The following is a 56578-nucleotide window of genomic DNA, read 5'->3' as shown; positions in this document are numbered from 1 at the left end:
CATTTCCTGCGTTCATGCGTTGGCATTTACGCCGCGCTTCTCAGGGAATAGAAATGCTATGTAGGGAGACCGCAGAGTCAATGAATCGACCATCCATGCAAACCGTTCCGGGCCTTGGGCGTGCCTTGCTGGCAGGGCTGGCTCTCGCCGTGCTGTCCGGCTGCGCCACCACCTCGAGCAGTACCGGAACGAATCCCGAGGATCCTTGGGAGGGCTTCAACCGCGGCGTCTTCGCTTTCAACGATACGCTCGACCGTTATGCCCTGAAGCCAGTGGCCCAGGGATATCGCTTTGTGACGCCGGATCCAGTGCAAACCGGTGTGGGCAATTTCTTCTCGAATCTCGGCGAGATTCGGACCACGCTCAACAGTCTGTTGCAGGGCAAGGGTGCCAATGCCGGGGCTTCCACGGGACGCTTCCTGATCAATTCCACCGTGGGGGTTCTCGGGTTGTTCGATGTGGCCTCTCACATGGATCTGACGGCCCGGGAAGAGGACTTCGGGCAGACTCTGGCCGTCTGGGGAGTGGACTCCGGCCCCTATCTGGTACTGCCCCTGCTGGGCCCGAGTACGCTGCGCGACACCGGCGGCCTGCCGGTGGACATGTATACCTATCCGGTGACCTATGTCGAGGACGACACGGTGCGCTATTCCCTGCGTGGGCTGCAGGCCATTGATGCCCGAGCGGGACTGCTCGACCAGGAAGACCTGATCCGCGGTGATCGCTACAGTTTCATCCGCGACAGTTGGCTGCAGCGTCGCCGCTTTGAAGTCAGCGACGGAGAACTGGGGGAGGACCCCTTCGCCAGCGACGGTTTCGATCTGGAAGGCACCGACTTCGATGATGCCTTCGCCGAGTGAGGCGATGACGGAATGCCGAGCGACAATCAGTTGATCGGAGTAGTCGACGTGCCGGGCGAGGAGCGCGACGCCCTGGCCGACACCATCGCCAGGGACGGCCTGGCGGTGTTGGCGGTGGAGAGTGTCGAGCAATTGCCCGACGAGACGGCACTGGTGGTGGCGCATTCGCGGGCGGTGTCGCCGGAGACATGGCCCGACTTGTGCCGGCGACTGCCGACGCTGGTGGTCAGCGATGAACGCCAGGATGCCGAGTTGCTCTCGGCGGTGGATGCCGGTCTGGTGGATTATGTCATCGACCCGCTGCGGCATGGCCACCTGTTGCGGCGAATGATTCGTCGGGTCATCGAGATCAACCGGCTGGCCGAGGAGCGGGAGCAGGATCGTCGACGGCTGGCCGAGCTCAACGAGCATCTCGAGACCCACCTGGCCATGCTGCGCCTCGACCAGCAGGCCGGCGGGCAGATCCAGCGCAAGCTGCTACCGCCACGTCCGCAGCGCTCGGGTAGCGTCAACTGCGACTACTGGCTCGCGCCTTCCTTGTATCTCTCCGGGGATTTCCTGGATTTCCAGCACTACGACGAGCGCTACACGCTGTTCTATTTCGCCGATGTCTCGGGGCATGGCGCATCGTCGGCCTTCGTGACCGTGCTGCTCAAGTATCTGTTCAATCGCTGGCAGAGTGAATGGGACGGACGCGACCCGCAGGAACTCGGCCCGCGCTGGCTGGCCGCGCTCAACCGCGAGCTGCTCGATACCGGTATCGGCAAGCATGCGACCCTGTTTGTCGGGGTGATTGACCGTGAGCGTCGCTATCTGCACTATTCGCTGGGCGCGCAGCTTCCCATGCCCGTGCTGGTCGCCGGCGACGATGTGTCATCGCTGGCCGGTGAGGGCATGCCGGTCGGGCTCTTCCCGGATGTCGAATATCCCCGCCTGGGGTGTCCTCTGCCTGAACGCTTCAAGCTCTGGCTATGCTCCGATGGCATTCTGGAGTGTCTGCCGGGCGAGACGCTCAATGACAGGCTGGGAGAGCTCGCGCGTCGTGCATTGGCCAACGATACGCTGGCGGGGCTCAAGGAAGGCCTTGCGTTGGGCAAGATAGCGGAGGACGATGGAAATATCGCCGTGGATGCGCCTGGACATGACGAGCTGCCCGACGACCTGACGATCATGATGTTGAGCGGATTTGGCGATGATGATTCATGAAGGCCGCCTGCGGGCGGCGTTCGATTCCGGTGTCTTCGTGCTCAAGCTGTGTGGCGACGTACGACTGACACTGTGTGCGACTCTCGATCAACAGGCTCAGCAGTTGGCCGACACCCCTGGACTCGAGGCGGTGATGGTGGATCTGCGCGAGGCCACCAATGTGGATTCCACCGCGCTTGGCTTCCTGGCCAAGGTTGCCATGGCACTGCGTGGGCGGCTCGAGCAGGCGCCCACCATCGTGGTCGACAATCCCGATGTACGACGTATGCTCGATGTCATGGGCTTTGCCAGTTACTACACCCTGGTCGAGTCTCCGATCACCGAGCCGCATGAGTTGCGCGATCTGACCGAAGTGCCTGCCGACGAGGCGGACACGCGTGAGCGTGTGCTCGAGGCGCATCGTATTCTCATGCGCATGAACGAGCACAATCGCGAGCAATTCCAGCCTCTGGTGGAAATGCTGGAGGCGCAGAGCGCCGCGACTAGGCATCACTGACGCGCCGAACGTTTGCCGGGGCAAGTGCCGGTGTTTCGGCATGGCATGCCGGGGACGTTAGGCATGCCATGCTGCTCTCATGACTGTCGGAGTTCGCCGAGCAGGGTTTCCAGCTTGCGTTGATCGTCCATGAACTTGCGAATGCCTTCGGCCAGCTTCTCGGTGGCCATGGCGTCCTCGTTCAGCGCCCAACGGAACTCGGCTTCGTTCTGGGGCTCGGGAACCTGGGTTTCGGCGTCCAGAGGCGTCAATTGCCGTTCCAGCGGCGCGTGGGTCTCGGCCAGTTCGCCGAGCAGGGCGGGCGAGATCGTCAATCGATCGCATCCGGCCAGCGCCAGGATCTCGCCGCTGTTGCGGAAGCTCGCCCCCATCACCACGGTATCGTAACCGTGTCCCTTGAAGTGCTCGTAGATGCGGCGCACGGACTGGACGCCGGGGTCGCGCTCGCCGCTGAAGTCGGCATTGGGGTCGCGGGCCTTGTGCCAGTCGAGAATCCGGCCCACGAAGGGGGAGACCAGAGTCACGCCGGCATCGGCGCAGGCTCGGGCCTGGGCGAAGTTGAACAGCAGCGTCAGGTTAGTATGAATGCCTTCGCGCTCCAGCACCCGGGCCGCTTCGATGCCTTCCCAGGTGGCGGCGACCTTGATGAGGATGCGTTCGGGCGCTATGCCCTGGCGGCCATAGCGCTCGATCAGCGAACGGGCCCGAGCCAGGGTGGCGTCAGTATCGAAGGAGAGGCGGGCGCTGACTTCGGTGGAGACGTAACCGGGAACCAGCTGGCTGATTTCCCCGCCGATCTCCACCGCCACGGCGTCCAGGGCATCATCGATGTCGATGGCGTCGCGAGCGATCTCTGCCAGCCGTGCGCGGCGATCCGGCTGTTGGGCGGCCTGCAGGATCAGCGAAGGATTGGTGGTGGCATCGGTGGGTTGGAAGCGGCGAATCGCCTCGAGGTCGCCGGTGTCGGCCACCACGGTGGTCATGGTCTTGAGTTGTGAAAGCAGGTCATCTGCCATGGGGCGTCCCTTGTGTGGATCGTTCGAAGCGGCCTTTCACTCTAACAAGGCCGAATGAGTGAATATACCGGGCAAGGACGTCGGGCGCGTGACAGCGCCCGGCAGGAAAGGCGAATTGGCGTTATCATAAACAGTTTGCCATGGAAGATTGCGGAGGCGCCTTGATCCTCGATGCTAGACGTGCCGCCTTGCTGGTGGCGGCCAATACCGCTCTGGCTCCCTTTGCCATCGATGCCTACCTGCCGGCCATGCCGGCACTGGCCGAGGCGGTGGGAGAGAGCATCCATCATACCGAGCTGTCGATCAGTCTGTTCCTGCTGGGATTCGCCTTCGGCCAACTGACCGGCGGCCCCGCCTCCGATCGCTTCGGGCGTCGGCCGGTGCTGCTGACGGGGCTGGTGGTGTTTCTGCTGGCCAGCTTGATGATCACCCAAGTCGACTCGCTGGTCGAATTGCTCGTGCTGCGCTTCGTGCAGGCGCTGGGCGGCGGTGCCTGCGTGGTCAATTCGGCGGCCATCGTGCGCGATTGTTTCAGCGGTCGGGAGGCCGCCAAGGTCATGTCGACCATGGCGATGATCATGATGCTGGCGCCCCTGGCGGCACCGGCCGTGGGTAGCGGCTTGTTGTATCTGGCCGATTGGTGGCTGATTTTCGTCTTCCTGGCGGTTTACGCTGCCTTCCTGCTGTGGCTGATGGGCACCCGGTTGCCGGAGACCCGGGCGCCGGATGCGCCCAGTGCCTCGCCTCGTCAGGTGTTGCGCAACTACGTCAGCGTGCTGTGCCATCGCGAGGCCATGGGGTACGTGTTGTCGGTGGCCACGACCTTCGCGGGCATGTTCGCCTTCATCACCGCTTCGCCGTTTCTCTACATGACGCACTATGGCCTGTCACCGGCGATCTATCCGGTGGTCTTCGGGGCCAATGTGGTGGTCATGGCGGGGTCCAATCGTCTCAATATCCGCTTGCTGCGCCGGCGTACCCCGCAGCAGAACATGCGGCTGGGCATGGGCGTGCAACTCGTCGTGGCACTGAGTCTGATCCTGCTGGTAGCTACCGGGCTTGATTCGCCCGTTAGCGTGGTGCCCCTGATCATGGTGTTCATGGGCATGGTGGGCCTGATCACGCCCAATGCCATTTCCTCGATGCTTGAGCACTTCAGTCATATGAGTGCCACGGCTACGGCATTGCTGGGGAGCATCCAGTTCACCTGCGGGGCTCTGGCCGGCGTGATCGTGAGCGCCTTCGAGATCGACAGCGCCTGGCCGATGGTGCTGACCATGCTGTTCGTCTCGCTGGCCGGCAATCTCGCGTTGCGCGTGCTGGCCGGTCATGCCGGCCGGTCGGCCGCTGCGAGCCAGGAGGGTCGAGAAGAGGGCGCCTGAGTTTTTTACATCGAGTAAGCGATTGTCATGAAGCTGTCATTTTCGTGCGGCATCTTGTGTTTCGCGCAGGATGAACACTTCCATGAACAGGAGCTCTACTCCATGAACCGCATCCTCAATAGCCGCACTTTCAAGACCACCGTCATCGCTGCCGCCGTTGGCGTGGCTGGTGTTGCCCAGGCCCAAGAGCGAGAGCAACTGCGTATCGTGGGCTCCAGCACCGTCTATCCGTTCGCCAGCTATGTGGTTGAAGAGTTCGGTGCTACCACCGAGTATCCGACGCCGGTCATCGAGTCCACCGGTTCCGGCGGTGGCCTGCGCCTGTTCTGCAACGGTGTGGGCAGCGACACGCCGGACATCACCAACGCCTCGCGTCGCATGAAGCCCTCCGAGTTCGAGCGCTGCCAGGAAAATGGGGTGACGGACATCAGCGAAGCCATGATCGGCTATGACGGTATCGCCTTCGCGCAGTCCAGCGAAAATGATGCCATGCCGGTGACGCGTGAGCAGCTCTTCCTGGCCCTGGCTGCTCAGGTGCCGGTCGACGGTGAGCTGGTCGACAACCCGTACCAGCAGTGGAGCGATATCGACGACTCTCTGCCGGAGCGCGAGATCGCCGTCTATGGCCCGCCGACCACCTCCGGTACCCGTGATGCCTTCGAGGAGCTGGTCATGGAAGCCGCTTCCGAAGACATGGAGGCCTATGGCGAAGCCTATACCGATATCCGTTCCGACGGTGCCTACATCGATTCCGGCGAGAATGACAACCTGATCGTTCAGCGTCTCTCCGAGAACACCGATGCCTTCGGCATCTTCGGCTACTCCTTCCTGGAAGAAAACGCCGATACGCTGATCGGTTCCAGCATCGATGGCGTCGAGCCGACTCCGGAAGCGATCGGCAGCGGCGAATATCCGGTGTCTCGCTCGTTGTTCTTCTATACCAAGAACCAGCATGCCGAAGACGTTCCGGCGATGATGGAGTATGCCAACCTGTTCATGAGCGAGAAGATGATCGGCGACATGGGATATCTGAAGGACCTCGGCCTGATCCCGGCTCCGGAAGATCTGCGTGAAGAGCAGCGCAATGCCATCAAGAACCAGGAGCAACTGGAACTGGCTGATCTGAAGTAAGTCGACCGGGGCTTGCCCTGAACCGGCCGACAGCCAGGGCTGTCGGCCGGCTCACGTTAAGACGGATGATCCGTCGATGAACTCCTTCGAGAGAATCCTATGCAGACCAATCAACTCTTCGCCATCTTCTGCGGCACTCTCTTGGTGCTGGGTCTGATAGCCTTCTTCCTGGGACGGTCCAAAGCCTCCAGGGTGCGTGCGGCAGGTACCTCCATGCACGCTCAGCCCGATCAGTATGGCTGGTTCACCGTTCTATCCACGGCGGGGCCTGCGGTGCTGGTAGGGGCTGTCGGTGCCTTCGTGATGCTGCTGCTGGGCGGAGACATTCCGACCTTCTATCTGCTGGCCGGTAGTCTGACCGTTGCCTGCGTCGGGCTGATGGCCGGTATCTATCTGGTCAAGCCCAACTTTCATGCCCGCAAGGCCATCGAAGCCGTAGTGCGCTTCCTGCTGGCCGGTGCGGCGATGGTGTCGATCTTCACTACCTTCGGCATCCTGATTTCGATCATCGGGGAGGCGATTCGCTTCTTCCAGATGCAAAGTTTCTGGGATTTCATCACCGGCACGACCTGGAACCCCGGTGCCAGTTTCCTGGAAGCCGCGGGACGCAGTGATGAAGCCTCAAGTGCGGCCCAGTTCGGCTCGGTGCCGCTGTTCGCCGGGACCTTCATGATCACCCTGATCGCGATGCTGGTGGCCATTCCGGTGGGCCTGCTGTCGGCGATCTACATGTCCGAGTTTGCGCCCGAGAAAGTGCGCACCGTGGCCAAGCCGGTTCTCGAAGTGCTGGCCGGCATCCCAACGGTGGTTTATGGCTTTTTCGCCGCCATCACCGTGGCGCCCATCGTCGTGGCGGTCGCTGCCTTCTTTGGGATCGAGGCTTCCTTCAGCAACGCCATGGCGCCTGGCATCGTCATGGGCATCATGATCATTCCTTTCATCTCCTCGCTGTCGGATGATGTCATCAGTTCGGTTCCCGGCAGCATGCGCGAGGGGGCCATGGCACTCGGCATGACCCGGAGCGAAATGATCCGTGACGTTGTGGTTCCCGCGGCCATGCCCGGGATCATTTCTGCGTCGTTGCTGGCCGTCTCGCGGGCGCTGGGCGAGACCATGATCGTGGTGATGGCTGCCGGCATGCGTCCCAACCTCACCGCCAACCCCTTCGAGGACATGACCACGGTCACGGTCCGGATCGTCGCGGCACTGACAGGCGATCTGGAGTTTGGTAGTGCCGAAACCCTGTCGGCCTTTGCCCTGGGGCTGGTGCTGTTTGCGGTAACCCTTTCCCTGAATTTCGTCTCGGTGATCATGATCCGCCGATTCCGCGAAAAGTACCGCATCAACAACCTCTAAGCTGGGAGTCGTGACCGATGAACCAATCTTTCGATGAGATCAGTGCCCAGCTCAAGAGCCGTCACCGCAAGTCGGCACGCTTGAAATGGATGTCCATGGGTGCCTTGGGGCTGGCTGGCATGTTTCTGGTCCTGTTCTTTGCCGACATGCTGGTCAAGGGACTGCCGGCTTTTCAGCAGGCGCAGATCCAAGTGGAAGTCGATTACAGCGAGCAGGCCAGCGAGATTCCGCTGGCGGCACTCAGTGAGGAGATTCGCCCGCTGGTCAGCCGTGGCTACCTGCGCCTGATACCTCAGCGCATGAAGGACAACCCGGAACTGCAGGGGACGACGCGCACCGAGTGGGTGCTGGCCGACAGCGCGGTGGATCAGTACCTCAAGGGGCATCACACCAATCTCGGGGCCGACGAGCAGTCGACAGTGGATCGCCTTGCATCCCAGGGTCGCGCGGAACTCAAGTTCAACACGACCTTCTTCGCCAAGGGCGACTCCAAGATGGCCGAGTTCGCCGGTATTGCCGCGGCGGCGTTCGGTACGGTGATGACGTTGCTGGTGACGCTGGCGGTGGCCTTTCCCATCGGCGTGATGACGGCGGTCTATCTGGAAGAGTTTGCGCCGGACAATCGCTTTACCCGACTGATCGAGATCAATATCAACAATCTGGCAGCGATTCCTTCGATTCTGTTCGGTCTGCTCGGCCTGGCCATCTTCATCGGCTTTTTCGGTGTACCGCGTTCGTCACCCTTGGTGGGTGGCTTGACGTTGGCACTGATGACCCTGCCGGTGATCATCATCTCGACACGTTCGGCGTTGCGCAGCGTGCCGGACTCCATTCGTCATGCCGCCTTCGGCGTAGGCTGTTCGCGCTGGCAGATGGTCAAGGACCATGTGCTGCCGGTTGCCTTTCCGGGGATCATGACCGGCTCGATCATCGGGCTGGCCCAGGCAATGGGCGAGACGGCGCCGCTGATCATCGTCGGCATGGTGGCTTTCATCCCGGATATCACGGGCTCCTTTACCGAGGCCGCCACTGTACTGCCTGCACAGATCTTTACCTGGGCCGGCGAACCGGAACGAGCCTTCATCGAGAAGACATCCGGCGGCATTCTGGTGTTGCTGGCGGTGTTGATCTTCATGAATGCGACTGCCGTGGTGCTGCGCAAGAAATTCGAACGTCGCTGGTAATCCCGCGGCCTAATACAGGTAATGCAATGATGAACATGCAAGTTGCCCAGCGGAGTACGATATCTATGACCGGTCATACCGCCGGAGAGCCGGTGACACGAAACGAGGACGCCAACCACGAGCTGAGCATCCGTGTGCGCGATCTCAATCTCTGGTACGGCAAGAACCAGGCTCTCAGTGATATCGACATCGATATCTATCAGAAGAATATCACGGCGCTGATCGGGCCTTCCGGTTGCGGCAAGTCGACGTTCCTGCGCTGTCTCAATCGCATGAACGACCTGATTCCTAGCGTGCGTATCCAGGGACTGGTCGAGATGGATGGCCGCGACGTCAACGATGCCAAGATGGATGAGGTGGCGTTGCGTCGCCGGGTGGGTATGGTCTTCCAGAAGCCCAACCCCTTCCCCAAGTCGATCTATGAAAACGTCGCCTATGCGCCACGCATGCACGATCTGGTGAGCCGCAAGGCCGATTCCGACGAACTGGTCGAGCGGGCCCTGCGTGATGCCGGTCTGTGGGAAGAGGTCAAGGACAAGCTGCAGGAGCCCGGCACCTCGCTGTCCGGCGGTCAGCAGCAGCGCCTGTGCATCGCCCGGGCCATCGCCGTGCGCCCCGATGTGATCCTGATGGACGAACCGACGTCTGCCCTGGACCCGATTTCCACGGCGACCATCGAGGATCTGATGGACAAGCTGAAGCAGCAGTTCACCATCATCACCGTGACTCACAACATGCAGCAGGCCGCCCGAGTCGCCGACTACACGGCGTTTTTCCACTTGGGCGAGATCGTCGAGTACAACGACACCAAGACGATGTTCGCCAATCCGGCCACCAAGAAGGCCGAGGATTACATCACCGGGCGTTACGGCTGATCTCTCGCTGACGGGCATCGGAAACGGGGAGGCGAGACATCGTCTCCCCGTTGTCGTGTCCGGCCGTCATGGATTTGACATCCCGGCATTGTATATATGGAATTCCATATATGCTTTGGAGCCCCCGACATGGCCAAACCGCGCGTTCTTTTCCTGTGCAACGCCAATTCCGCCCGCTCGCTGATGGGCGAAGCCTTGCTGAGGCACATGGCCGGCGATCGTTTCGAGGTCTTCAGTGCCGGTACCGACCCGGATAGACCCCATGAGTTGGCCCTGGCGGCATTGCGCAAGCAGGGCATCGACAGCTCGGGGCTGGCCAGCAAATCGCTGGATGACTTCGCCGGTCAGCACTTCGACACGGTGATCGTGCTCTGCGACAAGGCGAAGCAGGCGTGTCGCGATTGGCAGGGTAGCCGCGATGAACAGCTCTACTGGGATATCCGCGACCCCCGCTTCATCGAGCGTCCCGATGCTTACGAACAGGCATTGCAGGAGATCCGCCAGCGCCTCTTGCTATGGCAGCAGCTCAAGGCACACGACGACGGAGGAGACACTCCTTCATGACACGACGCATCGGTATCAACGGCTTCGGCCGTATCGGCCGACTGACTCTGCGTAGCCTCTGGCCCCAAATCGAGGCTGGGCAGGTCGAGATCGTCCGTATCAACGATCCGGGTGGCGATGCCGCGACCTTCGCGCATCTGCTGGAATTCGACTCGGTGCATGGCCACTGGGCGCCGGGATGTGGCATTCGGGCCGAGGATGATGTCCTGCTGGTGGACGGTCGGCGTATCGCCTTCAGCGGCGGGCGAGACTATGGGGCAAGCGACTGGTCGACCTGTGACGTGGTGATCGAGGCCTCCGGTACTGCCAAGAAAAGCATGCAATTGGCGCCGTATTTCGAGCAGGGCGTGGCGCGCGTCGTCGTGAGCGCGCCGCTCAAGGATGACGATGTACTCAATGTGGTGATGGGGGTGAACGAAGACCGTTATGATCCTGAGGTGCATCGCATCGTCACCGCCGCGAGCTGCACCACCAACTGCCTGGCGCCGGTGGTCAAGGTGATCCAGGAGACCTTCGGCATTCGCCACGGTTCGATGACCACGGTGCATGACATCACCAATACCCAGACCATCCTCGATGCTCCTCACAAGGACCTGCGGCGGGCCCGGGCCTGCGGCATGAGCCTGATTCCCACCACGACCGGCTCGGCCAAGGCGATCACTGCAATCTTCCCGGAACTCGAGGGCAAGCTGAACGGCCACGCCGTGCGCGTGCCGCTGGCGAACGCCTCGCTGACCGACATGGTCTTCGAGCTGGAGCACGAGGTCACGGTGGAGGAGGTTAACACCGCCCTGGAACAGGCGGCGAAAGGCCCGCTGGCCGGTATCTTGGGCTATGAAGAACGCCCTCTGGTCTCCATCGATTATCGTACCGACCCACGTAGCTCGATCATTGACGCGCCATCGACCATGGTGGTGAACGGGACCCAGCTCAAGCTCTACGCCTGGTACGACAACGAGTGGGGCTATGCCAATCGCACGGCCGAGCTGACACGGAAGGTGAGCTGTGGCTGAGTCGCTTGTTGCGCGTTTCAGGACGCTGCCCTTCGAGATTCGACAATATCTGCTGATCACCGGCAACTACTGGGCCTTCACCCTGACCGATGGGGCCCTGCGCATGCTGGTGGTGCTGCACTTTCACCAGTTGGGGTATTCTCCGCTGGAAGTGGCCCTGCTGTTTCTCTTCTACGAGGCCTTCGGCGTGGTCACCAACCTGGTGGGAGGCTGGCTGGGGGCGCGCCTGGGGCTCAATCGCACCATGAATCTCGGGCTTGGCCTGCAGATCGTGGCGCTGGGCATGCTGATGGTGCCGTCCGCCGCCTTGAGCGTGCCATGGGTGATGGCCGCCCAGGCGCTCTCGGGGATCGCCAAGGATCTCAACAAGATGAGCGCCAAGAGCGCGGTCAAGGTGCTGGCGCCGAAGGATAGTGCCAATGCTGGCAGCGCTCTCTATCGCTGGGTGGCGATTCTCACCGGTTCCAAAAACGCCCTCAAGGGAGCCGGTTTCTTCCTGGGTGGGGCACTGCTGACCTGGATCGGCTTTCGCGGGGCCGTCATCGCCATGGCGGTGATGCTGGTCGTCGTGCTGGGGTTGTCGTTGCTCAGGCTCAAGGCCGACCTGGGCCGCGGCAAGCGCAAGCCGAAATTCACCGAGGTGTTCGCCAAGTCGCGGGCCATCAATGTACTCTCGGCGGCCAGGTGCTGCCTGTTTGCCGCTCGCGATGTGTGGTTCGTGGTGGCGCTGCCGGTCTTTCTGTATGACCAGCATGGCTGGAGTTACTGGACGGTAGGCGGCCTGCTGGCGATCTGGGTGATCGGCTATGGCGGCGTGCAGACCCAGGCTCCGCGGCTGACCGGTCTGGTGCAGGGCGGCCCACGTACCGTCACGGTGTTCTGGGCCTTGATGCTGGCCGGCCTGCCGGCACTGCTGGCGATGCTGCCGCTGGCCGAGGTGGGCTGGCTGGTGGCGGGACTGCTGGCCTTCGGCGTGCTGTTTGCCATCAATTCCAGTTGGCACAGCTATTTGATCGTCCACTTCGCTCGCGCCGATGGCGTCTCCATGGACGTGGGCTTCTACTACATGGCCAACGCCATGGGCCGGCTTGCGGGAACGGTCCTGTCAGGCTGGCTGTATCAGGTGCATGGCCTTTCCGTCTGCCTGTGGGGGTCGGCGGCGCTGGTGGCGGCCAGCGCGCTGATGGCCCTGGCGTTGCCAGGCCAGAGGCACACGGCTTGAGTTGTGCCGAAGCAGAGCCGCTCGCACGAGCATTCACACACGAGGAGGCCACGACCTTGAGCCATATGACACCCTTGCGCGTCTTCAAGTGCCTGGCCGACGAGACTCGTCTGATGCTGACGCTGCTCATTCGGCAGGAAGGGGAGTTATGCGTCTGCGAATTGACCCATGCGCTGGACGAGTCGCAGCCCAAGGTGTCGCGCCATCTCGCCCAGCTGCGTCAGTGTGGGCTGCTGGTGGGTCGGCGTGACGGCCAATGGGTCTACTACGGCATCGCTCCCGACCTTCCCGACTGGACATCGGCTATCCTGATGGCCGGGGCGGAAGGCGAGATCACGCGCCTCGAAACGCTCCGGGCGCGTCTCGCTCACCTGGGCGACCGCTCCGAGCGTCGCGTGGCCCTGTGCTGACGATCCATCGAGCTTGCCGTGGCTAGCGCCGGGTGCCTATTCCTCGACCTCCGCGACAGGGCCTAGATCAAGGCGCGCCGCATGCGTGCCGAGATCGCTTCGCTGACCACCACGGTAGCCAGTATGACGAGCAGGATGGTGGCGACCTGGGACCAGGCCAGGGTGTCGATGGAGGACTGCAGTTTCATGCCGATTCCCCCGGCGCCGACCAGGCCGAGGATGGTGCTTTCGCGAATGTTGATGTCCCAGCGAAACACTGAAATGCCCCAGAAGGCGGGCAGTACCTGGGGCACGATGCCGTAATGGATCACCTGGGCGGATCGAGCGCCGGTGGCGACCATGGCCTCGATCTGGCGCGCATCGGTCTCCTCGATGGCCTCGTACAACAGCTTGCCGACGAAACCGATGGAACGCAGGGCGATGGCGACGATGCCGGCCAGCAGTCCCGGACCGATGATCGCGACCAGCAGCAAGGCCCAGATCAGCGAGTTGATCGAGCGCGAGGTCACGATCACCAGCAGTGCCACGGGGCGGACCAGCGCGGCCGAAGGCGTGGTGTTGCGCGCCGCCAGAAACGCTACCGGTACCGCCAGAATGACGCCACCCAAGGTGCCGAGGGTGGCGATGTTGAGTGTATCCCACAGGGGCGCCAGCAACTCCGGCATGTAGCCCAGCGCCGGCGGAAACAAGCGGCTGCCGATGTCGGCGGCCTGGCGCGGCGCATCGGCGACGAACAGCCACATGGTGTCTTCGTTCATCAGTTGCCAGCACCACACGAACAACGCCACCAGTGCCAGCCATCCGAGCCACAGGGCCAGGCGGGCCCGAGGCGTGCGGAACGTCCAGGCTTGCGAGTAGTGGGAGGGCTCGCCGGGCTTGACGTCGAGCTTGCTCATTGCAGGGTTTTCCTCAGATGGCTGGATGCGTATTCCGCCAGCATGACGATGGCGATGACGATCAGCAGGATGGCCCCGGCACTGTCGTACTCGTAACGGTCGATAGCGGTATTGAGTGTGGCGCCGATGCCGCCGGCACCGACGATCCCGATCACCGCGCTTTCGCGGAAGTTGATGTCCAGCCGATAGAGCGACAGGCCGAGCAGGCGTGGCATCACCTGGGGCTGGATGGCGTAGTGGACCAGTTGCCACCAGCTGGCGCCGGTGGCGCGTATGGCCTCGGCCTGACTGGCGTCGATTTCCTCGATGTCGTCGGCGAGCAGCTTGGCCAGAAAACCGATGGAGGCGAAGGCCAGGGTGATGAAGCCGGCGAAAGGCCCGAAGCCGAACATGGCCACCAGAAAAATGGCGATGATGATCTCCTGCAGCGAACGGCTCACCGCGATGATCGAGCGGCACACCAGATAGACCGGGCGTGCCACCAGGTTGCGTGCCGCACCGATGCCAATGGGCACCGAGATCAGAATGCCCACCACGGTGGCGGTGAGCGTCATAGTCAGGCTCTCGATCAGCCCCTGACGGATATCGCTCCAGCGGCTGCTGAAGTCCGGCTGCAAGAAGCCATGGGCGAAGCGGGCTCCGCGTTCCAGGCCATCGATCAGGCGTGCCGTGTCGACTTCCAGCGAGCTGATGGCCAATGTCAGATAGGCCAGGATCGCCAGCGGCAGGAGGACTCGCCAGCGACGGCCAGTGATGATCTGCGGCGGGCGTCGCCAGTGACGTGGATAGTGCCGAGCCTGCTTCATCCCACGCTCTCCGCGAGTGGCAGTCGACCAGCCCGTTCGGCGACTTCGTCGTCTTCGTGTTCCTGGCGCATGAGGGTCCAGTCCTCGGCGCCGTAGATCTCGGTGAGCATGGTGTCGTCGAGTTTCTGAGGCGCACCATCGAAGACCATCTCGCCGCTGCGCAGCCCGACGATACGATGCATGAACTGCTGGGCCAGGGGGACATCATGGATATTGACGATGGCCGGCAGGTCACGTTCTGCACAGATCTCGGTGATCAGGCGCATGATCTGTCGGCTGGTCCGTGGATCAAGGCTTGCCGTGGGTTCATCCACCAGCAAAAGCTCCGGCTCCTGCGCCAGGGCACGTGCGATGCCCACACGTTGTCGTTGACCGCCGGAGAGGGCATCGGCGCGCTTGTCGGCGTGGTCGAGCAGGCCCACCCGATCGAGCAGGCGGTAGGCGTTCTCGATGTCGTGGCCCGGGAAGCGTCGGGTAAAGCTACGCCAGAAGGGGACATAGCCCAGTCGCCCGGAGAGCACGTTCTCCATCACGGTGAGGCGCTCCACGAGAGCGTATTCCTGGAAGATCATGCCGATGCGCCGGCGAGCCCGGCGCAGCTCCCGGCCGCGCAGCCCGGCCAGGTTCGTCTTGCCCAACCGGATGGTCCCGGCGCTGGGTTCCACCAGCCGATTGATGCAGCGGATCAGGGTGGATTTGCCGGCGCCGGAAGGGCCGATCAGCCCCAGCACCTGGCCTTGCGGCACCTGGAAGGTCACCTCGTGCAATGCCTTGTCGCCCGAGGAGCCGGCGCCGTACGTCTTGGATAAGTGATCGAGGGTCAGCACTTGTCACCTTTCAGCATGCGACGAGGAAGCAGGCGACTTGCCGCCTGCTTCCTGATGGACGGCCGACTCAGTCACAGTTGTACTCGACACCGTTGGCTTCGTCGATCTGACGGATGACGGCCCAGTGATCCTGGAAGCTGATGGGAATGAATTGTTCCTCGCCATTGCGGCCGAACTCTTCGGCAAGCTGACTGCCTTCCCAATCGAAGCTGAAGAAGGCTTCCTTGATATCGTCCTGCAGCTCGGGAGCCAGGTTGTAGACGGTGCCATAGCCGGTGGTGGGGAAGGTGTCGGACTGGTAGATCACCTCGAGCTGATCGGCATCGATGACGCCGCGGTCGATCATGCGGTTCTTCACCGAATTGGCAACGGTGGCGACCTCGTAGTCCTCGTTGGCCACACCGAGCACGGAGTTGTCGTGCTTGCCGGAGAAATCGACCTCATAGTCTTCGCCGGAGGTCATGCCGAACTCCGAGGCCATCAGGGCGGTAGGAGCCTTGAAGCCCGAGTTGGACGTTTCGGACGTGTGCGTCAGGGTCTTGCCGCGAATGTCCTCCACCTCGTCGATGCCGGAATCCGGGTAGGTGATGATCTCCATTTCGTATCCGAAAGAGCCATCCTCGGCGGCCATCATGGCGAAGGGGCGAAAGCCGGCACAGGCCACTGCCAGGGGATTGGAGCCAGTATTGAAGCCAGCCACGTGCAGGCGTCCGGCACGCATCACCTCGATCTGGGCGGCGTTGGATTGTACCGGGAAGAATTGCACTTCCTTGCCGGTTACCTCTTCCATGTGCTCCAGAAAGCCGGCCCACACGTCGGCATAGACGGCGGGATCCTCGACCGGTGTATAGGCAAACACCAGGGTGTCCGGGTCGAGCCACTGGGACTCGTCGTCGGGGATGTCGGCGACCAGGTCACCGTCGGCGTCGGTGAAACGCTCGCTGAGCTGGAAGTCGGCCTGAGCCTGGGAGAGGCCGGCGGCCAGGGCGGTGGCGGCCATGCCGCCAGCGATCAGGAAACGGGGAAAGCTGTGCACGGGTCATCACCTGTGTCGGGAAATGGGAACTCGGGCGATAGCTTGGTCAGAGGTCGTGACAACGATGGGTCGAGGAGATGTCGTGCCGATGAAGGTTAGGTGACCCTGAAGCGTGATTCGCGAAGAGTCGGGAGTTACTGTCATCGAGACCCGAAAGGGTGTTCAGCTTTCCGGTGGTGCTGTCCAGAGAAGCGGATAGTGAGGCATTATCGTGCTTTCTTGATAGGCGAATGCTATTGCCGACTTTCGTTGACCCCGTTCAGGAGCCATCACTTGTGTGCCCTCATTCGCTGAGCCTCGAGCGCTTCGCCGTAGGTGAACTAAGCAACGTCGACCTGAACCTCGCGCCCGGCGAGATTCTTTGCCTTTCGGGGGCCAGCGGTTCGGGAAAGAGCCGGCTGTTGCGTGCCCTGGCGGACCTCGAGCCTCACGCAGGGGAGGCATGGCTGGGTGAACGGGCGCAGTCGATGATCCCGGCCCATGAATGGCGGGCCCAGGTGATGCTGGTGCCGGCGGAGAGTCATTGGTGGGCCGATCATGTTGGCGATCATCTGCCGACGGTCGCCCCGGCCGATCTGGAGATGTTGGGCTTTACTCCGGACGTGCTTGATTGGCAGGTGGCGCGGCTTTCTTCCGGGGAGAGGCAGCGTCTGGCGCTATTGCGGGCAGTCGCCCGCGGGCCCCGGGCATTGCTGCTTGACGAACCCACCGCCAATCTCGACGGAGTCACGATCCGACGCGTGGAAGCCTGGCTGGTCGAGCGCATTCGCGCTCGAGGCTGGCCGACGCTCTGGGTGGCCCACGACACGGGCCAGATCGCTCGGGTGGCGGATCGTCACTGGTGCCTCCGCGATGGGCAACTGGTGGAAGAGGAGGAGATGAGCGCATGGACGTGATCGTGCTCAGCTGGTGGCAATTGGCCCTGGCGGCACTGCTGGTGGTGGCGCTGGCAGGGTGCACGGTCGTCGCGCGACTGGGCATGGCCAGAAGCCTGCTGTTCGCCGCGGCGCGCACTGTGATTCAGTTGTCCTTGGTGGGCCTGGTGCTGGAGGCGTTGTTCGCGGCATCGGCATTGCACTGGGTGGCGCTGATGGCATTCGGCATGTTGCTGATTGCCGGGCGCGAGGTGATGGCACGCCAGACGCGTCGCCTGGTAGGCGGCTGGGCGTTCGGCATCGGCACGCTGGCGATGTTCGTGTCCTCGTTCAGCGTGGCCGTGCTGACCCTGACCGTGGTCATCGGGCCGGATCCCTGGTATCGGCCTCAATACGCCATCCCGCTGTTGGGCATGATGCTGGGCAATACCATGACCGGCGTGGCTTTGGCGCTGGACCGTCTGACCGACACGGCCTGGCGCCAGCGGGCGGTGATCGAGAATCGCCTGATGCTCGGGCAGCGCTGGCAGGAGGCGGTCGGCGATATCCGCCGCGAAGCGATGCGCAGCGGCCTGATGCCCACCATCAATGCCATGGCCGCTGCCGGCGTGGTCAGCCTGCCGGGCATGATGACCGGCCAGATACTGGCCGGCAGCCCGCCGGCACTGGCGGTCAAGTATCAGATCCTGGTGATGTTCACCCTGACCCTGGGCACCGGATTCGGCACCCTGGTGGCGGTGGCAGCAGGGAGTCGGCGATTGTTCGACGATCGCCAGCGGTTGCGGCTGGAGCGCCTGGCCGCCCCTCGCCATTAGCAAGGGGCAATGGGCGAAGCGCCCTAGTCGATCAGTTCCACGGCCACGGCGGTGGCTTCACCGCCGCCGATGCACAGGCTGGCGATGCCGCGCTTGCTGCCTCGGGTGCGCAGGGCGTGGATCAGGGTGGCGATGATCCGCGAGCCGGTGGAGCCGATGGGGTGGCCTTGGGCGCAGGCACCGCCGAAGACGTTGACCTTGTCATGGGGCAGGCCCAGGTCGTCCATGGCCATCAGGGTGACCACGGCGAAGGCTTCGTTGATCTCGAACAGATCCACGTCGTCGACACCCCAGTCGAGCTTGTTCATCAGCTTGTCGATGGCGCCCACCGGGGCGATGGTGAACTCGCTTGGATGGCGCGAATGGGTGCTGTGGCCGAGCATGCGGGCGATGGGATTGGCGCCAGCCCGATCCGCCGCCGCCTGGCTGGCCAGGATCAGCGCCGAGGCACCATCCGAGATCGAGCTCGAGTTGGCGGCAGTGATGGTGCCGTCCTTGGCGAAGGCCGGGCGCAGTTCGCGAATCTTGTCGAGCCGGGCCTGGAAGGGCTGCTCGTCGTGCTCGACCCGAGTCTCGCCCTTGCGATCCTTGACCGTGACAGGTGCCATCTCGGCATCCAGGTGGCCTGCCTCGGTGGCCTGCATGGCGCGTTCCAGCGAGGCAATGGCGAAGTCATCGAGCCGCTCGCGGGAATAGCCGCGCTCGGTGGCGATCTGCTGGGCGAAGCCGCCCATCAACTGGCCGGTCTCGGCGTCTTCCAGGCCATCGAGGAACATGTGGTCCTTCAATTCGCCGTGCCCCAGGCGGTAGCCGGTGCGCGCCCGGGTCAGCACATGCGGAGCGTTGGACATGGATTCCATGCCGCCGGCCAGCAGGATCTCGCCGCTACCGGCGCGGATCAGGTCATGGGCCAGCATGGTGGCTTTCATGCCCGAGCCGCATAGTTTGTTGATGGTGGTGGCGCCGATGGTGTCGGGAATGTTGGCCTGACGCATGGCCTGCCGGGCCGGCCCCTGCTTGACGCCGGCGGGCAGTACACAGCCCAGGATGCCCTCGTCGATGTCGGAGGCCTCGATGCCGGCACGTTCGATGGCGGCGCGGATCGCCGTGGCGGCGATCTCCGGGGCAGTGAGCGAGGCGAGGCTGCCGAGCATGCCGCCCATGGGTGTGCGAGTCGCGGAGAGGAATACGATATCGTCGGCGTGGCTCATGAGGTATCTCCCGATCAGTGATGGTTGTGATTGTGAGGGCGCGTTGGTCAACGGCGTTGACCCGTCGGCGGGGCTATGATCTTCTCAGGGTCAACCAAGCAAGCGCTAGTGTAAATCTCGATGAATGTAATGAATGACTCTCCGCGCCGCAAGGAACTGACGCGCCAGGCTGCCCAGCTCTTCGTTCAGGAAGGCTTCGACCGTACCACGGTGCGCATGCTGGCCCAGGAGATGGGCATCAAGTCCGGAAGCCTGTTCCACCATTTCCGCGACAAGCAGGAGATCCTGGCCGCGGTGATCGAGGAAGGCACGGAAAACGCCCTCGGTATCGCACGGGCAGCCCTCGATGACTGCGACAGCAACCCTGCTTCGAGGTTGCACGCCATGGCCCGGGCTCACCTGGAGACGCTGCTCACCGACCGCAACGCCCATGTGGTGGCGCTGTACGAATGGCGACGTCTGGACGCGCCGGCGAGAGCCCATCTCAGCCACCTGCGCGATGCCTACGAGGCACTCTGGGAAGAGGTGATCGACGACGCCCTGGCCGCCGGCCTGATCCGGGGCGATCGTTTTCTGGTCTCGCGTTTCGTGATGGGCGCGCTCAACTGGACTGTGCGCTGGTATGACCCTGATGGTGAACGGACGCCGGATGAACTCGCCGGGGAGCTCGTCGCCATGTTGACCCATCCTGCCGGCTGACGGGCGCTTGTCGTTTGGCCATGGCGTCGACCATGGTCTAGCTCCATTTGCGTCTTCGGCGCTTGCCCTGCCGAGCCCGAGCCTCTAGCTTGACCCTAGCGCTTGATAGGTTGACGCTTACGTCAACGAAAACATGGCGAGCGGTTTCCGACAACAATCACAAGGGGGCAAGCCCATGACCACGACCCTTCCCGACTATCATGCCTATCTCGAGACCTTTGCCATCGACGATGTCGTCGCCCGGCTCGACGACCATTACGATGGCCGGTTGAATGCATTCGAGGCTTGTTGCGGGCGCCACTTGCGAGAAGGGCGCACCGAAGTGACGGCCCTGGTCCACGAGGACACGCGAGGACGGATCACGACGCTGAGCTATGGCGAACTGGCTGCCGAAAGCGAGAAGCTCGCCGGCTGGCTCACCGAGCACGGCCTGGGCGAGGGCGACCGTATCGCCTGCATGTTGCCTCGCTCGCCACAGCTGTTGATCGCGATACTGGCCAGCTGGCGCATCGGCGCGGTCTACCAGCCGCTGTTCACCGCCTTCGGATCCGATTCAGTGGCGTATCGGTTGGAGCGTGCCGATACCCGCCTGGTGATCACCGATAGCGACAATCGCGCCAAGTTCGATGGTCTGGACCGGTGCCTGCCGGTACTCGTCGTGGGTGGGCCCGATGCCGAGCATGGCGATGATCTGGATTGGGCCTCGGCCCTGGCGCATTCGCCCATCGAGACAGCGGCACCGCGGCAGTCGCCGGATGCCCCCTTCCTGCAGATGTTCACCTCCGGCACCGTGGGCAAGCCCAAGGGCGTTGCCGTGCCGCTCGCCGCCATGCCGGCCTTCGCGCTCTACATGGAACTGGCCATCGGTCTCGATGACTGCGACCGTTTCTGGAACATGGCCGATCCCGGCTGGGCATATGGCCTTTACTACGCCATCGTCGGTCCGCTGTTGCTGGGTGTGGCCACGCACTTCTGCGAGTCTGGCTTCAGTGCCGAGGGTGCGCTGAGCTTCATGGAGCGTCATGGCATCACCAATTTCGCCGCCGCGCCCACCGCCTACCGCCTGATGAAGGCATCGGGACTGTTCGATGACGCCCATGAGCGGCTCTCCTTGCGGCGTGCCAGTTCCGCCGGCGAGCCGCTCAATACCGAGGTGGTCACTTGGGTGGAAACGGCGCTGGGCTGTTCGGTGATGGACCACTATGGCCAGACCGAGACCGGCATGACCTGCTGCAACCATCACGCCCTGGCGCATCCCAAGCATGTCGGTGGCATGGGCGTGCCGATGCCTGGCTATCGCCTGGCGATCCTCGATGCCGAGTACAACGAGCTGCCGCCTGGGAAACCCGGCGTGCTGGCGGTCGATATCGCCTGTTCTCCGGCACATTTCTTCCCCGGCTATACCTGGCAGGAGAAGGAACCCTTCGTGGGGGGCTATTATCTGACCGGTGACGTGGTGCAGCGCAATGAGGATGGTAGCTTCCAGTTCGCCGGTCGCGACGACGACATCATCACTACCGCCGGTTATCGAGTTGGGCCCACCGATGTGGAGAACTCGGTTCTCATGCATCCGGCCGTGGCGGAGTCGGCCGCGGTGGGCCAGCCCGACGCGATTCGCGGTGAGATCATCAAGTCCTATGTGGTCCTGCGAGATGGCGTCGAGGCCAGCGATACGCTTGCCGACGAGATCCGCCAGCAGGTGCGCGAGCGCCTTTCGACCCATGCCTTTCCCAGGGTGATCGAATTCGTCGACACCCTGCCCAAGACACCCAGCGGCAAGATCCAGCGCTTCAAACTGCGTGCTGATGCCGCCGACAAGGCGGAGACGACCGCTCAATGACCATGGAGATGTAGCGATGCAATTGAAGGACAACGCCTTTCTGATCACCGGTGCCGCATCCGGGCTGGGCGCCGCCACGGCGGAGCGCATCGTCGCTGCCGGCGGCCGGGTGGTGCTGTGCGATCTCAGCGAGACGGTCGAGTCGCATGCCGCCCGGCTCGGTGAGGCGGCCCTGGCGGTACGCGGGGACGTGACTCGAGAAGATGACATGCAAGCCGCCGTGGAGGCGGCCGTGTCACTGGGTGGCAAGCATGGGCTGGCCGGTGTGATTCATTGCGCCGGGGTTGTCAGCGTGGCCAAGCTCCTGGATCGCGAGGGCAATCCTGCCGATCTCGAGGCCTATGCACGTACCGTGCAGATCAATCTGGTAGGCACCTTCAACGTGATGCGTCTGGCCGCGGCGGCGATGTCGCAGAATGACCCTTTCGAGGACGGAGAACGAGGGGTGATCATCAACACGGCCTCGGTCGCCGCCTTCGACGGTCAGGTGGGCCAGTGCGCCTACAGTGCCTCCAAGGCCGGCGTGGTCGGCATGAGCCTGCCGGCGGCCCGTGAACTTTCGCGGCACGGCATTCGCGTCATGGCCATCGCCCCCGGTGTGTTCGAGACACCGATGATGAGCGACATCCCGGAAGACGCCGTGGCGGCCTTGTCCGCCTCCGTTCCTTTCCCCAAGCGGCTCGGCAAGCCTGATGAATATGCCCGCCTGGCCGAGCAGATCGTCACCAACCCGATGCTCAACGGCGAAGTGATTCGCCTGGACGGCGGAATCAGGATGCAATGACCCGGCCTCGCCGGGAGCGATAAGTCGTAAGCGATCGCTGGAAGAAAAAACCATGACCCCATGCTGTCGGAACTCATGCTGTCTTCCAGCTTCTGCCTTCCGTTTTCCGTCTTGAACGAACGCTTGACTGTCATGCGTGGCGAGCGTAATTTCAAACAAATGTTTGAAAGGCGGTTTGCCAGTGATGGATGGGCCGCCTCCTGCGTCCACGTTCGAGGAGAGAGACAATGCCCGACTATCAGGCCCCCTTGCGTGATCTGCGCTTCGTCATGGACGAGATGCTCGATTATCCGACCCATTACGCGGGGCTGCCCGGTGGCGAGGAGGCAACGCCCGATGTAGTGGGGGCGATCCTCGAGGAGGGCGCACGCTTCGCGCGAGAGGAACTGCTGCCGTTGAACCAGAGCGGCGACCTGGAAGGCTGTCTGCTCGAGGGCGGCGAGGTCAAGACGCCGAAGGGGTTCAAGGAGGCGTACCACCGTTATGTGGAGGGTGGCTGGCCGGGTCTGGCTGCTGACCCGGAACAGGGTGGGCAAGGGTTGCCGCCGTCGCTTGCCATGGTGCTCTCGGAGATGATCTGTGCCACCAACCTGGCCTGGGGCATGTATCCGGGGTTGTCTCATGGAGCTGCCGATGCCCTGCGCCACCATGGTACCGAAGCGCAGAAGGACACCTACCTGACCAAGCTGGTCGAGGGCGTCTGGACCGGCACCATGTGTCTGACCGAGCCGCACTGCGGGACCGATCTGGGGCTGATCAAGACCCGGGCGGTGCCCAATGATGACGACAGCTATACGATCAGTGGCACCAAGATCTTCATTTCCGCCGGCGATCACGACCTGGCCGAGAACATCGTTCACCTGGTACTGGCCAAGTTGCCGGACGCGCCGGCGGGTTCCAAGGGGATCTCGCTGTTCGTGGTACCGAAGTTCATGCCGGATGCCGATGGCAACCCCGGTGAGCGGAACGGCGTGAGCTGCGGCTCCCTCGAGCACAAGATGGGTATTCATGGCAATGCCACCTGCGTGATGAACTTCGATGGTGCTCAAGGCTTTCTGGTCGGCAAGCCCCACAAGGGGCTGGCCTGCATGTTCACCATGATGAACGCTGCCCGTATCGGCGTGGGCATTCAGGGACTCGGGCTCACCGAAGCCAGCTTCCAGAATGCCCTGGCTTATGCGCGAGAGCGCCTGCAGATGCGTGCACTGTCCGGCGCCAAGGCCGAGGACAAGCCGGCCGACCCGATCATCGTGCATCCGGACGTTCGCCGTATGCTGTTGACCCAGAAGGCCTTCGCCGAGGGCGGTCGCATGCTGGTGCTCTACACCGCGCAGATGGTCGATCTGGTGGAACGTAGCGACGATGCCGACCGACGCGAGCAGGCCGAGACCCTGCTTGGCCTGCTGACGCCCATCGTCAAGGCCTTTCTCACCGAGGTCGGGTTCGAAGCGACCAACGAGGGGGTCCAGGTGTTCGGTGGGCACGGCTTCATTCAGGAATGGGGCATGGAACAACTGGTACGCGATGCGCGTATCACCCGCCTCTACGAGGGCACTACCGGTATTCAGGCGCTCGATCTGCTGGGTCGCAAGGTGCTGATGAGCCAGGGCGAGACGCTCAAGGTCTTCACCAAGGAAATTCACAAGTTCTGTCAGGCCGAGGAAGGCAATCCCGCCATGGCCGAGTTCGTGCGCCCGCTGGCCAAGCTCAATACCGAGTGGGGCGAATTGACCATGAGCGTGGGCATGAAGGCCATGAATGAGCGCGAGGAGGTGGGGGCAGCCAGCGTCGATTATCTGATGTATGCCGGCTACGTGACGCTTGCCTATCTGTTTGCCTGTGCCGTGAAGCACGCTCAGGCGGCACTGGAAGCCGGAACCGATGATGCCGCCTTCTACCGCGCCAAGATCAATACCGCGCGCTTCTACTATGAACGGCTGCTGCCACGCACTCGCGCTCATGCCCAGATGGTCCAGGCTGGCGGCGAGTCGCTGATGACACTGTCCCCCGACGACTTCGGTCGCGGGTTCGAAATCTGATCCTTGTGGCTCTCTCTGATCAGGCGCTCTGATCGGTGTTGCGGCGGGCCTTGCCCGCCGCTTTTTTATGTCCTGGCGGGGCGGTGCCGATTTCGGCGGTTACCGGGCGACCGGCAAGGTGAGGTGATATCTTGTGCTTGATGCGGGTAAACAGACTGGCGAACCTCGACTGGGGGGAGGCTGAAATGACGAACCACATTCGAGCCACCATTATGCCGACCTTGCGCTATCGCCATGCTGCCGAGGCGATCGACTGGTTGTGCGAGGCGTTCGGCTTCGAGCGGCATCGGGTCGTGGAAGACGATGCCGGCGGCATCGCCCACGCCCAACTGACCCTCGGTAACGGCATGGTCATGCTGGGATCGGCGCGGGAAGGAGAATTCGACCGCTGGCAGGTGCCGATGCCGGCACGAGAGGCGCCAGTGACGCAGAGCCCCTATGTCATCGTCGACGATGTCGATGCTCACCATCGTCAGGCCGCAGCGATGGGCGCGACAGTACTGATGCCGCCCGAGGACCAGCCCTATGGCGGTCGCTTGTACAGCTGTCGGGACCTCGAAGGGCACCTATGGAATTTCGGCAGCTACGATCCCTGGCGTACGGACTGACTCGCCGCCGCGCACGCTACCCGACCGGCCTCTCGTCGGCCGGATAGCGACGCCTTGCGACAGGCCTCAGGCGATGCTGTCCACCACACCGCCGTCCACCCGCAGGGCGGCGCCGCTGGTGGCCGAGGCCTGGGGCGAGGCGGCGTAGACCACCATGTTGGCCACTTCCTCGACGCTGGCGGCCCGCTGGATGATCGAGCTGGGTCGTTGGGCCATCACGAAGTCCCGTGCAGTGTCTTCCATCGACTTGCCGCTTTCCTTTTGCTGCTCGGCAAGCATCTCCTGGACGCCCTCGGAGAGCGTCGGCCCCGGCAGTATCGCGTTGACCGTGACGCCGGTGCCGGCCAGACGCTTGGCCAGGCCTCGAGACAGCGACAGATAGGCGGTCTTGGTCACGCCGTAGTGGATCATGTCCTCGGGAATGTTAAGCGCCGATTCCGACGACAGAAAGAGGATGCGCCCCCAGCCCCGTTCGACCATGCCGCCGGCATAGGCCCGCGACAGGCGCACGCCGGACATGACATTGACATCGAAGAACCGCTGCCATTCATCGTCCGGCGTGTCGAAGAAGTCCTGAGGGCCGAAGATGCCGACGTTGTTGACCAGGATATCGGCCTCGGGCTCGGCGGTGAGCATGGCCTCGCAGCCATCGGCACCGCCGAGGTCGGCGGCCACGCCGCGCGCATCGGCATTCAGCACCTGCTGGCGCAGGCGGTCCAGGGCATCGTTGACGGCGTACTGCTTGCGCCCATTCACTACCACCGTGGCCCCGCTTTCGGCCAGACCCTTGGCGATGGCGAAGCCGATGCCGCCGGTGGAGCCAGTGACGATGGCCGTCTTGCCGGTCAGATCAATCTGCATGGAAGCCTCCTGAGGTTCCACCATGTACCATGAAGGATGATAGATAGCACTCTAACAAATATCCCGGTTTCATGGCGACAGGATCGTGACGACGGAAGAGAGGCGCCAGGAGGTACCGAGGAATCGCAGATCGTGTCACAAAAGTGGCATGATGGGGCTTCCAGGCAATACGTTCGAGCGATTCAAGGAAGAAACGCCTCATGACTGTCACGCTGTCACGATCTCGCGAGGTCTCCGACGAGCTCACCATGGTGCCACTGGACCGCCATCATGCCTCGGCGCTTTTCGACGCCGTCGATGCCAACCGGCCCATGCTGCGCAAGTGGCTGCCCTGGGTGGAGGCCACCCGATCGGTCGACGATAGCCGCGCCTTCATCGACTCGGCGATGCAGGAGTGGCAGGCAGGTACTGCCATGCATTTCGCCATTCTGTGGCGCGGCGATCTGGTGGGTGCCTGCGGATTCAATCGAATCGTGGCGCGTCGGCGCTCGGCGGCGCTGGGCTATTGGTTGGCTCATGACGCCACCGGCCACGGCATCGTGACGGCTTGCGTACGCGAGTTGCTGGAACTCGGCTTTGGCGAGCTGCGGCTGCATCGCATCGAGTTGCATTGCGGCGAGCACAACGCGAAGAGCTGTGCCGTGGCCGAGCGACTGGGGTTCACCGAGGAAGGGCGCTTGCGAGAGTGCGAGTGGCTCGGCGAGCAACCCGTGACGCACCGGGTATATGGCATGCTGGCGCCTGAATGGGAGGCGAGGTGAGGGCGTGACCGAGGAGGCATCTATCGTCATGCGACGGGCGAGATCGGAGGATGCCGCCGGCATCGCCCATGTGCATGTCCGGTCATGGCAGGTAGCCTATCGCGATATGCTATCGCGGGATTATCTGGAGCGCTTGTCTGTCGCGCAACGACAGCGCCAGTGGCAGGCCAGGTTGAAGCATGACGAGACTCGGGTGATGGTGGCCGAGAGTGACGGACGGGTGATCGGCTTCTGCGCCTGGGGCTCCTGTCGCGACACCGAAGCCGTGCCATGCCAGATCGAGGTGTATAGCTTCTATCTGGATCCGGCTTATTGGTCTCGCGGGGTCGGTCGGCGACTTTGGCAGCATGCCTTGGCAGAAATACGTCAGGGGGCATCCACTCGCATTAGCCTATGGGTGCTGACCGCCAATCAGCGAGCGTTGCGGTTCTATCGTTCGCTGGGTTTCGAGTGCGATTCAGGGTCCAGGACGTCCTTTGAGTTGGGAGGAGTCACCTTGGGCGAGGAGCGCTGGGTCGGTACTCCCGAGGGATTATGGCGAGCGCTATGTCCAGCGTGACCAAGACATCGCAAGCTGGGTATGAAAAAGCTGGAGGATGAAAAGTTCGGGGGACCAGTGGAGAAAATCCTGATCAGTGCGTGCCTGTTGGGCCAGCCGGTTCGCTATGATGGTCGTGCCAAGACACAGGAGAGCGACCTCCTGGCGTGCTGGCGCGAGCAAGGACGGCTGGTCACGGTATGCCCCGAGGTGCAGGCCGGGCTCGCCACGCCTCGTGCGCCGGCCGAGATCCAGGCGGGAGACGGTCATGATGTTCTCGAGGGTAGCGCTCGCGTCATCACCCGTGATCGCGAGGATGTCACGCCGGCCTTTCTGCATGGCGCCGAGCTGGCATTGGCGCTCTGTCAGCGCCATCGAATTCGTTATTCCATCCTCACCGAGGCCAGTCCCTCCTGTGGCAGCCAGCGTATCTATGATGGTGATTTCGCGGGGCATACGGTAGCTGGTATGGGCGTGACCTCGGCGCTGCTGACGCGGCATGGCGTGAAGGTCTTCAGCCAGCATGAGCTCGGGCGGGTGGCGGCGTTGTTGTGACGAGGCCTGCGCGAAGTGGCCCGAGACCGTGGCTGTGTCGAGCGTGAGATGGCGACGAGGGGCCGTTCCTCGGACTACCGGGCCTGTTCGTCGACCTGGAAGAGCCCGAAGGTATTGCCCTCGGGGTCGAGGAAGTACCCTTGCCAGCAGGTGTCGGGAACGGCGAAGACCGGCAGAGCGACCCGGCCGCCGAGGGCGGCAATGCGCTCGGTACTGGCATGGATGTCGTCGACCTCGAAGGAGCAGGTGAAAGCATTGGTGCCGCATCCATCCGGTGGCGTGGCGGCGGGGCGTTGCAGCAGGCCGCCTTGCATGCCTTTGGCGTCGATACGCCAGTATGCCACTGGTAACCCTTCGACTCGGGTGAATGTCCAGCCGAAGAGCTCGCTATAGAAGTGGCGGGCACGATCGGGCATCTCGGCCTGGATCTCGAAGTAGAGATGGGCGTTCATGGACGTTTCCTCCTGATGGTACGGGGCATGGTCTGATGCGTGTCTGGCGGGGCTTGCGAGCCATTGGCGGCGCGAGAGCCGGTAAACGAAGCAGTCGTCGTCGCCGAAGCGCCGCTGTTCCAGGAAACGAAAGCCCAGGCGCTCGTAGAAGCGCTGGGCGCGACGATTCGCGGCGAGCGGGTCGATCAACACGGCCGTGACATCCTCGGCGGCGAAACAGCGCTCCAGTGCCTGGCGCATCATGCGACGGCCGTATCCTTTGCCGAGATCTTGCGTCTCGCCGATCCAGATATCGATGGCGCGCAGTCCGGCCGATACCGCCCCCCAGTAGTGGCTGTCTTCCTGCGCGGGGTCGATGATCTGGAGAAAGCCGATGGGGCGGCCGCCGAGCTCGGCGATCAACTGTTCCCGCCAGGGCGGCGTACGCAGCAGCTCCGTCTCCCAGCCCCAGTCATCGTTGGGCGAGGCCGCCACGACATGGGGCTGGGTATCCCAGTGACGCAGTCGTGGCACATCGTCCGGTGTGGCCGGGCGCAGGGTGAGCGGGGCGGACGTGTCGGCGGTCATGGCATTCGGGTCACTTCCACTTGATATTGCAGCCCATGGAAGGCTTCTGTGTCTCGCTGGGCGCCTGGTCGGCCAGTACGGCATCGGTGGCCTCGCGGAGGTCGCGTCCGGTCACCGGTGTATCGTGGCTCGGACGGCTGTCATCGAACTGGCCGCGATAGGCGAGCCTGTGTCGGCGATCGAACAGGAAGAAGTCCGGGGTGCATGCCGCATCGAAGGCCCGTGCCACGTCCTGGGTCTCGTCGACCAGATAGGGAAAGGTATAGCCGCGTGCGCGGGCTTCCTCCACCATGCGTTCGGGACGATCCTCGGGATGGGCCTGGAAGTCGTTGCTGTTGATACCGACCACCGCCAGGCCCCGTGCCTGGTACTCACGGGCGAAGTCGGCAAGGGCGTCGGCCAGGTGCTTCACGAAGGGGCAGTGGTTGCACATGAAGATGACCAGCAGTGGCTGGTTGGGATAGCCCTCGCTGCCTACCAGGCGACCTTCCGCATCGGGCAGCCGAAAGGTGGGCAAGGGGCTTTGCAGTTCGGTCATCCGGGAAGGTGTCAGGGGCATGCTGGCTGGTTCCTCGTCGTCGAGATGTGGGTTTCAGCCTAACAGAAGGGGGCTGAACGCGCCGGTGCCGAGGCAGACAGCCAATGGGCGGGACGCTAGTATCGGAAGAGGGATTCCCCTGCTTTCTCGTTCACCTTTCAGGAGCGTTGCGTGATGGAACTCCTCCAGGCCTTTCTCACCGTGACAGTGGTTCATCTACTGGCCGCCGCCTCGCCGGGACCGGATTTCGTGATGGTCTCCCAGCAGTCCCTGGTGCACGGCCGACGCGCCGGACTCCTGTGCAGTCTGGGCATTGCGCTGGGGTTGTCGGTGCATATCGTCTATTCGTCCATTGGCATGGCGTCATTGATGAGCCAGTCCAGTGGCTTGCTGTGGGTCATCAAGTATCTGGCAGCGGCCTATCTGATCTATCTCGGCATCAAGGGGTTGCGCAGTCGGGCGGCTTCTTCGACATCCGAGGCGCCGGGGGAGGTGCTGCGGCGACCCGCGTGGAAGCTGGTGTCGATGGGCTTTCTGTGCAATGCCATCAATCCCAAGGCGCCGCTCTATTTCCTTTCGGTGTTCAGCCTGGTGCTCACGCCCGACATGCCGCCACTGCAGTTGGCCGCCCTCGGTCTGTGGATGATGCTGCTGCAGTTCGGTTGGTTCTCGAGCGTGGCGTTGCTGCTTTCCTGGCCGGCGGTCAAGCGCCGTTTCCTGCGCATCGGCCATTGGGTCGACCGGGTGCTCGGCATGGTGATGCTAGGGTTCGGTCTTCGGCTGTTGTTCAGTCGTACGAATTGAGTGCCAGAGCGCATCGCACTGATGTTCAGGCCGGCGGGTAGCCGAGCGCCTCGCGCAGGCGTTCGGCATGGCGGGCGACCCAGTCGGGGTCGATGGGCCCCCAGTCGCGAATCACGTAGTGGCCGATGTTGTGACGCTCGCCGGGGACAGGCTCGAACTGGCAATGGATGTCCAGTTCGGCCAGTGCCGACAAGGTGTCCTGGGCGGTGCGTCGGGGCATGCCCGTGGCGGCGATGATCGCCGGTACGCTGTCGGTACCGGCGGCGACCAGGTGGGCTACATAGAGGCGACGATAGAAGCTCGACTGGGTCTTGCTGAGTGTGGCCATGGTGGTGCCGCGTTCGGTGAATGTCTCGCCATGCTACCGAAACCAGCCTTTCATCGCGCCGGTGATCTGGCGCATTTCCTCGGGGGAGGTGATGTAGGCGGGCATGGTGTACAGCCAGCGGCCGAAGGAACGCAGCCAGACACCCTGCTGCCTGGCGAAGTCCGCCGCGCCCTCGAGCGAGTCGGCGTCGTGAACCTCGATCGCCGCCGTGGCGCCCAGCACGCGAACATCGGCCACGGCTGGATGGGCGCGTAGCGCCGCGTCGTCCAGCAGTTCCGTGCGCAGTATGTCATTGAGGGTCGCGATATGCCCCAGGTAGTCGTCTTCCTCGAAGACCGCCAGACTCTCCAGGGCGACCCGGCAGGCCAGGGGATTGCCCATGAAGGTCGGGCCATGCATGAAGGCATGCAGCTCGCTGTCGCCGATGAAGGTGTCGTGCACGCGGTCGGTGGCCAAGGTGGCGGCGTGGCCGAGATAGCCGCCGGTCAGCCCTTTGGAAAGTACCATGATGTCCGGCGTGATATCGGCGTGCTCGGCGGCGAACATGCGTCCCGTGCGGCCGAAGCCGGTGGCGACCTCGTCGAGGATCAACAGGACATCGAATTCGTCGCAGAGCCGACGGGCCCCGCGCAGGTAGGCAGGCGAGGTCATGTTGAGACCGCCGGCCGCCTGCAGCAGCGGCTCCATGAGCAGAGCGGCGATCTCGTGATGATGCGCTTCCAGCACCGCGCGCAGGGCGTCGAGATCCGCCTGCACGGCATCCTCCTCGGCATCGAACGAGGCGGTGGGCGCCGGCGCGAAGTGATGCTTCGGCAGAAAGCCAGCGAACAGCGAGTGCATGCCTTCCTCGGGGTCGCAGACCGCCATGCAGCCAGCGGTGTCACCATGGTAGGCCTTCATCAGGGACAGCATGCGATGCTTGTCGGGCTGGCCGCGCAGGTACTGGTACTGCACGGCCATCTTCATGGCGACCTCCATGCCCACCGAGCCACTGTCCGAATAGAAGACGTGGTTGAGCCCTTCCGGGGTAATGCGCACCAGTTCCCGTGCCAGCCGATCGGCGGGTTCATGGGTCAGCCCGCCTAGCATCACGTGGCACAGTTCATCGGCCTGTTGCTGGATGGCGCGCACCAGTCGGGGATGGCGATAGCCATGGATCATGCACCACCAGGAGCAGGTGGCATCCAGCAACGACTCGCCGCTTTCCAGGGTGAAGCGCGGCCCCTCGCCGCCGACCACCTTGGGGGCGGGGGACTGGCTCTTGAGATGGGCATAGGGATGCCAGACGGGGGAGGGATTCCTGGTGGAAGTGGGATTCCGGGGGGAAGCGCTCATCGGGTCTCCGGGCAGCCATGCGAATGTGCTTTGCACTCTACATGTAAACCCATATTTTTTTAAGAGTTGACATGCTGGCGGCCTGGTACCGATCGAATGGGGTCAGTCGGCAATCAGGGCGGCAGTGTCGAACTTGTTGCGCTTGCGAGAGAGAAGGGTGCGGAACTTGCGCATGTTGTCGTCGGCATAGAGGACGCTGTCGCAGAAGCGATCGTAGGCATCCATGTCGGGGACCACGACGATCAGCACGAAGTCGCACTCCCCGGTGACCTGGTAGCACTGCTTGACCTCCGGGGCAGCGATGGCTCGCTGAAGGAAGCGCTGGTAGAGAGGCTTGTGGTCCCGTTCCATCGTGACTTCCACCACCATGTGCAGGCAGGGCTTCATGGCCTCGGGGCTCAAAAGCGCGACCTGGCGCTCTATGATGCCGCTTTCCCGCAATCGCTTGACGCGTTTCAGGCAGGCCGAGGGCGAGAGTCCCACCTCGTCGGCCAGTGTCTGGTTGGTGAGGTCGGCATCGCGTTGCAGGCGGTCGAGAATGCGGCGATCGAGATTATCCAATGACATAATATGCGAAAAACAAGAGATAATTCGACATAATATATGTCGTAAATGCCGTATTTAAAAGAAGATTCTGCACGCTGCGGGCTAGGATGGTCCCTGTTCATTCTGGCATGGAGCCCGTCATGTATGTCCGTCGTTGTGCCAGTGTCGGCTGGCAGCTCTTGCGTGATGCGTTTTTCGTCTATGTGACCCTGCTCAAGGTACTGATACCGGCATTGCTGGTCGTCAAGGGCCTGGAGTGGCTCGGTGCCATCGAGTGGCTCGGCGAGATGTTGTCCCCGCTGATGGGTTGGCTGGGGTTGCCCGACGCCATGGGCGTGGTGTGGGCGGCGACTCTCCTGACCAATATCTTCACGGGGCTCGTGGTGTTCTTCGAGGTCGCCGGCGACATGTCGCTGAGCGTGGCACAGGTCACGGTGCTCGGCGCTCTGATGCTGGTAGGTCACTCCCTGCCCGTCGAGGGCGCTGTGGCCAAGCGTGCCGGCGTGCCCTGGTGGGTCACCATGGTGCTGCGCCTGGGAGGTGCCCTGATGCTGGGTGGCATTCTGCACTGGGTCTATGCCATGGGCGGGCTACTTCAGGAAACCGCCGAGATCGCCTGGCGTCCGGCGCCGCTACCTGAGGGAGCCTTGGCCTGGGGCATGGCGCAGTTGCGCACCCTCTCGATGATCTACCCGATCATCCTCGGCCTGATGGTGCTGCTGGCGGTGCTACGGCATCTGGGGCTCGAGCGGTTGATTCATCTCGCTCTGGCGCCCCTGCTGCGTGTGCTTGGCATTGGCCGGTCGGCGGCCAATATCACCGTGATCGGTTTCACGCTGGGGCTGAGTTACGGGGCGGGCCTGCTGATTCGCGATGTCGATGCCGGCGGCATGACCCGACGCGACAGTTTCCTGGCGCTCTGCTTCCTGGGACTCTGCCATAGCGTCATCGAGGATACCTTGTTGATCCTGCTGCTGGGGGCAGACCTGACCGGCGTGTTGTGGGCGCGATGGCTCTTCGCCTGCCTGATCATTGCCATACTGTCCCGGTGGCCTGATGGCTGGCGCCCAGAGCGATGGAAAAGAGCGTGCGCTTGATCGAGCGACGCTTGGCGCTGCCGGCATGGAGGAAGAGGTCCCCGGGACGGGACGTGCCTGTCATCTAACGTAGCGCGTCACCTTTGCCCGGGGAAGCCTTGCGGGCGGCCATTTTTTAGCTGGTGGCTTCGTGGGCCGGAGCCAGGGGATCGCCTGTCACTGCGATATCGGTCGTGTGTTGCTGTTTTGCCTGCAGCTTGAGGCGGGCCTTGGTCATGGCGGCGCTGCTGCCTTCGGCCACGAGATCGGAGGAGACATCTGCCACTGGCGCATGACCTTGGATCTTCTGGTCTTCTGTCTGGCTGGCAGTGGACAGCGGCTCGTTCAATTGCTTGGTGAGCGCTGGTGCCTGGCCGGCCTGGGCGGCGAGCGGAAGAGCGGCGATCAACAGTGCTGAGAACATCGGCTTGAATTTCATGGTGTATCTCCTGTGTTTCGGCGTGTCTCGAGAGGCCTTCCTCTCAATAATTAGTATGCTAATAGATTTCTTAGGCCGAACAAAAGAGACATAAAATCCATATACGATTCGATATTTTCGAAAAATATAGGGGCGCCAACCTCAGGATCGAGATGGATGGCGCCGAGGTCAGGCTGGCGGAGAGGGGAGCACCCAAGAGCGCGTGCGACTAGGTGGGGCGTCATCCCGCGGACGGTTCTCAGTCATCCCAGCGGTCTTCCCAGTCGTCGTGTCGGTCCTCCCACTCGTCGTGCCTGTCTTCCCAGCGTTCACGGAGTCGTTCGCGACGCTCTTGCGCTCGTTCGCGGGCTTCTTCGCGACGCTCGCGTTCACGTTCCCAGCGTTCTTCCTCCCATTCCCTGCGACGTTCCCAGCGATCCTCGTCATCGTCTCTGTCATATCCGCGCTCATAGCGGCCGTCGTCGATGATGATGGCGGGTACCGAGCCGATACGTGCTGGCTGATAGGCACAACCCGTCAGGATGGACAGGGCGATGACGGTAGGCAGCAGGAAGATGGGACGCATGATCACTCCAATCGGGGTAGACCCGATGGATACTAGCAAGACATCGGAGCTTTGCCCTGTGGCGTGATGGCGACACCCGGTGGCAACAAGATGACAACGTGGCGAGGGCGTCGTGCGCCCATGGGCAGCGAGAGCGTCGCTCGGTAGTGCACGATGTCAGCTAGCCCTCTCGCTGCAGCTTCTCGCGTCGTGCGACTTCCGCCGGCGTGGGAGGATCCATGGCATGGTCCTCGGTTTTCACCGCACCGTCGCGCTCATATCGCGAGATCACGATCCCGTTGGGGGAGACACGGTTGGCGGTCAGCTTGAAGGCCGTCGCCCGTGCGCCATCGTTAAACAGTTTCTTGCCGCTTCCGAGCACGATCGGGAAAGTGAACATGTTGAGCTCGTCGACGAGATCGTTGGCGAGCAACGTTCGAATCAAGTCGGTACTGCCCTGCGTGACCAGTGCCGGTCCGTCTTCCTGCTTCAGCCTGGCGACATCCAGCGCCGCATCACGCAGGGCCACCGAGCCCTTCCAGGTCAGGTTCAGGCCCTTTCGGGTTGCTACGTACTTGGTGGTCGAATTGAACGCCTTGGCCACGGAATCGTCCGGGCCTCCCTCCGCGTATGGCCAGTGTGCCGCAAAGATCTCGTAGGTCTTACGGCCGAGCAGAAGGTCGAAGGGCTGATCGAACAGCCTGTCGACCTCTTCACCGAAGACCTCGTCTATCAACGGCATGACCCAGCCGCCGTAGTGGAATCCACCGGTCGGGTCTTCCTGAGGCCCGCCGGGCGCCTGCATGACGCCATCCAGTGACACGAAGGCGCCGACAATGACGTTTCTCATGGGCTCGTTCCTCTGGTTTGTCTTCTCGTATCCAGTCGTCGAACGAGACATCGCCAGATCGACAACAATTCCGCCCTGGTGGTGTTCGGCATCATGGCTGCTGTGTTGGGTATCGATATCAACCGCGTTGGCAAAAAGCCACTGGTGGCCAAGGAGGGAATCACGGCTCGTGCATGGATGCGATCAAGACACGACGGGTGGGTAAGTGATGCCCCGCCTGTAACGGGGCACCTTGGAAAGCTATCCTCCGGCAAAGGACATGGCTTGGTCAGCCACCATGCCGCAGGCTTTTTCACCGACCTGGTCACCAAGTGAGGCTAAATTGAACGATTGCTTGTCTCCTTGAAGGACGCCACCTAAACCTTGCTGGTAGTCGCTATCATCTGTGGGTTCAGATGAAACGCCGAGTTGCTCCATTACCTGATTTTTTGCGACATCGGCGGTGCTACCAAGATAACCGTTCTCTTGGCAGTAGCTGATCACGCCTGTCAGGTTGGTCAAGCTTGCAGGGTTGAAAGAGCCGCTCGATAGGGAGCTCAACAGGCTTGTTCCCCCTTCACCCCCACCGCCAGACATCATGTCAGTGGCCTTGTCTTTCATGCTGTCAAGAGACTGAGCGTGAGTTTGCCCAATAGACATGAGGCCGAATAGCCCAGCAATGGTGAGGGTCTTCAATCGAGTTTTCATATAGTCGTCTCCATACGAATAAAGAGTGGCCACCGAAACGGGAAGCCATAGGCAGCCACTTCTGTGACCAGCCACCTGTAACAGTGTTCCTGGCTTTTCTCTTGTATTGGTGAGCACCTCATTCTGACCACGTAGTTTCAACACAGTCCTGAGCAGGGCGCTTAACCCATGCGGTGGATCGGCAGGAAGAGCGCTGATTGCCCAAAAGATGGGGTTCGAAGAGGTTGCTCTACTGATGCCTGAAGTACCTGCCTGGGCACCATGCCTTAGTCTGCCCTTGCACAGGACGCCGTATAAGCCATAGTTCCTTATTCAGGCAGTGTGCCGAGAGGACGTCTGGCAAAGCGGAATACATACTCCATAGCTTCAGGCAGAGTGTCTTCCCAAACACTCCATTCATGATCGCCGTCAACGATGCGCAGCTCCACTTGATTTGGTTGGTGCTCTCTGAGAATCTGATACAGCTCAGTGGCATGGTAAGCAATATCGAAGGTGTCATGGTCTCCGGAGTTAATGTAAAGTGGCACGATCTCCTCTCCATCCATATAGTCGTCGATATAGGACGTGTAGTTGAGATCTTTCCATAACTCCTTGGAGAAATTGCTCTCTTCATCTAGGTAGGCAGGGTGGCGCCAGGCAGACGAATGTTCCGGGGGAAGGGGAGTGTAAACGGCCGGACTTAAGGCAGCGCCTGCAGCAAACATCTCAGGGTGCTGAAAGACGAAGTTGATAGTACCGTATCCGCCTGCTGAAAGCCCACCGATGACACGTCCTTTCCGATCGTTGATGACTGGCCAGGTGGCTTCAACATGTGGAAGGAGGTCGTTGATAAAGGCTGTAGCGGCGGGTTCGTTATTTCCATCGACCCACCAGCTTTGGCTGCCGGGCATTACGATGAGAGCCGGAGGGATTTTCCCTTGTTCTATCAAGGTATCTGCGGTTTCTTGAAGTGAACCCTTGGAAGCCCAGTCATTCTCATTGCCGAAAGAGCCATGGAGAAGGTACATGACAGGGTAGCGCTTGTCGCTTTCGTCAAAACCATCCGGCGTGTAGAGAGTGTAGGGGTAAGAGGCGCCTAGCGTCTCCGAGTCAAACTCATAGTGGGCAATCTCACTAGCATCTACACCGGTAGATACCAAGCCGATCGCAAGCATAGCCTTGGTCGTATATCGCATTGCTGAACTCCTTGTGGTTGTTGTGGTTCATCGAACTCGCTGCCTCATCCCCTTTACGTTGGAGAGGCGCCAAGAAGGCGAAGGCTAGTCGTAACACTTTGTCGAACCTAGCCCTATGGGTACATGCGATCAAGAACAGTAATGCTAGTAGATGCATGATCCTTGGCTTGTTGCTCCCCATCTTGCCGGGCCCTTCCGGCGGTATGCACTGGGCCGAGGGGGTGGGCAGCCGCGGAATTCGACATTTTCAGCGTTTCAAGGTCGTCAGCAGCACCTGACGAGGACTCAAGATGGACCTGGCGATTCCGCGGCGGCTTGTTGCAGCGATCTCAATCTGGATGCGTTGGCCGAGTTGCTCGTATGGGGGAGGGCGCTGCTGCTTTGCCATGGTAATGGACGGCTTTTGGCGTGAGACAACTGGCGAATCGTGAGACAGCGGGACGGGGAGGGGGCTGATTGGGAATGGGGGAGCCGAGTGCGGTTCTACCGTTGAGCTATAACCCGGTGTCTGCCCACAGCGATAGGCGGCTGAAAAATAAGGGTATTATGGTGCGGATGGGGAGACTTGAACTCCCACGCCCGAAGGCACCAGAACCTAAATCCCGGATCGCGATCATAGATCGAGCGATCGACCTTTAAAATCAACAGGATATGCGCCGGGCGCAATTCGGCAATGTGACTGATAGGGGTTCCTCGTACACACTAGCGGATACCCTGATGGTTGCTGTGTCACAATCGAGGGCAAACGAGTATCACGCGCTATGCTGGGCATAGCAGGTGGTATTCACAGGAGGGCGCCATGACCATCGACACCACGATTGACCAGTACCGCGAGACCAAGGGGAAGATGCAGTCGATCATTGACCACCACATGTCCGCCGCGTTTGAAGAGATCCACCAGAAATTTGGCGCGACGCCTACGTACGTGGAGTTGCGGGTCGAAGAGTCGCAGATGGCTGCTGAGAAATATCCGAATGGCGTCTATGCCGGGTGCTGGGTCGATCTCGGCGGGGAGTGATCACTATGCCCACCCAGCCCCGCACATACCCACCCCGCACCCTGACACCCGAGCAGATCGTCGAGCGGCTCCGGCAGCGGCCATATGATCGGGCAGCCCGGGAGGCCGCCGACCTGATCGAGGAGATGCTGGCAGAGAAGGGCAGGGCAACGCACCACTGATATGCCCATCAACAAGAGCTATGGCCCCGAGTACGCGAAATGGCGCCGACGCTTCGAGCGTAAAGGCTGGATCGCGAGGCGCTGGCCGACAACTGGCCGTGATGCAGTGCTATGCTGAACACAGCAGGCTGGTTTTACGGGAAGAGGTAGCGGGATGCTTGGTGTGCCATGCACCATGGCGGCTGGTATTTCATTTCTTCAATACAGGTGAAGCCCGTGCAAGATATAGAACGCCTTGAAGTCGGCATGACCACTGAGATCGGTACACATCAGATACAGAATCCAGTGGTGGGTAAAGAATACGTGCGGGGGTTCGACTCAAACACTTGGCTTCTATTCAATGAGGACCCGGCCGAGGACCGCCCAGTTGTTGTTCGCATTGACCGCATCGAGAACGAAGTGTGTTACTGCACGGTCACAAGAAAGCTGAGTTGATGTGCAGCGTGACGCGACATGCCGTCCCTGGCGGCGACGCCCATCCTTGGGCGCCGCATGCTGTAGGCGTCACATCCCGAGCATAGCCCGCCATTGGCGGGCTGCTGTGCGACATGGTCGTCCTGTCATGTAGGAGATCGCAGACTCAGAAGTTTACAGGCTGCACACCAGGCCACTGGCTTCAATATCCTCAACCCTCGACGGTCCAATGCCGCTCACCCGGGTCAGCCCGTCGACGCTCTCGTAAGGGCGCGCATCGATGACACTCTCAGCCCTCGACGGCCCAATGTGCGGCAGCTCATCCAGACGGCTTACCGTCGCGTCGTTGATGTTGATGCACTCACTGCCGACGCTCTCTCTGCCGCTGCTAGCCCCTTCCATCGCGATGAATTCAGGCTCGGCATTCCCGACGGTAACGTAGATCGGAGCGTGGTCCGAAACGATGTCGCGTGCCTGTGCATGGGTCAGGCCCAGCAGCTCAGGGAATCGGACAATTCCGTCGCCGGTGACATTGAGCACGGCGGCGTCATGCCAGAGGTTGTCGTAGAGGTTCGAGTACTGCCCATCTGTCGTGCTCAAGGTCGTCGCCCCTGAGGTGATCGCCGGTACCGCGCCCTGGTCGCGCAGCATCTGCCAGGCCTCGTGATCAGGTGCCAGGTTGTAGTCGCCGGCAATCAGACGCGGTGTGTCCGGGTAGACCTCGCTCATCCAATCCCAGATCTCGGCCAGTTGCCGGATCTCGGGCGTGCGGTCCGCCCGGCTGTCGCCATAGACGATGTGTACCGCGGCCAGAGCCACTGCCTGCCCCGTCTCCTTGTCTGCAAACTCGGCTAGGTACGGCTCCCTCGCGAATTCGTCACCAGGGTCCATGTAGACCACTGCCCCTTTCGTGTACTCGACCGCGCTCTCACGCCAGAGATAGCTGTAGCTCTCCTGGTACGAGGAACGCCCCACCTCATGAGACGTCATCGAACTCCACTGCTCTCCCGTCAGGGACTCAAGCTCGCCCTCGAGCTGTACCACCGCCGCTTCGTCCATCACCTCAGTCAAGGCCCAGAGATCGGCGCCTTGGACAATGTGAGCAACAAGGTCAATTCTCTTGCCATTATCCCAACCCAGGTGCTTGAGGTTCCACGTGCCGATCGTCATGTCTGCCGCGGCTGTCGCCGGTATGCCCAGAGCGAAGGCTATCGCCGTAGCGATAATTCCCTTTGTCATTGCTTCCTCATCGGTGGTTGATGGCGCGGCCATATTATCGGGGAGTCAAGTAGGTATCGAGGGCCTAGTCTTGGTCTGCAGCGTTAGTGCCGCCGCCCCATGCACTCATCGAGTGTCACGTCATCAGGCGGGGCTAGTTGTACAGCGGGGGGGGCGAACGGAGGGACTATAGCCCGAGCGACTGGGCTGTTGAGGGCTCGCGCATCTGCATGCTCGAGCGCCAATAAAGGCAGCAAGCTCGTTTATCGATGTTCTACAGCAGCTTCAATTGCTCACTGAGCGGACCTTCTACTTTTCAAGCGTTCTTGACCGCAGTATCTGAGATACCCAGACGCTGGCGAATTGTCATTGGCAGCAGGCGACGAGTGGAAATGCGCTGGCGAGGCATCTCGGCTACGCGAGTCTCGTTGCCGTAGAGATCAAGGTACTCGGCATAGTTGTCGAACGACTGGCGCGTCAGATAGTCCACGTAGGTTTCGGCCTCGGCGCCATTAGCCAGGATCACTTCATGGTTTTCGGTCTCAATATGGTAGTAGACTCCATCCTTAGGTAGCTCATGGGGCGAGACATAAGTGATCGAGCCTTGGTTGACCAACACGCCGGCATTGACGACCAAGCCATCGATGATCATGCCATGATCGGCTGTCACCACCAGATCGCGGTTAGGCTTACCAGGTGCCAAAGCACCTTCTCTGATACGCACCGGCAGCTTGTTGAGCGCAGCGACACGCTTGCCCGCACGCTGCAAACCAATCCACTTGACCGGTATCATCTTTCCTCTGGCCGTCAGCACCAGGTCACCGATCTTCAGTGTCTCCACTGCTACCTCGCCTTCCGACGTGGCAATCATAGTACCCGCCGCGAAGCACTGTAATGTGTTGGTGAAGGTGAAGGTACCACCATTAAGAAAGGTACTGAGATCCCAATTCTCGTACTCCTCCTGGGTTATCCCCTTAGCCATCTTGATATGGGCAATAGTCACGGGCCTGGTCATGCCATAGGCATCGTCGCCATCACTCAGTGTCAGCACCCCGTTGGTGCTATCGTAGCTATACATCTGCCAGGCATCTCCATTGCCCAGGTGCAGCTGATCACCGGTCGACATGCCGTCCACATTGAAGATGTTCAGTGAATCCACATCCTCCTCAGCGATGGGTTCAATGTAGGTGAAGTCCCCTTGGCCGCTGCCATCAAAGTTAACGTTGAGAGTCGGCGCGGAGTAGTCTCTGAGCGTGGCAGCGGAAGCGTTGAAAGTTATGGCGCTTGAGTCCTCGATGTTGAAAGTTACGTTGTTGTTGTCGTACAGGAGTGGCGAACTGGCCGGCTCCAGGCCGATCGTCAGGTTGCCATCATTGGCCGCCGTGAAAGTGGGGGGTGTTCCCTCGAAGCTGCCAATCTCAGCGTCAACAGTAACCCCGTCAACAACTAAGTGGTGGTCGCCCAAGCTGGTGATACTGAGCGTATTCGTCTGATCCGCATTCTCTTGCGAAATAGTTGTTGTGCCGGGGGCACTAAGATCGAGTTCGAGATGAGCCATGATTCCATTCTCCTGTTGTGATGCTCGGATTCATAGAACAACCGTAGCATTGACGTCGTAATCATGTTCGGCGACACAACTCCGTCAAGTTTTCGCTCGGACATGGGGTGGTATCTCACTCATCACATGCCTGCACCCCAGGCAACGTTTTCAAGGATACTACGGGTCGATGACCACTCCCGGCCGCCTAGCATGGGCTCAAGCGTAGTTCACGGTAACAAAGCGGCCGGGCGTTCACTCCTCTTCCCGCGAGGCACTACCTCACTTCGCTATGCCTCCCCAGAAATTGTCGTCCTCCACTGCAGCTTGAACGGGCTCCAAGTATCCTGAACCATAGCCCACTCGCCATTGATCCGTTGCCAGACCCGGAGAAACGACCGTCACTCCCCAGCCGCCCTGATGCGAGGCTCGGTGTAAAACCACCATGCGAGTGGCGGCCGCTCTACCCCCAACCGTTCCGGTGCGTGTACGTGATCGTACCACCCAGCCAGCGGCAGGCTCAGGCAACCCGAGGCGGCGGGAGATCTCCGGTGGCTGTAAGTAGATAGCGAATCGTCCGCACATGTCCGTAGAATAGGCCGAACAGCAAATGAGCGACAGCGAGGGGACATGCAAGAATATATAAAGCAAATCACCGAAAAGGTTGGCAACCTCAACATAATCGCCATAACCGTTCTGGCACTATTCATCATTTCATTTTGCGTAATCACAGGGATTTCATTAGCGGGCATCTCTACATTCGGGCTACTACTTGTAGCGATTAGTGCCTTGCATTACACCAAACATCAGGCACAGGAGTGGAGAAGAAGGGAAGCTTACCACTTGGCCACCTCTTTAGATGAAGAATTAAAAGAATCACTAAAAAAATAATCCAAACCATCCGCTTTGCTCATCGAATAGACATCCACCCTCAAAGGGTTCTAAACGAATCAGATGAAGAATTCCAAAATCTTGCTCTATCAGATCTTCAAAAAATACAAGCAATGCTATCTAAAATAAGAACGATAAATGATTTTCTAAAATCTATCAACGAAGACAACTTAGATGATCTAGAAAACGTTATTGAAAGGTCATAAAATTTTTTAGCCTATCACTACTCACATAGAGCGGAACCGCATGAATTGAGAAAAATTATAGATAATATCAACGAAAATCACTTAAGAGAATTAAAAATTAAATGCAAATTATACTGCAATGACATTAGCGAAATTCAAATAAAGCTTGTGCGCGATCTCTTCGAGTTAAAGAGAAGACCCATAAGAAAGACTGTATATTAAGTGTGACGCGTCGCCCTCCCTGGGCGCCGCATGCTGTTGGCGTCACACCCAGAGCATAACCCGCTCAACACGGTCTGCCGTAAGATATAGTGGTAAAACTGTGTAAGTGATCGGACATTCAGGCAAGTTCTGACCGCACGTCATGCAGCCACCATAACGGCACCATCTTAAAATCACCACACATTGCAAGCTAAAGGAGACATTGATGCGCATGAAGGTCGGGCCCACATACGACAATATAAGAAAGGACTTATTAATATGCCATCAAAACAGGGCATGGGAGGTTATAAAGCACTCAATCACCATTGAAACTGCAATCCTTGCAGGGTGGTACTACCTGCTTTTCGAGAAAGACCAGACACTCCTTTCAATATTGATAAATGTATTCGCCATAGCAACAAGCTTATTTCTACTAAGAGCCTTAAAAAGGTATAACGAATTAATGAACATGGCCGACAACGCCATTAAAGACGGAGAACTCACAATATACAAACCAGAAGACAGCGGAAACAAAGATAAGGATGAAGGAAGAACAGAAAAAAAGCTTAAAAGCTTGATAGGGAAAAATGGCACGGAGATAACAGAGCGACTAATGATATTTTTAGTGATCGCAAATATAACCCTATTGCTGATAGGAATAACAGTTGGGGTGGGCAGGATAATCTGTTTATAGACTACTCTCCGGGACATAGCCCGCATAATGCGGACTATCTATCAAGGACTCCCATCACGCCCCCGCAATGATACCGAACCGATCCGGGGGCGTGTACATGATCGTGCTGCCCTCACCGTCGGGCATGTCGCGCGGGCTGCGGTCGTAGACACTGTCATACGTGGCCAGCAGATCGGGATCATTGAAGACTAGATCATAGACCGCGTCGGCCGTACCTTTGCCCTCGAACGGGGCCTCGGCCAACACCACGACGCCGGGCGTACTGCGCCACTGATCGGCTTCGGCATCGCGCAGGCGGGCATAGGCCATCACGGCATCACCGTTCATGACCGCCGGGGTCCGGGCAAAGCCCGTCACCCTGGGCGGCTGCGTCAGGCTGCCGTCATCGTCTCGCTCGAGCAGCTCTGGGTGATTGGTGTCGAGATACGCCACCAGCGCCGGGAAATCGGCGACGTGCAAAATGGCATCTATCATGCAGTCATCTCCTCCGCCTGGCTCTGGGTGAGCACGATCGGATACATCGTGACATCGCCGACCGTGCCATTGATGTTGTTGTTATTGCCCGACACGCCCCCGACCCGCAGCGTATCGATCACGGGAAACTCGTTAACGCTCCGCGACACCGTGACGCCATTGAGGGTGAGCCGGACCGTATTGTTCGGGGGATCCACCGACAGCAACAGCCGGGCGCTATCCCCGGGGGTGAAGTCGGGGAAATCGCTCAACGGGATGACGGCCTGCAGCGAGCTGCCTGTGCTGACAAACAGCACATTGTCACTGTTCGAGGGCAGCCCCACGCGGATCGAGTTATCCAGACCACTGGAGTACAGATAGATCACCGTGCCGGTAGCTGACGTCTGCCGGCCTTCGGCATAGACGCTGAACCCGTTCGGGTTGTACTCATTCCCCAAGGTCCGCGTGATGGTGTCGGCCGCACGAGTGACGGTGGTGTCCTGAGTGATGATGGGCGAGGATGGCGAATCCCCGTCCTCGATGTTGGCATGCCAGACATAGAATTTCGCATTGCCACCCACGTGAATCCGAAACCCCGATTCAACCGTCGAGGTGATGCTACCCACATCGAGATATTGCCAATCGTCTGTCAGCTCGAATTGTTCGAATTCATCGATGCCATCCCCTAGTGCCCGGAACCGGGTGTCGATGACACTCGGTCCGTCGGGGTGTTTCTTGAGGTAGATTGCCCCGGAGACATCACCGGCCGGCACGCTCTGTCCCACGATGTAGAACGTGTCCGCAGACGTCGAGATGCTGACAGACGTTGAGCCCTCAACCAGGCACCCCGTCAGCGATCCATCCGGCGCCGTGGTGGCATTAGGGGTCTTGGTCACATTGTTCTGAGTAACCGAGAAATTGTTTACGTAGTCAGTGCTGTCGAGAAAGTAGTTCGTTCGGCTGGGTTCAACCAAGGCCCCCTTCGACACCCCGTGTTTCCACTGCCGGGCGAGGGTATCCGCCAGCCGCTCATGAATCGTCCGGTTCGGCCGCTCCACCCATTTGGTGCCGGAGCGACTGATGGTCATGAGGTCGGACGGCACCGTGGTGTCGGTGCGCTCGCCCCCTTCATCCAGTTGGTACCGTCCACGGGCGAACGAAAATTTCAGGGTCGCGAGCTGATCGTAATGGGCGTGGATGTTGCTCTTCAGCGCGCCAGCATAGGCCTCGACATAGCCCCGGGCCTCCTCGGCACGCTCAGCATCCTCGGCCGCGCCGTCGATCTTGGCGGCGTACTGGTAGACATATTCCGCCATGGCAACCGTGCCCTTGAGAGCGGGTAGAAAACGCTCACGGTGGCCGCCATTGGCCAATCCGGTTTCAGGAGACGCATCATCAGTAATCGTGATGCCGGAGCCACCGAGGCGTGTCGGGAATGTCACTGATGCCATTAGAGGATCTCCTTGAGGCTGATACTGTTCGAGTAGTTGGCGAAGTAGGGATGCTCGAGCGGATCGACGGAGACCTGGCGCCCGATGAACGTGGTAGCAAATGAGGACTGGTCCGGCTCCGTGCTCTCGGCATAGAGCACCTCGCCATGCAGCCCCTGCTTGCGCTGCAATGCGAGCGACCGACGGAACCCCTCCTCTTGAGAGAGATGCTTGAGCGTGAAGGTGACGGTACGTTTCGGTGTCTTGGGATCGGCATATTCGGTCATGCCGGGGTCGCCGGCTGTCTCGAACTCGGTGCCGATGTCGTAGCCGTAGGCGATGCCATAGGCGGCGTTGTACTCCGGCTGCCAGGTATCGGAGATCAGGCAGCGACCGAGGGACACATAGCCATCAGGGTTGCTCGGATCATTGATCTCGACGTGAATGCGTCGGGCGATCTGCGTGTCGCCCAGGAACCACGTGGCCAAAGCCGTGAAATCGCTGCGTTCGTCATCGTCAATGATGCCGGTCCAGAAATTGTCGAACTCCCACTCCAGCTCGGCAGTGGCATACACCGCCGGCCACACCTGCCCCCAGCCGCTATCCCAGGCCAGGTCCGTGCCAGCCGCATCGAAATACACGCGCACCCGCCACTCGGCGGTGGCGCTGATGTTGTGCTTGGCCAGTGCCACCACGCCAATGGCACGGGACTGGGGCAGTGTGACGACGAACTGCGTGCTGGCGGGGTCGGTGTCGACGGTGCGGGCCTGGTCGGCCATCACCGGATTGAGTAACTGGTCCAGGGGCAGCTCGGTTTCCCAGCTCCCGCCGCTCAATGTGGCCGCGTCAATGTGGTTCGGCCAACACAGCGTGACCCAGCGATTCTTCATCGTTACCCCCATAGGTCGAGCGTCAGGCGGTTTTTCTCGGCATTGATCGTCCGGTTCACCACCAACAGGTCACGCCCGGTGGCATAGCCCAGGCGTGGTGTGACGACACGTACGGTGTCGCCGATGGCAACGGATACCGTGTCCAACACACGGGCCTCAACGCTCAGTGAGTCACGGCGGGGAGAGAGCAGCGTGAGCACATCCGTGGCGGCCTGTTGCCCGGCGCTGCGCGAGGCGAGCCGGCTCTCGACGGTGATCTCGGCGGCGAGCGGATGCCGAGTGCGCACCGCACTGTCCGACGCCTCGGCCGAGCGATGCTGAGTGGCCAGCCGGGCGCGCCGGGCGTCGGATACCGAGCCAGAGAGATCTGTCTGTGTCGTCTCGATGCGGTCGCAATGCCACGTCACGCGGTGGACCGGCAGGCCATTGCTACCCGCGCCGGTTGCGGAGCGACTGATCGAGAGGATCTGGTGGTCGCGGAGCGAGAGCACCGGCGTACCGGGCTCGGCGAGCAGGCCGGCCTGCACCGTGTTGCTGCTGTCGATGCGCCACCAGCCCCCCACCGAGGTCACGATCTGGTCGAGCAGTGCGGCGGTCGTCGTCTCGCTTGTCACCCACAGCCGGATGGCGCCACGGGCATTGAGGGCGGACACATCCCCTACCGACACCCCGGCCTCGGTGGCGATCTGGTCGAGCACGTCGCCGGCATCGGTCAGCGGTGCCTCGGCATCGCAGGTGATCTGCCCCTCCGGGCTCGAGCCCAGGCGCATGTAGCCCTGGTACGCTCGGAACTCGCCGGCGGCCGGCTCTGTGCTCTCCAGGTCCGACAATGAGGCATAAGCACCGCCATCGGTGAGGGAGTGGCCTTTGTCGTACACCGCCGAGACCGTGCAGTCCTGGTCGCTGACCTGGTAGATCAGCTTGGCGCTGTTGACGAGCGTCGGCGACGCGTTGCGCACCTGGCCGTAGACGCGCGGCTTGAGCGTACCGGCGATGTCATCGCCCGTGCCCTCGAGGCCATCCGGCAGGACGTTATCGCCGGCATAGCGATTGCCGGGATGGGTCTGCTGCAGCAACTCGACGGGATCACGCAGGCGCACCGAGACGCGCCGTCCGTCGAACGCCACACGTGCCACCGTACCAACCAGCACCTCAGTGACGTTGCCGGCATCGGCATATAGCAGCCGCGCCTCCCGACCATCGGTCGCGTAGTCGGCCAGCCAGTTGAGCCCGCCATCAGCATTGATCAGTTCGGTTTTCCCGTAGCCCGACCGGCTGGCGTCGATGAGGTCCCCCACAAAAAGCCCGGCTTTGTACAGGCCGGGCTGTTGGATGCGGGGAATCCATCGATGCGCCCCGGGGTCGTGATACTCGCCTGTGGCGAACCGTAACGTGACGGGCTGATCGGACGGATCAAGCGCCTCGATGCTGAGCAACCACACACTCATCGGGAGGCCTCCACCAGTTGCGACTCGGACGATATGCGCTCGAGGGCCTCGTTGCCGCGTTGCTGCTCTTCGATCTGGCGTTTCGCCGCCGCACCGCGCTGGCGGTTGGCCGCCCCCAGGTGCTCATTGCTTTCACCGAGGAGACGCTTGTTCTCGGCGCGCAGTGCGGCCACCTCGCGATAGAGGTCCTGCAGCGTCTCGACGATGTCGTTCTGCCCAAGCAACGGTAGCGCCGGGATCGGCGGCAGCTCGGCGCGGATACCCAGGCCACCATCGGGGCCACGATGCAGCGGCATAATGGCTTCGGGGTTCGCCTCGCCCATCACGCCCATGTTGAACAGGGTCGGCTCATCCACGACGGAGTTGGTGAAAACGCCGCCCTTGGCGAACGCGCTCAGCTCGAGAGAATCCGGGGAGAACTCGTGGCCGGCGACGATGTTTTCCCACGCGGTGAGCCGCCGATTGCGCAGCCGGTACGCCGCCATGTTGAGCACGAACTGTTTCGCATCCCGACTCATGTTGTCGTTGTTCTGGATGTTCTCGCGGATGCGCTCCCAGTCCTCCTGATCCATCCATGCCGTCGCCCCCTGCGCCTGGTTGCTATCCACGAAACCGGTCAGGTGCTCGATTTGGTTCTGGTTCAAGCTGTTACGAGCGTCGGCGATTTTCTCCTGATTCACCCCCATCTGCTCGATGAGCTTCTCGCCGGCGGCCTGGCGCGTGCTGTAGTACGCCATCTGCGCCATTTTCTGCTCGTGCTGACGCTCTTCCTGGGCGCGCTGTGCCTGTACCGCGTTCATCTGCTCGATAACGCCCGCGAGGTCGGAGACGCTGCTGTCCAGGGACACCAACTGGTTGGTGCTCGCGGTCATGTCGGTGACGAGATCGCCGAGTTTGCTGACCTGGTCGAGGGCTCTTTCCTCGATCGATTTTGTGTTGTCGCCGACTTCATCCGAGGAGTGCTTGAGCGCCTCCAACCGCGAGATCGTGCCGTCGCCGTTGACGTCCAACTTGTCGAAAATGCGCTTCAGCTGAGCATCAGATGCCATCCCGCTGAACTGCTTGCCGAACTCGTCGTAGTTGATGAGCCCGTCGAGCGACGTGTCGATCGAGTCGAACATCGGGGACAGTGCGCCGCCGATGCCGGACGCCAGGCCATCGAGCCGCGCGTTGGCGAGCTCCTGCGCCGTGATGATGCCGTCGGCATTGACGTCGGCCCGGTTGATCAACCGGTCGATCTGCGGTTTGCGTGCAATGCCGGACAGTGCCTCACGGATCTGCGCATGCGTGAGCTGCCGCGTGCGCGTCGCGTGCATCTGATTGCGCAGCACGGTTGCCAGCCGGGTGTCGCTCGGCATCTCCTGCACGACCACTGACTCGAACCCGCTGATGATGCCATCGGCGTTGAGGTCCATCCGGGCCATCATCGCCTTGAGCTGGGCATCGGTGGCCATGCCATCCAGGCCGGCCTGCAGCTCCTTGAACGTGAGTTTGCCGTCCAGGTTGGCATCGAGCTGATCGAACGAGGTATCGAGCGTGCTGATGACGCTGTCGGTCAGCTCGCTGATGCGCAGGCTGTTGAGCTCCTGGGCTGTGATGACTCCGTCAGCGTTCCGGTCGGCCTTGTTGATGAGCCGGTTGATGACCGCCTTGGACGCCACCGGGCTCAGGGCTTCGCGGACCTCGGCATACGACAGACTCTGGTTGCGACTGCGCTCCATCTGGTTACGCAGGACATTGGTCAGCCGAGCATCGGTGGGCATCTCGCTGATGATCACCGACTCGAGACCAGAGATGACACCGTCCATGTCGATGTCCATGGACTGCATCATGGCCCGCAGCTGCGCGTCGGTGGCGAGGCCATCGAGCCCCTTGCTGAGCTCATCGAATGTCAGCTTGCCGTCGAGGTTGGCGTCTAGCTCGTCGAAATACCCAGACAGCGATTGCGCGATGCCACCGGAGAGACCGCCGATGCGGGCACTGGTAATCTCTTGCGCGGACAGCAGGCCGTCGCCGTTCACGTCGATGCGATCGATCAGCTGATTGATGCGCTCATTCGACGCGATGGGCGACAGCGCCTGGCGCACCTGGTCAGCCGTCAACGCCTTGTTGCCGTTCGCCTCGAGCTGATTCTGCAACGCATTGGCCAACGTGGCATCGGTCGGCATGCTCTTGATGATCACCGATTCCAGCCCCGACATGACGCCGTCGCCGTTGAGATCCACGGCACGCATCACGGCATCGAGCTGGGCATCGGTGGCCTTGCCGTCCATGACGACCGCGAGCTGCTCGCGCGTGAGCACATCGCCGATGCCGCGGGTCAGGTCATCAAACGACCCGGCTAGTTGCTGGGCGATGTTGCTCGGCGTGTCGCTGCGCAGCACATCCGCGAGTTGCGATGTGATGCCGGCGGTCTGCTCGATCAACGCCTGCTTGATCTCGTCGGCGATGAACTGCTCGGCGGAGACCTGGTCGGGCAGGTTGCCGAGCTGGTTCTCGACACGCTCAATGATGCTCGCAGTCGCGCCGCCGCTGGCCGACCAGTTGCGCTGGGCGTCGATCAGCCTATCGGCGTACTGGGTGATGTTCTGCAGCGCCGTCCGGTCACCGCTCCGAGCCAACTGGAGCTGCTCGTTGAACGCACTGCGAGCCGCAGTGAGCTGTTCGCGAGGCGTGCCACCGCCCTGGTCGGTAGAGCGGAGCTGATCCAGCCAGCCGGAAATGTTGTCGAACGTGGAGCCGAGCGAATCCCGCGCGCTGGCCAATGCCTCAGCATAATCCCGACCAGCCTGCGCGGCTTCCTCCTGCGCCTTGGCCTCATCCTGCAGCGCCCAGAATCGCTCCTGGAACGGGCGCAGCGACTTATCGATGGTCTCGAGCTCACGCTCGCGCTGCAGCGCCAGAGCCTGCTCACTCTCGCCGGCTAGCTGGAGCAGGGAGATGCGCTGGTCGAATGACTGCTGGTCGAACGTCTCCCATGCTGATTTCACATCGCCTTTTAGCGAGGCGATCTGGTCGTCGAGCTTGGCCACCTCAGCGTTGACCAGTGCGCCCGAATCGGCGAGCCGATCGAAACTGTCGACGAGCTGCAGCAGCTGGGTGTAGTTGCGCTGACCGGCCTCGGTGTTGAGATCCTGGGCCTCGACGAGCTCGCGGAACCCATCGCGGGAGCGGGGCAGCGACATGCCCATCGCATTGAGCTGCTGGGTCACGTCAGAGCGCAGCTGGTTCAGCCGCTCTTCTTCGCTGTACAGCGTCTGATAGTAGTTCTGCTGAAGGCTCGACAGGTTCTGAACGCCACCCGCCATTTCGGCCAGCGAAGATGCCGCCTCATAGGCCGATGCCGTCGTGTCGTCGAAGCGCAGATCGAGGCGCTCGGCGGCGTCGCTGAGAAAGCTGAACGCCTGCCGGGCGGCGAGGCCCTTCTCGACAACCTGGTCGATGCTGCCATCGAGCCCCTGCAGGAACTCGGCGAATTCCGCGTCAAGCGCGCCGAATGCGTCTTCATAGCGCGAGGTCAGGCGATCGACGACCTCATCGGGGTGGCTGGTCTCACCGTAGTGCCCCTGGATGCCGTGACGGTTACTGGCGAGGACCGCGTCGCGCATGGCCGCCAGCTGCTCGGGCGTCTCCGCGAGAGACGCAACAGCGGTATCCAGTTTGGCGATGCTATCAACGAGCTGCTGAGCCTCGTCGATGTCCCAGAGATCCGCTACCTCGTGCGAGCCGTCGTCATTGAACCCGACAGCACCCAGGCCGCCCTGGGCGACAATGCCGTGATCCCATGCGTGCCCCTGGCTTGAGGCCCGGCGCTGCATCGAGATGTCGAGGTCGCTGCCGCCGGAACCGAACAGGGTATCTGCTATGGTGCCCAGCGCTGAGCCGACAGCAGTGCCGATACCCGGCAAAACGGCCGTGCCGATCGCCGTGCCGGCCATCTGGCCGTAATTCGAGTTGGCATGCTTATCGGAGATGGCACCGGCCACTTCTCCGCCGAGGTAGCTACCCGCGATGGCACCGCCTGCTGTATAGATCCCGGACAGCGCGTTCGAGGCAGCACCACTGTTGGCGAACGAGTTGAATCCAGCCTCCAGTCCGCCCTGGGTCTGTACCGCCAACTCAGCGCCAAACTGCCCAGCGTAGGTCGAACCAGCGCCCTGGAAGGCGTTCCAGGCATTGGTGAATACCTGGCCTCCTGTGTTGAGCATGTTGGAACCCACGGAGGCAAGCTGATCGAAACCTCCGCCCCCCGACTGACCACCGATAGCCGCCCCCTGACCACCAATGCCGATCTGGGCACCGATGGAGGTGGTGATCTGCCGCGTGGTGTAGGCGTGGATGACCTCGGCCAGCGTGTCCAGGGCCAGGTTCTTGAAGCTGTCGAACGCGCCTTCAGAGCCATCGAGGAACGACCGCCACATATCCACGGCGGCATCGTCCATGCGCTCGATGCCACGCTCGAACGCCGTGGCCATGGGATCGACAGAGTCCTCGACCTTCTCCATGGCCTTGCTACCATCGAGGCCATACGCCTCGGCCGCAGTGCCGGCATTGCGGTACTGGTTCTGCAACCGACGCAGCGACTCTTCGAGCCACTGGTTACTCTTACCCTCGCGCTCGGCGTACTGAGTCAGCAGCTGCTTCTGCTCGGCATACTCACGCTGGCTGGCCTGGACAGGGTAGAGCTCGTCCAGGAGAGAGCGGGCCGCTTTTGCCTGGCGCTCCAACTCTTTCGCGAGCTCGGACGAAGATTCGGCAGCGTCGTCGGATGCAATAGTGCTATGGGCAGCTTGTTCGATCACCTCCTGCAACGACTGACTGGCCTCGTCGCCACTTTTACTGACATCCTGAAAGCCCTCGGCAACCAGGCCAGAATCGTTATTCAGGTATCGGAGGCGGAAGGCTGTGTCGGAGATGTCGGTGCCAAGCTCGCCCAACTTTTCGCCCGCATAGTCAGCCAGCTCGCCGAGGTAATCCCGGGAGAAGTTCTCCTCGAATGCGGCCCGCACCTCGCTAGCAGCCCCTTTAAGTGGATCCGTAATTGCACTATTTACTGCTGCCTGAAAATTCGAGAAGGAGAAATCACCGGAAAAAATGGCCTGAATGTCTTGCCAGAGCCCCTTGGCCATGTTCAGCACATTATCAAATGCATTCTCGAAAGACGTGCGCACTGTCCGTGCAACAATGCCGAACGTGTCGCGGACCGTCAGGAAGTAGGCAATGACGCCATTCACTGTGTGCTGGGCTGCGCCGGCGATATTACCCATCAGCGCCTGGAAAGTGCTCCAGACATAGCTTGTGACCTGATCGACGGCCTGGCCGAACTCACCTGTTGCCTCGGATGCCGCGGCATACCCGTGTCCCACGAGGTTGCCGACCCGCTCGCTCGTTTCCTGCCATGATGCGCGCAACCAGTCCTGCACGCGGGCATCGGTATCGCCGAGCTCCACTGTCGCGTTGCGAGCCCCGTAGAGCGCGCCTGTCAGTGCGACAAGAGAGGTCGCAGCTACTACATAGGGATTAGCGCGGACTACCTTGTTCAGCGCCTTCTGCGCCGCATGGAACCCCCATGTGGCCGCTGTCGTGGTGACGTAGGCGCCGCCGAGCGCGCCGGTAGCCCCGGCTGCTGCTGAAAGGGCGCCGGCCATGGTCTGTAGATTGTTTGCCTGTTCATGCGTGAGGTTGTTGGCCTCAGCAAATTCCGGCAGCATCCCGTTGTAAACAGACAGCAAGCCGGATGCGGTGTCCGTCACCGACTGGAAGCCGCCGGAAAGGCCTGAATCACCAAGCTGAAGGACGGATTCACTCAGGGCGCTGTTGAAGGCGCGCATGGAACCGGAGAGGCCTGATCCTATGGTGAGCGCCATCTCACGTGCTGCGCCCTCAGAATTGTTCAGCTCTTCTGAGAAGCTCTGTACCCGCCCGGCACCATTCAGAAGAATCTGCGCAGCAGCGCCTGCTTCGGATCCAAAGATCTTGAAGGCGTCTGCTGTCGAGATATTGGCGTCACGTAGTGACTCAAGAACCGGGCCAAGGCCGTTGGCCTCAATATTCACGTCTTGCAACGAGACGCCATAACTGGCGAGTGCATCCCGGGCCTGCGGGGTGACGTTGGAGAGCTGCCGGAAGATACCTTGCAAGCCTGTGCCGGCCCGCTCTGCCTGAATGCCGGCATCGGAGAGCGTGCCGATCGCGGCAGCCGTCTCTTCGATGCTGACGCCGGCTGATGCTGCGAGCGGAGCAGCGGTGGAGAGCGCCTGGCCGAGCTGCGAGATACTGGTATTGGAGCCACCCGCTGTTGCGGCCAGCACGTCGTTCACACGGTTGAGCTGATCTACCTCAAGACGCATGCCGCCCAGGACGTTGGACGCAATATCGGCCGCCTGGGCCAAATTCATCTGGCCAGCGGTTGCAAGGTCCAAAATGCCCGGTGTGGCCGACAGAACCTCATTGACCTCAAAGCCTGCCTGGGCAAGAAAGCGTTGTGCCTGACCTGCTTGCTGGGCGCTGAATGCGCTGGTTGCGCCCAGAGTACGAGCCTGCTTTTCCAGGCTCTTCATCTGCTTCTCAGTGGCACTCGAGACAGCCTGGAGGCCTAGCATCGAATCTTCGAAGCGAGCTGATTCCGAGACAATGCGGGACACGCTGAACCCGCCTGCAGCTGCCACAGCGCCGCCAATGGCGGTTTTCAGCACCCCCATGCCTTGAGATACGCGCTCGCCAGCCTTCTCGGTACGCTCCAGGCTCTGCTCGAAGTCCTTCAGGCGCTTCTCGCCTGAGCGAGAATCAACAGTCAGCTCAAGGCGGGATTCAAAGGCCATGATTCCTCCGGGCACAAAAAAGGCCCGCCATTGGCGAGCCCATCAAAAAAAGCCCCGCTCAGTGGCGGGGCAGGGTGATTCTGTCAGGCCATTGGCCTTGGTTTATCTCAGCACTGACTCAGCGCGACATCGATCATCTTGCCGAGGCTGACCTTGGTGCCTGGTATGTCTGGGTTTTCGCGCCAGAGAGGATCAATCGCTGGATAGCCCCTTTGACTGGCCGCACCATTCAGCTGATAAGCAGTGCCGTCATGCGTGAACACAGCGGCATCCACTGGCTTGCAGTCCACCCGGCCACTATCCACCGTGAACGGCCAGTCGTTACCGTATTCCGACGCCGTCACCATGACCCCTGGCATTGACCCAGATTGGCTGTCTTGGCTTTGAGGCTCGCTTTGCTCGGTTGCCACATCGTTTTGAGCATCAGTATCGATCGCTCCGGTGAAGTATCCGAAAAGACCGATACCAACAAACAGTGCAACTAGAGCCAGAACCACTTGGGCCAGCTTGGGCATGAGACCCCCTCGCGAACATGACTTCCCTGGTAGCATAACCTTCGGCTGCGTGGCTGGCAAAGCGCGCTCATCAGCGGGATTGATAGATCTGATATTAATAGATGTTATTGTTCAATAATGTCGCCGCTGGCGTCATAGGAAGCCTCAACATCCACATTGATAACAACTTCTTGACCTTCAGCATGCACGAGATCAGGAGGGGTAACGGCCCTAAGTTGGCGTGCCTCGCCTGGCTCAAGCCCTCCCGGAATCTCATAGCTATAGCGGCTGTCCGCCCACGGGACTTCTCTCCCCGGCGTGGTTGCAACCATATACAGATCTACCTTTGAAACAGCTACATCATAGTTGTTGTGCAACTCAAAAGAGTAGATCCCAATGACCCCGCTGCCTGGGTCATATGTTACGTCGCCTACATCCACATCTGCAGAAGCAAGTCCTGTCATCACCAACATAGCTGGTAGCGCCGCCCACTTCTTCATTTAAAACCTCCGTCCCGGTTTTTCTGTTTATCTCTCAACCCGCCGCCTTATAGGGTCTAGAGGTACAGGGTGTTGCCCAACACCTCTAGCAAACCGTCTTCTGGATCTGGGGAGCCAGGCTTGCCGACTACCTGCACAACATGCATTCGGCTCAACAGAAAGCGAGGAAGCCTTAGCAAATTATATATCTGAGAGTGAATAAGCTTATCGCTCGACTTCACTTCCACCCAAGCTAGGCGGGAGTTATGGATAACCGCAATGTCAGGCCACCCCGATCTAGCGTTGTAAGGCGATGCAAGAAAAGACCGTAGCTCGCCTGCGTTATTTTCGACTTCATCAACAAGATGCCTGGCAATAGGAACCGAGGCTTTCTTCTTGCTTTCGACTGGCGGATACAGGCGGTTCATGGAGGCTGCGATTTCGTAAAACTTCGGCTTGTACATGCTCCGCAGGCATGCATATAGCCAATCCATATATTCAGGATCCCCGGCTTCCCTTCGAATCACTTCTAGCTGCGCAAATACATATAGCCCATGTCGCGGCCCATGGCGATGCTCGGAAACACGGGGCCAAAAAGAGGCATGTAGGCCGGAAAGGAGAGACGCTCCCTCATCAAACGCTGCTTGCGACACCCCTAAGTCATCAAGAGCCATGAGCACGGCTAGCTCTGGCCCCATCGGCTTGGGTGATGAGATCCGCATAAAAGGGATGCCCATTTGCTCGCACTGTGATTTCAGCGGCAGTAGGGCAAGAGCATCCTCGTACCCCGAATCCGTGATCTCGCCATCGCACGTTGCGCACCCTCGTCGGACAAGCCCATTTAAAGTGGTCTTTGTGCACCCACCAGTATGGCCATAGAGGCATAGCGACTTCAGTGCAGCCCTCATGTTCTTAGTTAAGCTGTCCGGCATACGCTTAGCCGCATATGCAGCCTCCCCACGCTATCGGTTTCCGCCAGCATAGCGAGGCGGCCAGGGGAGGGCAAAGGCCCTGGCCGCCCATGGGTCATCATCTAA

Annotated in this window: 54 protein-coding genes; 28 read left to right on the top strand and 26 right to left on the bottom strand. The window is 61.2% G+C overall.

Annotated elements, in window-relative coordinates:
- Positions 1-95 precede the first annotated feature (95 nt).
- Genes A9O65_RS06780 through A9O65_RS06770 form a run of 3 tightly spaced genes read left to right on the top strand, consistent with a single transcriptional unit; the run spans position 96 to position 2562 of the window.
- Positions 96-860, top strand: a complete 765-nt coding sequence (locus tag A9O65_RS06780) for an MlaA family lipoprotein (protein WP_170825718.1) — start codon at positions 96-98, stop codon at positions 858-860.
- Between the two features lie 12 nt (positions 861-872).
- Positions 873-2066 carry a PP2C family protein-serine/threonine phosphatase gene (locus A9O65_RS06775; RefSeq protein WP_064701728.1) on the top strand — a complete coding sequence of 398 codons (1194 nt, stop codon included), beginning with the start codon at positions 873-875 and terminating at the stop codon, positions 2064-2066.
- Positions 2053-2562 carry an STAS domain-containing protein gene (locus tag A9O65_RS06770; protein WP_064698706.1) on the top strand — a complete coding sequence of 170 codons (510 nt, stop codon included), beginning with the start codon at positions 2053-2055 and terminating at the stop codon, positions 2560-2562. The genes A9O65_RS06775 and A9O65_RS06770 overlap by 14 nt, the downstream gene beginning before the upstream one ends.
- Positions 2563-2639: 77 nt before the next feature.
- Here the strand turns inward: A9O65_RS06770 and tal are convergent, their stop codons facing one another.
- Positions 2640-3578 carry a transaldolase gene (gene tal, locus A9O65_RS06765; protein ID WP_064698705.1) on the bottom strand — a complete coding sequence of 313 codons (939 nt, stop codon included), beginning with the start codon at positions 3576-3578 and terminating at the stop codon, positions 2640-2642.
- A gap of 161 nt (positions 3579-3739) precedes the next feature.
- On the opposite strand from tal, the gene A9O65_RS06760 reads away from it, so the two are divergent.
- From A9O65_RS06760 to A9O65_RS06720, 9 genes are all read left to right on the top strand, one after another.
- Positions 3740-4960, top strand: a complete 1221-nt coding sequence (locus A9O65_RS06760) for a multidrug effflux MFS transporter (RefSeq protein WP_064698875.1) — start codon at positions 3740-3742, stop codon at positions 4958-4960.
- A gap of 102 nt (positions 4961-5062) precedes the next feature.
- Positions 5063-6091: a PstS family phosphate ABC transporter substrate-binding protein gene (locus tag A9O65_RS06755; RefSeq protein WP_064698874.1), complete on the top strand. Its 1029-nt coding sequence runs from the start codon at positions 5063-5065 to the stop codon at positions 6089-6091.
- Positions 6092-6190: 99 nt separating this feature from the next.
- Positions 6191-7447, top strand: coding sequence for a phosphate ABC transporter permease subunit PstC (gene pstC, locus A9O65_RS06750; protein WP_064698704.1), 1257 nt, complete (start codon positions 6191-6193; stop codon positions 7445-7447).
- A 17-nt stretch (positions 7448-7464) separates the two neighbouring features.
- Positions 7465-8631, top strand: coding sequence for a phosphate ABC transporter permease PstA (gene pstA, locus A9O65_RS06745; protein ID WP_064701727.1), 1167 nt, complete (start codon positions 7465-7467; stop codon positions 8629-8631).
- A gap of 65 nt (positions 8632-8696) precedes the next feature.
- Positions 8697-9506, top strand: a complete 810-nt coding sequence (gene pstB, locus A9O65_RS06740; RefSeq protein WP_425292859.1) for a phosphate ABC transporter ATP-binding protein PstB — start codon at positions 8697-8699, stop codon at positions 9504-9506.
- A 129-nt stretch (positions 9507-9635) separates the two neighbouring features.
- Complete coding sequence (locus tag A9O65_RS06735; protein ID WP_064698702.1) at positions 9636-10070, top strand: arsenate reductase ArsC; 435 nt, start codon at positions 9636-9638, stop codon at positions 10068-10070.
- Entirely contained in the window at positions 10067-11083 is a 1017-nt protein-coding gene (locus A9O65_RS06730; RefSeq protein WP_064698701.1) for an ArsJ-associated glyceraldehyde-3-phosphate dehydrogenase, read from the top strand. Before A9O65_RS06735 ends, A9O65_RS06730 begins: the two co-directional genes overlap by 4 nt.
- Complete coding sequence (arsJ, locus tag A9O65_RS06725) at positions 11076-12305, top strand: organoarsenical effux MFS transporter ArsJ (protein WP_064698700.1); 1230 nt, start codon at positions 11076-11078, stop codon at positions 12303-12305. Before A9O65_RS06730 ends, arsJ begins: the two co-directional genes overlap by 8 nt.
- Positions 12306-12370: 65 nt before the next feature.
- The gene (locus A9O65_RS06720) at positions 12371-12715 is read left to right on the top strand and encodes a metalloregulator ArsR/SmtB family transcription factor (RefSeq protein WP_064701726.1); all 345 of its coding nucleotides are present in this window, start codon (positions 12371-12373) and stop codon (positions 12713-12715) included.
- 62 nt (positions 12716-12777) lie between these two features.
- Here A9O65_RS06720 and phnE (A9O65_RS06715) read toward each other — a convergent pair whose 3' ends face one another.
- From phnE (A9O65_RS06715) to phnD, 4 genes are all read right to left on the bottom strand, one after another.
- Positions 12778-13611 (bottom strand): phosphonate ABC transporter, permease protein PhnE, encoded by an 834-nt coding sequence (gene phnE, locus A9O65_RS06715; protein ID WP_064698698.1) that lies wholly within the window; start codon positions 13609-13611, stop codon positions 12778-12780.
- Positions 13608-14417 carry a phosphonate ABC transporter, permease protein PhnE gene (gene phnE / locus A9O65_RS06710; RefSeq protein WP_064698697.1) on the bottom strand — a complete coding sequence of 270 codons (810 nt, stop codon included), beginning with the start codon at positions 14415-14417 and terminating at the stop codon, positions 13608-13610. Before phnE (A9O65_RS06710) ends, phnE (A9O65_RS06715) begins: the two co-directional genes overlap by 4 nt.
- Positions 14414-15244 (bottom strand): phosphonate ABC transporter ATP-binding protein, encoded by an 831-nt coding sequence (gene phnC, locus A9O65_RS06705; protein WP_064698696.1) that lies wholly within the window; start codon positions 15242-15244, stop codon positions 14414-14416. Before phnC ends, phnE (A9O65_RS06710) begins: the two co-directional genes overlap by 4 nt.
- 67 nt (positions 15245-15311) lie before the next feature.
- The gene (phnD, locus tag A9O65_RS06700; protein ID WP_064701790.1) at positions 15312-16244 is read right to left on the bottom strand and encodes a phosphate/phosphite/phosphonate ABC transporter substrate-binding protein; all 933 of its coding nucleotides are present in this window, start codon (positions 16242-16244) and stop codon (positions 15312-15314) included.
- Between the two features lie 311 nt (positions 16245-16555).
- Between phnD and A9O65_RS06695 the strand changes: the two genes are divergently transcribed.
- Together A9O65_RS06695 and A9O65_RS06690 are read left to right on the top strand one after the other, a co-directional pair.
- The gene (locus tag A9O65_RS06695) at positions 16556-17176 is read left to right on the top strand and encodes an ABC transporter ATP-binding protein (protein WP_139180662.1); all 621 of its coding nucleotides are present in this window, start codon (positions 16556-16558) and stop codon (positions 17174-17176) included.
- Entirely contained in the window at positions 17167-17970 is an 804-nt protein-coding gene (locus tag A9O65_RS06690) for an ABC transporter permease (protein ID WP_064698694.1), read from the top strand. Before A9O65_RS06695 ends, A9O65_RS06690 begins: the two co-directional genes overlap by 10 nt.
- Before the next feature lie 23 nt (positions 17971-17993).
- Here the strand turns inward: A9O65_RS06690 and A9O65_RS06685 are convergent, their stop codons facing one another.
- Complete coding sequence (locus A9O65_RS06685; RefSeq protein WP_064701724.1) at positions 17994-19181, bottom strand: acetyl-CoA C-acyltransferase; 1188 nt, start codon at positions 19179-19181, stop codon at positions 17994-17996.
- 129 nt (positions 19182-19310) lie between these two features.
- Between A9O65_RS06685 and A9O65_RS06680 the strand changes: the two genes are divergently transcribed.
- The 5 genes from A9O65_RS06680 to A9O65_RS06660 all read left to right on the top strand — a co-directional run bounded on the left by A9O65_RS06680 (position 19311) and on the right by A9O65_RS06660 (position 25151).
- Positions 19311-19880, top strand: a complete 570-nt coding sequence (locus A9O65_RS06680; RefSeq protein WP_064701723.1) for a TetR/AcrR family transcriptional regulator — start codon at positions 19311-19313, stop codon at positions 19878-19880.
- A 175-nt stretch (positions 19881-20055) separates the two neighbouring features.
- Positions 20056-21720 (top strand): AMP-binding protein, encoded by a 1665-nt coding sequence (locus tag A9O65_RS06675; protein WP_064701722.1) that lies wholly within the window; start codon positions 20056-20058, stop codon positions 21718-21720.
- 16 nt (positions 21721-21736) lie between these two features.
- Entirely contained in the window at positions 21737-22504 is a 768-nt protein-coding gene (locus tag A9O65_RS06670) for an SDR family NAD(P)-dependent oxidoreductase (protein ID WP_064701721.1), read from the top strand.
- 227 nt (positions 22505-22731) lie between these two features.
- Positions 22732-24543 carry an acyl-CoA dehydrogenase C-terminal domain-containing protein gene (locus tag A9O65_RS06665; RefSeq protein WP_064701720.1) on the top strand — a complete coding sequence of 604 codons (1812 nt, stop codon included), beginning with the start codon at positions 22732-22734 and terminating at the stop codon, positions 24541-24543.
- Positions 24544-24728: 185 nt separating this feature from the next.
- Entirely contained in the window at positions 24729-25151 is a 423-nt protein-coding gene (locus A9O65_RS06660) for a VOC family protein (protein WP_064698688.1), read from the top strand.
- 66 nt (positions 25152-25217) lie between these two features.
- On the opposite strand, the gene A9O65_RS06655 is transcribed toward A9O65_RS06660, so the two are convergent.
- Positions 25218-26012, bottom strand: coding sequence for an SDR family NAD(P)-dependent oxidoreductase (locus tag A9O65_RS06655; protein ID WP_064701719.1), 795 nt, complete (start codon positions 26010-26012; stop codon positions 25218-25220).
- Between the two features lie 200 nt (positions 26013-26212).
- Here A9O65_RS06655 and A9O65_RS06650 point away from each other — a divergent pair, with 200 nt between their 5' ends.
- The 3 genes from A9O65_RS06650 to A9O65_RS06640 are packed head-to-tail and all read left to right on the top strand — an operon-like array spanning position 26213 to position 27866.
- A complete protein-coding gene (locus A9O65_RS06650) occupies positions 26213-26773 on the top strand; it encodes a GNAT family N-acetyltransferase (RefSeq protein WP_082920131.1) in 561 nt (186 codons plus the stop codon).
- A gap of 28 nt (positions 26774-26801) precedes the next feature.
- Positions 26802-27332 carry a GNAT family N-acetyltransferase gene (locus tag A9O65_RS06645; RefSeq protein WP_064701718.1) on the top strand — a complete coding sequence of 177 codons (531 nt, stop codon included), beginning with the start codon at positions 26802-26804 and terminating at the stop codon, positions 27330-27332.
- Positions 27333-27389: 57 nt separating this feature from the next.
- Positions 27390-27866 (top strand): 2-thiouracil desulfurase family protein, encoded by a 477-nt coding sequence (locus tag A9O65_RS06640; RefSeq protein ID WP_064701788.1) that lies wholly within the window; start codon positions 27390-27392, stop codon positions 27864-27866.
- 74 nt (positions 27867-27940) lie between these two features.
- Here the strand turns inward: A9O65_RS06640 and A9O65_RS17475 are convergent, their stop codons facing one another.
- Together A9O65_RS17475 and A9O65_RS06630 are read right to left on the bottom strand one after the other, a co-directional pair.
- Positions 27941-28885 carry a GNAT family N-acetyltransferase gene (locus A9O65_RS17475; protein WP_244534489.1) on the bottom strand — a complete coding sequence of 315 codons (945 nt, stop codon included), beginning with the start codon at positions 28883-28885 and terminating at the stop codon, positions 27941-27943.
- A 10-nt stretch (positions 28886-28895) separates the two neighbouring features.
- Positions 28896-29444, bottom strand: coding sequence for a thioredoxin family protein (locus A9O65_RS06630; protein ID WP_064701717.1), 549 nt, complete (start codon positions 29442-29444; stop codon positions 28896-28898).
- A 153-nt stretch (positions 29445-29597) separates the two neighbouring features.
- Between A9O65_RS06630 and A9O65_RS06625 the strand changes: the two genes are divergently transcribed.
- Entirely contained in the window at positions 29598-30227 is a 630-nt protein-coding gene (locus tag A9O65_RS06625; protein WP_064701716.1) for a LysE family translocator, read from the top strand.
- A 25-nt stretch (positions 30228-30252) separates the two neighbouring features.
- Here A9O65_RS06625 and A9O65_RS06620 read toward each other — a convergent pair whose 3' ends face one another.
- The 3 genes from A9O65_RS06620 to A9O65_RS06610 form a co-directional block, all read right to left on the bottom strand.
- Positions 30253-30555, bottom strand: a complete 303-nt coding sequence (locus A9O65_RS06620) for a winged helix-turn-helix domain-containing protein (RefSeq protein WP_064701715.1) — start codon at positions 30553-30555, stop codon at positions 30253-30255.
- Positions 30556-30588: 33 nt separating this feature from the next.
- Positions 30589-31890 (bottom strand): adenosylmethionine--8-amino-7-oxononanoate transaminase, encoded by a 1302-nt coding sequence (gene bioA, locus A9O65_RS06615; RefSeq protein WP_064701714.1) that lies wholly within the window; start codon positions 31888-31890, stop codon positions 30589-30591.
- Between the two features lie 102 nt (positions 31891-31992).
- A complete protein-coding gene (locus tag A9O65_RS06610; protein WP_064698681.1) occupies positions 31993-32457 on the bottom strand; it encodes an Lrp/AsnC family transcriptional regulator in 465 nt (154 codons plus the stop codon).
- Positions 32458-32576: 119 nt separating this feature from the next.
- On the opposite strand from A9O65_RS06610, the gene A9O65_RS06605 reads away from it, so the two are divergent.
- Positions 32577-33533 (top strand): nucleoside recognition domain-containing protein, encoded by a 957-nt coding sequence (locus tag A9O65_RS06605; protein ID WP_064698680.1) that lies wholly within the window; start codon positions 32577-32579, stop codon positions 33531-33533.
- Positions 33534-33648: 115 nt separating this feature from the next.
- Here the strand turns inward: A9O65_RS06605 and A9O65_RS06600 are convergent, their stop codons facing one another.
- The 5 genes from A9O65_RS06600 to A9O65_RS06580 form a co-directional block, all read right to left on the bottom strand.
- Positions 33649-33951 carry a hypothetical protein gene (locus tag A9O65_RS06600; RefSeq protein WP_064698679.1) on the bottom strand — a complete coding sequence of 101 codons (303 nt, stop codon included), beginning with the start codon at positions 33949-33951 and terminating at the stop codon, positions 33649-33651.
- 238 nt (positions 33952-34189) lie between these two features.
- Positions 34190-34516, bottom strand: coding sequence for a hypothetical protein (locus tag A9O65_RS06595; protein WP_064701713.1), 327 nt, complete (start codon positions 34514-34516; stop codon positions 34190-34192).
- 160 nt (positions 34517-34676) lie between these two features.
- A complete protein-coding gene (locus A9O65_RS06590; protein ID WP_064701712.1) occupies positions 34677-35345 on the bottom strand; it encodes a dihydrofolate reductase family protein in 669 nt (222 codons plus the stop codon).
- A gap of 240 nt (positions 35346-35585) precedes the next feature.
- Positions 35586-36032 carry a DUF2501 domain-containing protein gene (locus A9O65_RS06585; RefSeq protein WP_064701711.1) on the bottom strand — a complete coding sequence of 149 codons (447 nt, stop codon included), beginning with the start codon at positions 36030-36032 and terminating at the stop codon, positions 35586-35588.
- 308 nt (positions 36033-36340) lie between these two features.
- Complete coding sequence (locus tag A9O65_RS06580) at positions 36341-37207, bottom strand: alpha/beta hydrolase (RefSeq protein WP_064701710.1); 867 nt, start codon at positions 37205-37207, stop codon at positions 36341-36343.
- A gap of 799 nt (positions 37208-38006) precedes the next feature.
- Here A9O65_RS06580 and A9O65_RS06575 point away from each other — a divergent pair.
- Positions 38007-38225, top strand: coding sequence for a hypothetical protein (locus A9O65_RS06575; RefSeq protein WP_064701709.1), 219 nt, complete (start codon positions 38007-38009; stop codon positions 38223-38225).
- 5 nt (positions 38226-38230) lie between these two features.
- Positions 38231-38386 (top strand): hypothetical protein, encoded by a 156-nt coding sequence (locus A9O65_RS17340; protein ID WP_175473457.1) that lies wholly within the window; start codon positions 38231-38233, stop codon positions 38384-38386.
- Positions 38387-38974: 588 nt separating this feature from the next.
- Here A9O65_RS17340 and A9O65_RS06565 read toward each other — a convergent pair.
- Together A9O65_RS06565 and A9O65_RS06560 are read right to left on the bottom strand one after the other, a co-directional pair.
- Positions 38975-40039 carry a helix-hairpin-helix domain-containing protein gene (locus tag A9O65_RS06565; RefSeq protein ID WP_064701707.1) on the bottom strand — a complete coding sequence of 355 codons (1065 nt, stop codon included), beginning with the start codon at positions 40037-40039 and terminating at the stop codon, positions 38975-38977.
- A 295-nt stretch (positions 40040-40334) separates the two neighbouring features.
- Positions 40335-41576 (bottom strand): Hint domain-containing protein, encoded by a 1242-nt coding sequence (locus A9O65_RS06560; RefSeq protein WP_064701706.1) that lies wholly within the window; start codon positions 41574-41576, stop codon positions 40335-40337.
- A 609-nt stretch (positions 41577-42185) separates the two neighbouring features.
- On the opposite strand from A9O65_RS06560, the gene A9O65_RS06555 reads away from it, so the two are divergent.
- A complete protein-coding gene (locus A9O65_RS06555; RefSeq protein WP_064701705.1) occupies positions 42186-42446 on the top strand; it encodes a hypothetical protein in 261 nt (86 codons plus the stop codon).
- A 612-nt stretch (positions 42447-43058) separates the two neighbouring features.
- Positions 43059-43526, top strand: a complete 468-nt coding sequence (locus tag A9O65_RS06550) for a hypothetical protein (RefSeq protein WP_064701704.1) — start codon at positions 43059-43061, stop codon at positions 43524-43526.
- Between the two features lie 54 nt (positions 43527-43580).
- Here the strand turns inward: A9O65_RS06550 and A9O65_RS06545 are convergent, their stop codons facing one another.
- The 7 genes from A9O65_RS06545 to A9O65_RS06515 form a co-directional block, all read right to left on the bottom strand.
- Entirely contained in the window at positions 43581-44000 is a 420-nt protein-coding gene (locus A9O65_RS06545) for a hypothetical protein (RefSeq protein ID WP_064701703.1), read from the bottom strand.
- Positions 43997-45430 (bottom strand): phage head spike fiber domain-containing protein, encoded by a 1434-nt coding sequence (locus A9O65_RS06540; protein ID WP_064701702.1) that lies wholly within the window; start codon positions 45428-45430, stop codon positions 43997-43999. The genes A9O65_RS06545 and A9O65_RS06540 overlap by 4 nt, the downstream gene beginning before the upstream one ends.
- Complete coding sequence (locus A9O65_RS06535; protein ID WP_064701701.1) at positions 45430-46299, bottom strand: hypothetical protein; 870 nt, start codon at positions 46297-46299, stop codon at positions 45430-45432. The genes A9O65_RS06540 and A9O65_RS06535 overlap by 1 nt, the downstream gene beginning before the upstream one ends.
- Before the next feature lie 2 nt (positions 46300-46301).
- A complete protein-coding gene (locus A9O65_RS06530) occupies positions 46302-47597 on the bottom strand; it encodes a hypothetical protein (protein ID WP_254783107.1) in 1296 nt (431 codons plus the stop codon).
- A gap of 146 nt (positions 47598-47743) precedes the next feature.
- A complete protein-coding gene (locus A9O65_RS06525) occupies positions 47744-54568 on the bottom strand; it encodes a phage tail tape measure protein (protein ID WP_064701699.1) in 6825 nt (2274 codons plus the stop codon).
- A 107-nt stretch (positions 54569-54675) separates the two neighbouring features.
- Positions 54676-55083, bottom strand: coding sequence for a DUF2511 domain-containing protein (locus tag A9O65_RS06520; RefSeq protein WP_064701698.1), 408 nt, complete (start codon positions 55081-55083; stop codon positions 54676-54678).
- 104 nt (positions 55084-55187) lie between these two features.
- Positions 55188-55562 carry a hypothetical protein gene (locus tag A9O65_RS06515; protein ID WP_064701697.1) on the bottom strand — a complete coding sequence of 125 codons (375 nt, stop codon included), beginning with the start codon at positions 55560-55562 and terminating at the stop codon, positions 55188-55190.
- Positions 55563-56578 lie beyond the last annotated feature (1016 nt).

Source organism: Halomonas caseinilytica (genome assembly GCF_001662305.1).
Classification (GTDB): Bacteria; Pseudomonadota; Gammaproteobacteria; order Pseudomonadales; family Halomonadaceae; genus Halomonas; species Halomonas caseinilytica.
The sequence above is the reverse complement of the archived record's forward strand: the minus strand, read 5'-3'. Positions and strand labels throughout refer to the sequence as shown.

Coding starts and splice junctions, on each gene's coding strand:
- A9O65_RS06780 (WP_170825718.1), top strand. CDS start 96: ATGCAAACCGTTCCGGGCCTTGGGCGTGCCTTGCTGGCAGGGCTGGCT.
- A9O65_RS06775 (WP_064701728.1), top strand. CDS start 873: ATGCCGAGCGACAATCAGTTGATCGGAGTAGTCGACGTGCCGGGCGAG.
- A9O65_RS06770 (WP_064698706.1), top strand. CDS start 2,053: ATGATGATTCATGAAGGCCGCCTGCGGGCGGCGTTCGATTCCGGTGTC.
- tal (WP_064698705.1), bottom strand. CDS start 3,578: ATGGCAGATGACCTGCTTTCACAACTCAAGACCATGACCACCGTGGTG.
- A9O65_RS06755 (WP_064698874.1), top strand. CDS start 5,063: ATGAACCGCATCCTCAATAGCCGCACTTTCAAGACCACCGTCATCGCT.
- pstC (WP_064698704.1), top strand. CDS start 6,191: ATGCAGACCAATCAACTCTTCGCCATCTTCTGCGGCACTCTCTTGGTG.
- pstA (WP_064701727.1), top strand. CDS start 7,465: ATGAACCAATCTTTCGATGAGATCAGTGCCCAGCTCAAGAGCCGTCAC.
- pstB (WP_425292859.1), top strand. CDS start 8,697: ATGACCGGTCATACCGCCGGAGAGCCGGTGACACGAAACGAGGACGCC.
- A9O65_RS06735 (WP_064698702.1), top strand. CDS start 9,636: ATGGCCAAACCGCGCGTTCTTTTCCTGTGCAACGCCAATTCCGCCCGC.
- A9O65_RS06730 (WP_064698701.1), top strand. CDS start 10,067: ATGACACGACGCATCGGTATCAACGGCTTCGGCCGTATCGGCCGACTG.
- A9O65_RS06720 (WP_064701726.1), top strand. CDS start 12,371: ATGACACCCTTGCGCGTCTTCAAGTGCCTGGCCGACGAGACTCGTCTG.
- phnE (WP_064698698.1), bottom strand. CDS start 13,611: ATGAGCAAGCTCGACGTCAAGCCCGGCGAGCCCTCCCACTACTCGCAA.
- phnE (WP_064698697.1), bottom strand. CDS start 14,417: ATGAAGCAGGCTCGGCACTATCCACGTCACTGGCGACGCCCGCCGCAG.
- phnD (WP_064701790.1), bottom strand. CDS start 16,244: ATGGCCGCCACCGCCCTGGCCGCCGGCCTCTCCCAGGCTCAGGCCGAC.
- A9O65_RS06690 (WP_064698694.1), top strand. CDS start 17,167: ATGGACGTGATCGTGCTCAGCTGGTGGCAATTGGCCCTGGCGGCACTG.
- A9O65_RS06685 (WP_064701724.1), bottom strand. CDS start 19,181: ATGAGCCACGCCGACGATATCGTATTCCTCTCCGCGACTCGCACACCC.
- A9O65_RS06680 (WP_064701723.1), top strand. CDS start 19,311: ATGAATGACTCTCCGCGCCGCAAGGAACTGACGCGCCAGGCTGCCCAG.
- A9O65_RS06675 (WP_064701722.1), top strand. CDS start 20,056: ATGACCACGACCCTTCCCGACTATCATGCCTATCTCGAGACCTTTGCC.
- A9O65_RS06670 (WP_064701721.1), top strand. CDS start 21,737: ATGCAATTGAAGGACAACGCCTTTCTGATCACCGGTGCCGCATCCGGG.
- A9O65_RS06665 (WP_064701720.1), top strand. CDS start 22,732: ATGCCCGACTATCAGGCCCCCTTGCGTGATCTGCGCTTCGTCATGGAC.
- A9O65_RS06660 (WP_064698688.1), top strand. CDS start 24,729: ATGACGAACCACATTCGAGCCACCATTATGCCGACCTTGCGCTATCGC.
- A9O65_RS06655 (WP_064701719.1), bottom strand. CDS start 26,012: ATGCAGATTGATCTGACCGGCAAGACGGCCATCGTCACTGGCTCCACC.
- A9O65_RS06650 (WP_082920131.1), top strand. CDS start 26,213: ATGACTGTCACGCTGTCACGATCTCGCGAGGTCTCCGACGAGCTCACC.
- A9O65_RS06645 (WP_064701718.1), top strand. CDS start 26,802: ATGCGACGGGCGAGATCGGAGGATGCCGCCGGCATCGCCCATGTGCAT.
- A9O65_RS17475 (WP_244534489.1), bottom strand. CDS start 28,885: ATGACCGCCGACACGTCCGCCCCGCTCACCCTGCGCCCGGCCACACCG.
- A9O65_RS06630 (WP_064701717.1), bottom strand. CDS start 29,444: ATGCCCCTGACACCTTCCCGGATGACCGAACTGCAAAGCCCCTTGCCC.
- A9O65_RS06625 (WP_064701716.1), top strand. CDS start 29,598: ATGGAACTCCTCCAGGCCTTTCTCACCGTGACAGTGGTTCATCTACTG.
- A9O65_RS06620 (WP_064701715.1), bottom strand. CDS start 30,555: ATGGCCACACTCAGCAAGACCCAGTCGAGCTTCTATCGTCGCCTCTAT.
- bioA (WP_064701714.1), bottom strand. CDS start 31,890: ATGAGCGCTTCCCCCCGGAATCCCACTTCCACCAGGAATCCCTCCCCC.
- A9O65_RS06610 (WP_064698681.1), bottom strand. CDS start 32,457: ATGTCATTGGATAATCTCGATCGCCGCATTCTCGACCGCCTGCAACGC.
- A9O65_RS06605 (WP_064698680.1), top strand. CDS start 32,577: ATGTATGTCCGTCGTTGTGCCAGTGTCGGCTGGCAGCTCTTGCGTGAT.
- A9O65_RS06600 (WP_064698679.1), bottom strand. CDS start 33,951: ATGAAATTCAAGCCGATGTTCTCAGCACTGTTGATCGCCGCTCTTCCG.
- A9O65_RS06595 (WP_064701713.1), bottom strand. CDS start 34,516: ATGCGTCCCATCTTCCTGCTGCCTACCGTCATCGCCCTGTCCATCCTG.
- A9O65_RS06590 (WP_064701712.1), bottom strand. CDS start 35,345: ATGAGAAACGTCATTGTCGGCGCCTTCGTGTCACTGGATGGCGTCATG.
- A9O65_RS06585 (WP_064701711.1), bottom strand. CDS start 36,032: ATGAAAACTCGATTGAAGACCCTCACCATTGCTGGGCTATTCGGCCTC.
- A9O65_RS06580 (WP_064701710.1), bottom strand. CDS start 37,207: ATGCGATATACGACCAAGGCTATGCTTGCGATCGGCTTGGTATCTACC.
- A9O65_RS06575 (WP_064701709.1), top strand. CDS start 38,007: ATGACCATCGACACCACGATTGACCAGTACCGCGAGACCAAGGGGAAG.
- A9O65_RS17340 (WP_175473457.1), top strand. CDS start 38,231: ATGCCCACCCAGCCCCGCACATACCCACCCCGCACCCTGACACCCGAG.
- A9O65_RS06565 (WP_064701707.1), bottom strand. CDS start 40,039: ATGACAAAGGGAATTATCGCTACGGCGATAGCCTTCGCTCTGGGCATA.
- A9O65_RS06560 (WP_064701706.1), bottom strand. CDS start 41,576: ATGGCTCATCTCGAACTCGATCTTAGTGCCCCCGGCACAACAACTATT.
- A9O65_RS06555 (WP_064701705.1), top strand. CDS start 42,186: ATGCAAGAATATATAAAGCAAATCACCGAAAAGGTTGGCAACCTCAAC.
- A9O65_RS06550 (WP_064701704.1), top strand. CDS start 43,059: ATGCGCATGAAGGTCGGGCCCACATACGACAATATAAGAAAGGACTTA.
- A9O65_RS06545 (WP_064701703.1), bottom strand. CDS start 44,000: ATGATAGATGCCATTTTGCACGTCGCCGATTTCCCGGCGCTGGTGGCG.
- A9O65_RS06540 (WP_064701702.1), bottom strand. CDS start 45,430: ATGGCATCAGTGACATTCCCGACACGCCTCGGTGGCTCCGGCATCACG.
- A9O65_RS06535 (WP_064701701.1), bottom strand. CDS start 46,299: ATGAAGAATCGCTGGGTCACGCTGTGTTGGCCGAACCACATTGACGCG.
- A9O65_RS06525 (WP_064701699.1), bottom strand. CDS start 54,568: ATGGCCTTTGAATCCCGCCTTGAGCTGACTGTTGATTCTCGCTCAGGC.
- A9O65_RS06520 (WP_064701698.1), bottom strand. CDS start 55,083: ATGCCCAAGCTGGCCCAAGTGGTTCTGGCTCTAGTTGCACTGTTTGTT.
- A9O65_RS06515 (WP_064701697.1), bottom strand. CDS start 55,562: ATGAAGAAGTGGGCGGCGCTACCAGCTATGTTGGTGATGACAGGACTT.